General features: G+C 72.8%; 39 protein-coding genes and 6 tRNA genes. 28 read left to right on the top strand and 17 right to left on the bottom strand.

The features are described 5' to 3' along the window. The 4 genes from E6U81_RS33610 to E6U81_RS33595 all read left to right on the top strand — a co-directional run. Positions 1–1,141, top strand: a 1,141-nt coding sequence (locus E6U81_RS33610; protein WP_240804166.1) for an AIR synthase related protein, incomplete at its 5' end; no start/stop codon positions are given. A gap of 197 nt (positions 1,142–1,338) precedes the next feature. Then, positions 1,339–2,541, top strand: a complete 1,203-nt coding sequence (locus E6U81_RS33605; RefSeq protein ID WP_168714805.1) for a hypothetical protein — start codon at positions 1,339–1,341, stop codon at positions 2,539–2,541. A 9-nt stretch (positions 2,542–2,550) separates the two neighbouring features. Continuing rightward, positions 2,551–3,342 carry a maleylpyruvate isomerase family mycothiol-dependent enzyme gene (locus tag E6U81_RS33600; RefSeq protein ID WP_136233787.1) on the top strand — a complete coding sequence of 264 codons (792 nt, stop codon included), beginning with the start codon at positions 2,551–2,553 and terminating at the stop codon, positions 3,340–3,342. Positions 3,343–3,395: 53 nt separating this feature from the next. After that, positions 3,396–4,205: an META domain-containing protein gene (locus E6U81_RS33595; protein ID WP_136233786.1), complete on the top strand. Its 810-nt coding sequence runs from the start codon at positions 3,396–3,398 to the stop codon at positions 4,203–4,205. 57 nt (positions 4,206–4,262) lie between these two features. Here E6U81_RS33595 and E6U81_RS33590 read toward each other — a convergent pair whose 3' ends face one another. Together E6U81_RS33590 and E6U81_RS42015 are read right to left on the bottom strand one after the other, a co-directional pair. After that, complete coding sequence (locus E6U81_RS33590; RefSeq protein ID WP_136233785.1) at positions 4,263–5,687, bottom strand: sulfatase-like hydrolase/transferase; 1,425 nt, start codon at positions 5,685–5,687, stop codon at positions 4,263–4,265. Between the two features lie 116 nt (positions 5,688–5,803). Beyond that, complete coding sequence (locus tag E6U81_RS42015) at positions 5,804–5,899, bottom strand: putative leader peptide (RefSeq protein ID WP_328739691.1); 96 nt, start codon at positions 5,897–5,899, stop codon at positions 5,804–5,806. A 148-nt stretch (positions 5,900–6,047) separates the two neighbouring features. Here E6U81_RS42015 and purF point away from each other — a divergent pair, with 148 nt between their 5' ends. Next, a complete protein-coding gene (gene purF / locus E6U81_RS33585; protein ID WP_136233784.1) occupies positions 6,048–7,565 on the top strand; it encodes an amidophosphoribosyltransferase in 1,518 nt (505 codons plus the stop codon). A gap of 93 nt (positions 7,566–7,658) precedes the next feature. Continuing rightward, a complete protein-coding gene (gene purM, locus E6U81_RS33580) occupies positions 7,659–8,729 on the top strand; it encodes a phosphoribosylformylglycinamidine cyclo-ligase (RefSeq protein ID WP_031156365.1) in 1,071 nt (356 codons plus the stop codon). A gap of 80 nt (positions 8,730–8,809) precedes the next feature. On the opposite strand, the gene E6U81_RS33575 is transcribed toward purM, so the two are convergent. Both E6U81_RS33575 and E6U81_RS33570 read right to left on the bottom strand, forming a co-directional pair. Further along, the gene (locus E6U81_RS33575) at positions 8,810–9,073 is read right to left on the bottom strand and encodes a DUF3073 domain-containing protein (protein ID WP_030390150.1); all 264 of its coding nucleotides are present in this window, start codon (positions 9,071–9,073) and stop codon (positions 8,810–8,812) included. Between the two features lie 280 nt (positions 9,074–9,353). Then, positions 9,354–10,472 (bottom strand): amino acid dehydrogenase, encoded by a 1,119-nt coding sequence (locus E6U81_RS33570; RefSeq protein ID WP_030664648.1) that lies wholly within the window; start codon positions 10,470–10,472, stop codon positions 9,354–9,356. 191 nt (positions 10,473–10,663) lie between these two features. Here E6U81_RS33570 and E6U81_RS33565 point away from each other — a divergent pair, with 191 nt between their 5' ends. Then, positions 10,664–11,518, top strand: a complete 855-nt coding sequence (locus E6U81_RS33565) for a hypothetical protein (RefSeq protein ID WP_240804165.1) — start codon at positions 10,664–10,666, stop codon at positions 11,516–11,518. Positions 11,519–12,086: 568 nt separating this feature from the next. Next, a complete protein-coding gene (gene bldC / locus E6U81_RS33560) occupies positions 12,087–12,293 on the top strand; it encodes a developmental transcriptional regulator BldC (protein WP_003949541.1) in 207 nt (68 codons plus the stop codon). Positions 12,294–12,957: 664 nt separating this feature from the next. Here the strand turns inward: bldC and E6U81_RS33555 are convergent. Both E6U81_RS33555 and hrpA read right to left on the bottom strand, forming a co-directional pair. Beyond that, a tRNA-Asp gene (locus E6U81_RS33555) sits at positions 12,958–13,031 on the bottom strand. 69 nt (positions 13,032–13,100) lie between these two features. Then, complete coding sequence (hrpA, locus tag E6U81_RS33550) at positions 13,101–17,024, bottom strand: ATP-dependent RNA helicase HrpA (RefSeq protein WP_136233783.1); 3,924 nt, start codon at positions 17,022–17,024, stop codon at positions 13,101–13,103. Between the two features lie 111 nt (positions 17,025–17,135). Here hrpA and E6U81_RS41820 point away from each other — a divergent pair, with 111 nt between their 5' ends. From E6U81_RS41820 to E6U81_RS33535, 3 genes are read left to right on the top strand one after another with little or no spacing between them, the layout of a single operon-like run. Continuing rightward, complete coding sequence (locus E6U81_RS41820; RefSeq protein ID WP_136233782.1) at positions 17,136–17,540, top strand: hypothetical protein; 405 nt, start codon at positions 17,136–17,138, stop codon at positions 17,538–17,540. A gap of 52 nt (positions 17,541–17,592) precedes the next feature. Continuing rightward, a complete protein-coding gene (locus E6U81_RS33540; RefSeq protein ID WP_136233781.1) occupies positions 17,593–18,336 on the top strand; it encodes a thioredoxin domain-containing protein in 744 nt (247 codons plus the stop codon). After that, positions 18,333–19,169 (top strand): cytochrome c biogenesis CcdA family protein, encoded by an 837-nt coding sequence (locus E6U81_RS33535; RefSeq protein ID WP_136233780.1) that lies wholly within the window; start codon positions 18,333–18,335, stop codon positions 19,167–19,169. The genes E6U81_RS33540 and E6U81_RS33535 overlap by 4 nt, the downstream gene beginning before the upstream one ends. A 38-nt stretch (positions 19,170–19,207) precedes the next feature. On the opposite strand, the gene E6U81_RS33530 is transcribed toward E6U81_RS33535, so the two are convergent. From E6U81_RS33530 to E6U81_RS33520, 3 genes are all read right to left on the bottom strand, one after another. Continuing rightward, positions 19,208–19,284 (bottom strand) — tRNA-Phe (locus E6U81_RS33530). Positions 19,285–19,306: 22 nt separating this feature from the next. Beyond that, positions 19,307–19,380 (bottom strand) — tRNA-Asp (locus tag E6U81_RS33525). Positions 19,381–19,419: 39 nt separating this feature from the next. Next, positions 19,420–19,492 (bottom strand) — tRNA-Glu (locus E6U81_RS33520). A 104-nt stretch (positions 19,493–19,596) separates the two neighbouring features. On the opposite strand from E6U81_RS33520, the gene E6U81_RS33515 reads away from it, so the two are divergent. From E6U81_RS33515 to E6U81_RS33480, 8 genes are all read left to right on the top strand, one after another. Then, a complete protein-coding gene (locus E6U81_RS33515) occupies positions 19,597–19,947 on the top strand; it encodes a metallopeptidase family protein (RefSeq protein WP_030012899.1) in 351 nt (116 codons plus the stop codon). Beyond that, positions 19,944–20,447 carry a CrcB family protein gene (locus tag E6U81_RS33510; RefSeq protein WP_136233779.1) on the top strand — a complete coding sequence of 168 codons (504 nt, stop codon included), beginning with the start codon at positions 19,944–19,946 and terminating at the stop codon, positions 20,445–20,447. Before E6U81_RS33515 ends, E6U81_RS33510 begins: the two co-directional genes overlap by 4 nt. Then, positions 20,444–20,818: a CrcB family protein gene (locus E6U81_RS33505; RefSeq protein WP_136233778.1), complete on the top strand. Its 375-nt coding sequence runs from the start codon at positions 20,444–20,446 to the stop codon at positions 20,816–20,818. Before E6U81_RS33510 ends, E6U81_RS33505 begins: the two co-directional genes overlap by 4 nt. 86 nt (positions 20,819–20,904) lie before the next feature. Then, positions 20,905–21,444 carry a hypothetical protein gene (locus E6U81_RS33500; RefSeq protein ID WP_136233777.1) on the top strand — a complete coding sequence of 180 codons (540 nt, stop codon included), beginning with the start codon at positions 20,905–20,907 and terminating at the stop codon, positions 21,442–21,444. 278 nt (positions 21,445–21,722) lie between these two features. Further along, positions 21,723–23,933 (top strand): DEAD/DEAH box helicase, encoded by a 2,211-nt coding sequence (locus E6U81_RS33495; protein WP_136233776.1) that lies wholly within the window; start codon positions 21,723–21,725, stop codon positions 23,931–23,933. A 157-nt stretch (positions 23,934–24,090) separates the two neighbouring features. After that, positions 24,091–26,409 (top strand): hypothetical protein, encoded by a 2,319-nt coding sequence (locus E6U81_RS33490; protein ID WP_136233775.1) that lies wholly within the window; start codon positions 24,091–24,093, stop codon positions 26,407–26,409. A gap of 81 nt (positions 26,410–26,490) precedes the next feature. Then, positions 26,491–26,563, top strand: a tRNA-Lys gene (locus E6U81_RS33485). A gap of 107 nt (positions 26,564–26,670) precedes the next feature. After that, complete coding sequence (locus E6U81_RS33480; RefSeq protein WP_168714804.1) at positions 26,671–27,186, top strand: GNAT family N-acetyltransferase; 516 nt, start codon at positions 26,671–26,673, stop codon at positions 27,184–27,186. 92 nt (positions 27,187–27,278) lie between these two features. On the opposite strand, the gene E6U81_RS33475 is transcribed toward E6U81_RS33480, so the two are convergent. After that, the gene (locus tag E6U81_RS33475; protein ID WP_136233773.1) at positions 27,279–28,547 is read right to left on the bottom strand and encodes a hypothetical protein; all 1,269 of its coding nucleotides are present in this window, start codon (positions 28,545–28,547) and stop codon (positions 27,279–27,281) included. 303 nt (positions 28,548–28,850) lie between these two features. Between E6U81_RS33475 and E6U81_RS33470 the strand changes: the two genes are divergently transcribed. The 3 genes from E6U81_RS33470 (at position 28,851) to E6U81_RS33460 (ending at position 31,632) form a co-directional block, all read left to right on the top strand. Continuing rightward, positions 28,851–28,924: transfer RNA gene (locus E6U81_RS33470), tRNA-Met, on the top strand. Between the two features lie 223 nt (positions 28,925–29,147). Further along, positions 29,148–30,320, top strand: a complete 1,173-nt coding sequence (locus tag E6U81_RS33465) for a PP2C family protein-serine/threonine phosphatase (protein ID WP_240804167.1) — start codon at positions 29,148–29,150, stop codon at positions 30,318–30,320. A 292-nt stretch (positions 30,321–30,612) separates the two neighbouring features. Next, the gene (locus E6U81_RS33460) at positions 30,613–31,632 is read left to right on the top strand and encodes a M23 family metallopeptidase (protein ID WP_136233771.1); all 1,020 of its coding nucleotides are present in this window, start codon (positions 30,613–30,615) and stop codon (positions 31,630–31,632) included. On the opposite strand, the gene E6U81_RS33455 is transcribed toward E6U81_RS33460, so the two are convergent. The 4 genes from E6U81_RS33455 to E6U81_RS33440 all read right to left on the bottom strand — a co-directional run bounded on the left by E6U81_RS33455 (position 31,541) and on the right by E6U81_RS33440 (position 36,952). Beyond that, positions 31,541–32,941 carry a PrsW family intramembrane metalloprotease gene (locus E6U81_RS33455; RefSeq protein ID WP_136233770.1) on the bottom strand — a complete coding sequence of 467 codons (1,401 nt, stop codon included), beginning with the start codon at positions 32,939–32,941 and terminating at the stop codon, positions 31,541–31,543. The genes E6U81_RS33460 and E6U81_RS33455 overlap by 92 nt on opposite strands. A gap of 43 nt (positions 32,942–32,984) precedes the next feature. Next, positions 32,985–33,824, bottom strand: a complete 840-nt coding sequence (trmB, locus tag E6U81_RS33450) for a tRNA (guanosine(46)-N7)-methyltransferase TrmB (RefSeq protein WP_206310087.1) — start codon at positions 33,822–33,824, stop codon at positions 32,985–32,987. Positions 33,825–33,947: 123 nt separating this feature from the next. Then, entirely contained in the window at positions 33,948–35,180 is a 1,233-nt protein-coding gene (lhgO, locus tag E6U81_RS33445; protein ID WP_206310086.1) for an L-2-hydroxyglutarate oxidase, read from the bottom strand. Between the two features lie 29 nt (positions 35,181–35,209). Next, complete coding sequence (locus tag E6U81_RS33440) at positions 35,210–36,952, bottom strand: sporulation protein (RefSeq protein ID WP_136233768.1); 1,743 nt, start codon at positions 36,950–36,952, stop codon at positions 35,210–35,212. Between the two features lie 630 nt (positions 36,953–37,582). Here E6U81_RS33440 and E6U81_RS33435 point away from each other — a divergent pair. The 3 genes from E6U81_RS33435 to E6U81_RS33425 all read left to right on the top strand — a co-directional run bounded on the left by E6U81_RS33435 (position 37,583) and on the right by E6U81_RS33425 (position 43,872). Then, a complete protein-coding gene (locus E6U81_RS33435; protein WP_240804164.1) occupies positions 37,583–39,790 on the top strand; it encodes an asparagine synthase-related protein in 2,208 nt (735 codons plus the stop codon). A gap of 94 nt (positions 39,791–39,884) precedes the next feature. After that, positions 39,885–40,094: a hypothetical protein gene (locus tag E6U81_RS33430; RefSeq protein ID WP_136233766.1), complete on the top strand. Its 210-nt coding sequence runs from the start codon at positions 39,885–39,887 to the stop codon at positions 40,092–40,094. A 76-nt stretch (positions 40,095–40,170) separates the two neighbouring features. Further along, positions 40,171–43,872: a BTAD domain-containing putative transcriptional regulator gene (locus E6U81_RS33425; RefSeq protein ID WP_136233765.1), complete on the top strand. Its 3,702-nt coding sequence runs from the start codon at positions 40,171–40,173 to the stop codon at positions 43,870–43,872. Between the two features lie 45 nt (positions 43,873–43,917). Here E6U81_RS33425 and E6U81_RS33420 read toward each other — a convergent pair whose 3' ends face one another. Then, a complete protein-coding gene (locus tag E6U81_RS33420) occupies positions 43,918–45,972 on the bottom strand; it encodes a sigma-70 family RNA polymerase sigma factor (RefSeq protein WP_136233764.1) in 2,055 nt (684 codons plus the stop codon). 307 nt (positions 45,973–46,279) lie between these two features. Next, a complete protein-coding gene (locus tag E6U81_RS33415) occupies positions 46,280–47,056 on the bottom strand; it encodes a helix-turn-helix domain-containing protein (protein WP_136233763.1) in 777 nt (258 codons plus the stop codon). Between the two features lie 333 nt (positions 47,057–47,389). Between E6U81_RS33415 and E6U81_RS33410 the strand changes: the two genes are divergently transcribed. Both E6U81_RS33410 and E6U81_RS33405 read left to right on the top strand, forming a co-directional pair. Continuing rightward, complete coding sequence (locus E6U81_RS33410) at positions 47,390–48,820, top strand: NAD(P)/FAD-dependent oxidoreductase (protein ID WP_136233762.1); 1,431 nt, start codon at positions 47,390–47,392, stop codon at positions 48,818–48,820. A gap of 135 nt (positions 48,821–48,955) precedes the next feature. Beyond that, entirely contained in the window at positions 48,956–50,758 is a 1,803-nt protein-coding gene (locus E6U81_RS33405; protein WP_136233789.1) for an ATP-binding SpoIIE family protein phosphatase, read from the top strand. Between the two features lie 76 nt (positions 50,759–50,834). Here E6U81_RS33405 and E6U81_RS33400 read toward each other — a convergent pair whose 3' ends face one another. Further along, the gene (locus E6U81_RS33400; protein WP_168714806.1) at positions 50,835–52,127 is read right to left on the bottom strand and encodes an MFS transporter; all 1,293 of its coding nucleotides are present in this window, start codon (positions 52,125–52,127) and stop codon (positions 50,835–50,837) included. 124 nt (positions 52,128–52,251) lie between these two features. Between E6U81_RS33400 and E6U81_RS33395 the strand changes: the two genes are divergently transcribed. Then, positions 52,252–52,788 (top strand): MarR family transcriptional regulator, encoded by a 537-nt coding sequence (locus E6U81_RS33395; protein WP_030666248.1) that lies wholly within the window; start codon positions 52,252–52,254, stop codon positions 52,786–52,788. The last annotated feature ends 385 nt before the right edge of the window (positions 52,789–53,173 follow it).

The raw sequence follows: 53,173 nt of genomic DNA, 5'->3' as shown, positions 1-53,173 counted from the left end.
GATCGTGGACGTGCCCCCGGGCACCGTCGCCCACGAGGGCCCGGTCTACAACCGCCCCTACGCCCGCCCCGACTGGCAGGACGCCCTCCAGGCCGACGACGCCGGCAAGCTGCCCCGACCGCAGACCTCCGAGGAGCTGCGCGCGCAGGTCCTGGCCCTGGTCTCCTCCCCGAACCAGGCCTCGAAGTCCTGGGTCACCGACCAGTACGACCGCTTCGTGCAGGGCAACACCGTGCTGTCGCAGCCCGAGGACGCGGGCATGGTCCGCATCGACGAGGAGTCCAACCTCGGCGTGGCCATGGCCACCGACGGCAACGGCCGCTACGCCAAGCTCGACCCGTACACGGGCGCGCAGCTGGCCCTGGCCGAGTCGTACCGCAACGTCGCCGCGACCGGCGCCAAGCCCCTGGCGATCTCCGACTGCCTGAACTTCGGCTCACCCGAGGACCCGGGCGTCATGTGGCAGTTCGCCGAGGCCACCCGCGGTCTCGCGGACGGCTGCCTGGAGCTGGGCACCCCGGTGACCGGCGGCAACGTCTCGCTCTACAACCAGACCGGCGACGTCGCGATCCACCCGACCCCGGTCGTGGCCGTGCTCGGCGTGATCGACGACGTCAACCGCCGTACGCCGATGGCGTTCGCGGAGGCCGGCCAGCTGCTCTACCTGCTCGGCGACACCGCCGCCGAGTTCGGCGGCTCGGCCTGGTCCCAGGTCGTCCACGACCACCTCGGCGGCCTGCCGCCCAAGGTGGACCTGGGCCGCGAGAAGCTGCTCGCCGAGATCCTGATCTCCGCCTCGCGCGACGGCATGATCGACGCCGCGCACGACCTGTCCGACGGCGGTGTCATCCAGGCGCTGACCGAGTCCTGCCTCAAGGGCGGCAACGGCGCACGCGTCGTGGTCCCCGAGGACCTGGACGCCTTCACGTTCCTCTTCTCCGAGTCCGCGGGCCGCGCCATCGTGGCCGTCCCGCGCAGCGAGGAGCTCCGCTTCACCGACATGTGCGGTGCGCGCGGCCTGCCGGTCGCCCGCATCGGCGTGGTGGACGGCGACGAGATCGAGATCCAGGGCGAGTTCAGCCTGCCCCTGGCCGAGCTCCGCGAGGCCCACGAGGCGACGATCCCGGCCCTGCTGGCCTGATCCCGCCGCTTTCGTACGAGCCCCCGGCCGGTGACCCCACCGGCCGGGGGCTCGGCCGTTCCGGGCCGCCGCCCCTGTTGGTACGGTCGGCGCCGGAATCGCAGGTGCAAGAGTGGGGGCCGGGGATGTTCGAACCGCTGGGGCCGTCCAGGGGCGGGCCGTTGCCCGATCGGGGCCGATGGCGCAATGCGGTCAATTTGCTGCTGTGCACGGCCGGTGCCGGCGGCGTGGTGCTCGGTGGCTGGGCGCTGCACGACACGTACACGACGCACCGGAATGCCGAGGCCTCCCGCGCGCTGATCACCCGGGCATGCGCCGGGCTGGTGGACCCCGACGCGGTCATGCGCCTGGACGGCGGCACCCACCGGGTGGTGCTCGGCGGCGACGAGCCCCGCACCGTCGGCTTCGAGGGGATCCCGGACGGCTGCGTGCTGAGCCGCGTGGAGGAACGCCACGGCCGGGAGGTGCAGATCCGCCAGTTCACCCTCGACATCAAAGGGCTGCCCCAGGAGCGCGCCCTGCACACCGTCGAGGACTTCCCGGACGAGCCCTTCACCACCCTGGCCCTCGGCTCGCAGGGCGACATGACCGCCCGGACCAGGCTTCCGGACCGGATGCCGCTCGGCGACGGCCGGCTCGGCGACTACGGCCCCGACGACGTCACCGTCGTGGCCCGCTGCGAGCAGCCGGCCGAGGCCGGCACCACGACCCTGATCGTGACCGCCACCTCCCCCGACACCCGCGACGAGGCCGGCGACCGCCCGGTCCTGGCGCGCCTCGCCCGCCGGGCCGCCGTCGGCGCCGCCGCGGAGTACGGCTGCCGGGCGCAGCTGCCCGAACTCCCGGACCGGCTGCCGGAGCCCGTCGTCGACCTCGGCCCGGCAGCGGGTGACCGGTCCGACAGCTGCGGCTGGTACGCCGCCCACCTGCGGACGGCGGACGGCGGGTCGCTGCCCGACCGGGCGGCCGGAGTGCCCCTCGGCGGAGCCGCCCGCGAGGAGGGCTGCCTGCTCGCCGTGGGGCCCGCGGCGACCCGGCGCATCCATCCGACACTGGGCAAGGAGCAGCGTGCCCACTTGGACCTGGACTCCGTCCTGCGGATCTCGTCCTGGTGGGTCCGGACCAGGTCGTACTTCGGCGACGACGCGGCCGCGTTCGCGGTCGAGGCCCCCGGCAAGCGGATCCCCGACCCCGTGGCCCCCGGCACCGCGGGCCGCCTCGGCGACGTGCTCCACGGCTCCGCGACCTGCCAGGGCCGGCCGGCCACCCTGACGATGACCGTCCCGTACCGCTACCGGTCCGTCCTCGGCGCGCGCCTCGACGAGCTGTTCAGGGCGTACGCCACCGACGCGGCCGCGCGGCGCGGGTGTACCGGCCTGGTCCTCCCACCGCCCGAGTAGGGTCGGGGCATGCCGCCCGCCAGGAAGAAGCCGCGCGCCTACGACCCCGTGAAGATCCGTGCGGCCGTGACCGCGCAGTTCGGCCATGTCGCCCGAGCCGTGGGGGAGTTGGAGCCCGAGCAGCTGCAGCGCTCCAGCGGGCTCGGGGACTGGACCGTCGCCGACCTCGCCGCGCACATCGCGTGGATCGCGGACTCGCTGGCCGCCGGCCTCGCGCGGCCGCCCGCCGCCGTCCCCGAGCTGACCGCGACCGAATGGCCCTTCGCCACCGCGTCCCTCGCCGGGAAGATCTCCGAGGCGGCCCGGGAGACCCTCACCGGCGCCCCCCTGCCCGAGCTGTACGAGCGGGCGGCCGGCGCCATGGCCGAGGGGCTCGCGGCGAACCCCGGCGGGCGCGTGCTCCAGCTGTGGATCGGCGACATGACCCTGGCAGACTTCCTGGTCACCCGGACCGTGGAGCTGGTGGTCCACACCGACGACCTGAACCGGGCCGCCGGCCTGGACATCCCGATCGAGCGGCAGGCGCTGGCCGCCTGCACGCGGCTGCTCGCGGACTCCCTCGCCCTGAAGGCGCCGGGAGGTTCGGTCGAGGTACGGATCCCGCCCTTCGCGGTGGTCCAGTGCATCGAGGGCCCGCGGCACACCCGGGGCACCCCGCCGAACGTGGTGGAGACCGACCCTCTGACCTGGATCCGGCTCGCGACCGGCCGTACGGCATGGGCCGAGGCGGTCGACGCGGCCCACGTGCGGGCCGGCGGTGAACGGGCCGACCTGTCGGCGCTGCTCCCGCTGATGAGCTGAGCGGGGGCGCGGCCGTCGTGGAACCGACCGGGGACCGCCTTCGTCCCAGGGGCATGCGTACCCTCCGGCACGTCCACATCCCCGCGGGGCTGGCCCTCGTCCTCGCGCTCGCCGCGGCCGGCTGCGGCCGCGCCGAGGACCAGGGCGCGGGCGCGGTGCTCCCCGATCCCGTGGGCCGCTGGGCCGTCGAGTCCCTGACCACGGACGGCCGCACCCTGCACGCCCCCGAGGCGGCCCGGCTCGACTTCGGCGAGAACCAGGTCAAGGGCAACTACGGCTGCAACGGCTTCACGGCGACCGCCTCCTTCGCGGGCACCTCCGCGGTGACGGTGACTCCCGGCGCCTCCACCACCATGGCCTGCGCCGACATGGAGTTCGAGACGGCCTTCGCCAAGCTGTTCACCGGGCGCCTGACCATCGACCGGGGGCCCGACCGGCTCACCCTGAAGACCGCCGACGGGAGCACCATCGCCATGACCTCGGCGCCCGCGACCCCCGACGCACCGCTCACCGCGGTCGAATGGACGGTCCAGTCCCTGATCAGCGGCACGTCGGTGTCCTCGCTGCCCGCCGGGGCCTCCGGCGCGGCGCGGTTCACCATCGCCGCCGACCTGTCCGTGAGCGGGACCCTCGGCTGCAACCGGTTCAGCGCCCAGGTCACCCGCGAGGGCGACCGGCTCACCTTCGGGCCGCTCACCACCACCCGGATGGCGTGCGACGGCCCGGCGGGCGAGGTCGAGGCGAAGCTGACCGAGCTGTTCGCGAGCGGCCCCCTCGTCTCCCGGATCGAGGGCCGCCGGCTGACCCTCACCGCCACGGACGGCAAGGGCCTGATCGCCGAGGCGCCGTCCGACGTCGAATAGCGCAGTCCGGTAGGTCGGGGCGGGCGGCCGACGGCCCTCCGCCCCGACCCGCCCGGCTCACGCCGGATAGGGCAGCAGGCCCGCGTCCACGGCCTCCCAGGCCGTGCGCAGCTCCGCCAGCCGGGCGGGCTCGACGGTCGCCCTGTCGGCCTGTTCGCGGACGTCCCCGGCCAGGTTGAACAGCTGGTCGCGGCCGGTCCTGCCGCGGTAGTACTTCCAGTCCCCGCGGCGCAGGGCCCGCTCCCCGCGGACCCGCCAGAACAGGTCCCGCTCGGCGACCTTCTCGCCGCGCAGCAGGTACCCGGCCAGGCTCACGCCGTCCAGCGGGTAGGCCGGGTGCGGGCGCGCACCGGCCACCTCCAGCAGGGTCGCGGTCCAGTCCGGGCTGAACACCGGCACGCGGCTGACCTGGCCGCCGTCCAGCCTCGCGGGCCAGCGCAGGATGTTCGGCACCCGGATGCCGCCCTCCTGGAGGGAGGCCTTGTTGCCCGACAGCGGCCAGTTGTAGGAGAACCGCTCGCCGCCGTTGTCGCTGGAGAACACCACGAGGGTGTGCTCCTCCTGGCCGGAGCGCCGCAGGGCCTTCAGGACCTCGCCGACCGACCGGTCGAGGTCCTCGACCATCTCCTTGTACTTCTCGACCGAGCCGCCGTCCTGGTGCCACAGGGCGCGCCCGTCGCCGGCCCTGATGCGCCGGACGATCTCGGCGCTCTGAGCGGCGTCCCCGTCGGCGATCCACGGCCAGTGCGGGGTGGTGAAGTTCAGGTTCAGCAGCCAGGGCCTGCCGTGGTGGTCGCGGGAGACGTACTCGCTCGCCCGCTCGGTGATGATCCGCGTGTAGTAGCGCAGGTCCTCGTACTCGGCATCGCCCTCGTAGAGGTCGTACTCGCCGCCCGGGCCCAGCTTGGAGTAGTACTCCAGGGCCCCGCCGAAGTTGCCGAAGAACTCCTCCCAGCCGGACTTCGTCGGGCTGTAGTCGGGCAGGTGGCCGGCGTGCCACTTGCCGATGAGCGCGGTCGCGTATCCGGACGCCTTCAGCAGCGAGGCCAGCGTGGGGTGGGTGGGCTCCAGGCCGACCGACTTGTCGGCGATCGGCTCGGCCAGCCCGCCCCTGGTCCGGGCCGGGTAGCGGCCGGTGTACAGGCTGAACCGGGTCGGCGAGCAGGTCGCGGAGCCCGAGTAGGCGTCGGTGAACCGGACGCCCTGGCGGGCGAGCCGGTCCAGGTTCGGGGTCTTGATGTGCGGGGATCCGTACGCCGAGAGGTCGGCCCAGCCCAGGTCGTCGCCGAGGATGAACAGGATGTTCGGGCGGCGCGACGGGCGGCCCCGGGCGGCCCGGAAATCGCGCTCGGCGGGACCCGCCTGCGGGCCCTCGGCGGCCCGGGCGGGGGCGGCTCCCAGCCCCGTGGCGGCGGCGGCCGCGGTGGCTCCGACGGCGCCTGTGAAGGCACGTCGGGACAGCTTGTTCTCGTACGAAGACACAGGTACTCCAAGGCACGGTCCGCCGGCCGGCTCCGGGCGGGGCGCGGGACGGCGCGCGGCACGGCGGAGCAGGGCGGGGCGGAGCGGAAAAGGGGAAGGCGCAGGAAGAGTTGTGGCTACGCGGAGCAGCGACAGATGGCGCTCGCGACACGGACCAGGTCCACGTGCCGGCGCTCGAAGAGGGTGACGGTGCGGTCACCGAGAGGCTGCATGGACCGAGAGCCTGTACGAATGCCTTCGTAGATGTCAACAAGGTGATCCGAATACCGAGACGGGGCCGTGCGGTCACCCTCTGTGCTGTGACATTTCCCGGCCGTCCCCAATTCGGACCAGTGGTCGATCTCGCCTACACTCGGGAACGTGCCTCGTGGTGATGGACGACTCAACCACGACCTGCTCCCCGGCGAAAAGGGCCCCCAGGACGCTTGCGGCGTCTTCGGTGTCTGGGCTCCGGGTGAAGAGGTCGCCAAGCTCACCTACTTCGGACTGTATGCGCTGCAGCACCGTGGACAAGAGTCCGCGGGAATCGCTGTGAGCAACGGTTCCCAGATCCTCGTCTTCAAGGACATGGGCCTCGTTTCCCAGGTCTTCGACGAAACCTCCCTCGGCTCGCTCCAAGGTCATATCGCGGTCGGTCACGCCCGCTATTCGACCACCGGCGCGTCCGTGTGGGAGAACGCGCAGCCCACTTTCCGCGCGACCGCCCACGGCTCCCTGGCCCTGGGACACAACGGCAACCTGGTGAACACCGCCGAGCTCGCCGAGATGGTCGCCGACCTCCCCCGTCAGGACGGCCGTGCCACCCAGGTGGCCGCCACCAACGACACCGACCTGGTCACGGCCCTGCTGGCCGGCCAGGTGGACGCGGACGGCAAGCCGCTGACCATCGAGGAGTCCGCCCGCGTGGTGCTCCCGAAGGTCAAGGGCGCCTTCTCGCTGGTGTTCATGGACGAGGGGACCCTCTACACCGCCCGTGACCCGCAGGGCATCCGCCCGCTGGTCCTCGGCCGCCTGGAGCGCGGCTGGGTGGTCGCGAGCGAGACCGCCGCCCTCGACATCTGCGGCGCCAGCTTCGTCCGCGAGGTCGAACCGGGTGAACTCGTCGCCATCGACGAGAACGGTCTGCGCACGTCCCGATTCGCGGAAGCGAAGCCCAAGGGCTGTGTCTTCGAGTACGTCTACCTGGCGCGCCCGGACACCGACATCGCCGGCCGCAACGTCTACCTCTCGCGTGTCGAGATGGGCCGGCGCCTGGCGAAGGAAGCCCCGGTCGATGCCGACCTGGTGATAGCGACGCCGGAGTCCGGCACGCCCGCCGCGGTCGGATACGCCGAGGCCAGCGGGATTCCGTACGGCTCGGGCCTGGTCAAGAACGCCTACGTCGGCCGGACCTTCATCCAGCCCTCGCAGACGATCCGCCAGCTCGGCATCCGCCTGAAGCTCAACCCCCTCAAGGAAGTCATCCGGGGCAAGCGCCTGGTGGTCGTGGACGACTCGATCGTCCGCGGCAACACCCAGCGCGCCCTGGTCAAGATGCTCCGCGAGGCCGGCGCGGCCGAGGTCCACATCCGGATCTCCTCGCCGCCGGTGAAGTGGCCGTGCTTCTTCGGCATCGACTTCGCCACCCGGGCCGAGCTGATCGCCAACGGGATGACGGTCGACGAGATCGCCACCTCCATGGGCGCGGACTCCCTCTCGTACATCTCGCTCGACGCGATGATCGAGGCGACGACGATCCAGAAGCCGAACCTCTGCCGTGCCTGCTTCGACGGCGAGTACCCGATGGAGCTCCCTGACCCGCAGCTCCTCGGCAAGCAGCTCCTGGAGACCGAGCTGGCCGGCGGCACGGACGCCGCCGACGCGCTCCGCCGCCCGTAAGTCCCCGGCTCGACCTGCGCGGGGCCCTGTCTTTCAGGCTTTTCCCAGGGCCCCGCACCAACCGCAGTAACGACACGAAAGCTCTCTCCTGTCATGACAGAGAAGACCACCGGTGCCAGCTACGCAGCCGCGGGCGTCGACATCGAAGCGGGAGACCGCGCCGTCGAGCTGATGAAGGAGTGGGTGAAGAAGACGCAGCGCCCCGAGGTCCTCGGCGGCCTCGGCGGTTTCGCCGGCCTCTTCGACGCCTCCGCCCTCAAGCGGTACGAGCGCCCGCTGCTCGCCTCGGCCACCGACGGGGTCGGCACCAAGGTGGACATCGCCCGCCAGATGGGCGTGTACGACACCATCGGCCACGACCTGGTCGCGATGGTCATGGACGACATCGTCGTCTGCGGCGCCGAGCCGCTCTTCATGACCGACTACATCTGCGTCGGCAAGGTGCACCCCGAGCGTGTCGCCGCCATCGTCAAGGGCATCGCCGAGGGCTGTGTCCTCGCCGGCTGCGCCCTGGTGGGCGGCGAGACCGCCGAACACCCCGGCCTGCTGGGTCCGGACGACTTCGACGTGGCGGGCGCCGGAACGGGCGTCGTCGAGTACGACCGCCTGCTCGGCGCGGATCGTATCCGTACGGGGGACGCCGTCATCGCGATGGCTTCGTCCGGCCTTCACTCGAACGGGTACTCGCTGGTCCGCCACGTCCTCTTCGACCGCGCCGGGATGTCCCTCGACAGCCACGTGGAGGAGCTCGGCCGGACGCTCGGCGAGGAGCTCCTGGAGCCCACCAAGATCTACTCGCTGGACTGCATGGCCCTCACCCGGACGGCCGAGGTGCACGCCTACTCGCACATCACCGGCGGCGGTCTCGCGGCCAACCTGGCCCGGGTGATCCCGGACCACCTGCACGCCGCGGTCGACCGTTCGACCTGGACCCCCGGCGCGGTCTTCGACCTGGTCGGCAAGGCCGGGCAGGTGGAGCAGCTGGAGCTGGAGAAGACCCTCAACATGGGCGTCGGCATGATGGCCGTCGTGCCCGCCGAGTCCGTGGACGTGGCGCTGACCGCGCTGGCCGACCGGGGTGTCGACGCTTGGGTCGCGGGCGAGATCCTGGACCGCGGCGACCGCACCGAGGGCGCGACCCTCACCGGTTCCTACGCGAGCTGAGCAGCACTGAAACCCGGCCCGGGGCCTATGCCCTGGACCGGGTTTCAGTCTTTGATGTGCCGTGCAGACGCCTCAGGGCGTCAAGCGCCGCGACGCTGTGCCGACGGACCGGACTCTTCGTCCTCGTCGTCGTCATCGCTGTTGTAGAGGTCCGCGTACCGAGCGTACGGGTCGTCCTCGTCCAGCTCGTCGTCGTCTACCTCGACCGGCTCGCTGACAGGCAGCGGTTCCGCGGTCGATGCGCCCAGCTCGTTGGCCAGACGCGACAAGTCAGTCCCGCCGCTGCTGTACTTCAGCTGGCGGGCGACCTTCGTCTGCTTGGCCTTTGCCCGGCCGCGCCCCATGGCTCGACCCCCTCGGTGACGGGGCTCGACGGCCCCAGAGTCTGACACGCGTTCATGGTTCGGAGCGGGCTCTCCGTGGAGAGACCGTCCGTAGGGGTTTAACGGTACCTGCTTCCGCGGCCATACGGTACGCCGCCCGCATGACGCGCCCCGGTGCAGAACCAACAAGGCGCCCCGTCCTCGCTGGTCAGCTGCGATTTTAACCCTTTCCTGGCGGGCGACCCGCCGAAGTGCAGTGAGTTCCGTCTCGCCGCACCCCGGCGGGCCCCGCGACGGGCCCCTAGGAGGCCGTGACCGGGAGGGTCCGGCGCCCGTCCGCCATGCGCTGCTCGGCGATCCGGTCGGCCGCGGCGGCCGGCGGGATGCCGTCCGCCTTCGCACGAGCGAAGATCTCCAGCGTGGTGTCGAAGATCTTCGTGGCCTGCACCTTGCAGCGGTCGAAGTCGAAGCCGTGCAGCTCGTCGGCGACCTGGATGACCCCGCCCGCGTTGACCACGTAGTCCGGGGCGTAGAGGATGCCGCGGTCCGCGAGGTCCTTCTCGATGCCCGGGTGGGCGAGCTGGTTGTTGGCCGCGCCGCACACGATCGTGGCGGTGAGGGCCGGGACCGTCTCGTCGTTCAGGGCGCCGCCGAGCGCGCACGGGGCGTAGATGTCGAGACCCTCGACACGGATCAGGGCGTCCGTGTCGGCGACCGCGGTGACCTTGCCCGGGTGCTTGTCGAGGATGCGCTGCACCGACTCCTGGCGGACGTCGGTGATGACGACCTCGGCGCCGTCCTCGAGCAGGTGCTCCACCAGGTAGTGGCCGACCTTGCCGACACCCGCGACGCCGACCTTGCGGCCGCGCAGGGTCGGGTCGCCCCACAGGTGCTGCGCGCTGGCGCGCATGCCCTGGAAGACGCCGTAGGCGGTGAGCACCGAGGAGTCGCCGGCGCCGCCGTTCTCGGGGGAGCGGCCGGTGGCCCAGCGGGTCTCACGGGCGACGACGTCCATGTCGGCGACGAAGGTGCCGACGTCGCAGGCGGTCACGTAGCGGCCGCCGAGGGACTCCACGAAACGGCCGTAGGCCTCCAGGAGTTCCTCGGTCTTGATGACGTCGGGGTCACCGATGATCACGGCCTTGCCGCCGCCGAGGCCGAGACCGGCCATGGCGTTCTTGTAGGACATGCCGCGCGAGAGGTTGAGCGCGTCGCGCACGGCCTCCTCGTCGGAGGCGTAGGCGTGGAAACGCGTACCACCGAGGGCGGGGCCCAGGGCGGTGGAGTGGATCGCGATGACGGCTTTCAGGCCGGTGGCTCGGTCCTGGCACAGCACGACTTGCTCGTGGCCGCCCTGTTCCGTGCGGAACAGGGTGTGCAGGACGCCGTCGGTCATTTCGGTCACGGTGGTGACTCCCATGGAAGAGATGCGGCGGGAAGACGCCCTCCTGCGGGTGGGGGAGGACGTGCTGGGAGCAGAGTAAGACCTGTGGGCCGGATGGGGGTGTCCTGTCCGGGGATCGAAACACTCCCGGAGTACGGGAGGCGGTCCGGGCCCGGCGACGGGCCGCCCGAGGTGAAGCGGGCCCCGGAAGAGGGGAGTACGAGAGGGTGACCGAATCCCCCGATCCCCTGCTGCCCTCCGCCCGCTCGGCGCCGGCCGTCCCGTACGCCTCCTACCTGCGCGTCTACGAACCCCTGGCCGCCTATCCGGAGCCGGAGCGCACGCACTGGGCGGAGTACGCCCGGCGCGGGACGGCCCCGACCGCCCAGGACGAACTGCGCCGGTCGCTGGCGGACTTGGTGCGGGTCCCCCTGGTGGGGGTGCCGGCGCACGAGAGCGCCGACGCCTTCACCGCGGAGGTCGACGGGGTGCTGCTGGTCTGCCCGTGGCGCACCCGGCTGCGCGGCTGGATGGCGCTGGCGGAGCTGGTCGAGCAGTTCCCGCTCCCGGTGCTGGACGCCGCGCTCCCGCCGTCGGCGCGCCGGCGGGCGGCCGAGGAGTACGAGCGCTGGCGCGAGCGGAACCCGGACGCGCGCCCGTGGATCCGTACGGGGGTGTGGCAGATCCCGCTGCGCTGGTTCGTGCTGGTCGCGGACGAGGAGCGGGAGTACGTGCCGGGGGAGCGGCTGCGCTACCGGACGCCGATGGTGCAGGCGCGCCGGCGCCTCGCCCGGGCCCTGCGGACGCTGCGCGCCGCGGAGGGGTACGGGATGCTCGCCGAGGGACTGGTCGAGGTGGGGAGCTGGCTGGAGGAGTTCCATCCGCGCTCGATGGTCGAGCTGGACTACGGCGGGCTGGTGCACGCCCTGCCCGCGGACCGGCTCGCGGCCGACCGCTCGGCCGGGGACCTCGCGGCGGGCATCGCGGCCCTGCGGGCGGGGGACGCCGAGGGTGCGGAGGAGGTCTACAGGGGGCTCGCGGAGCGGTGGCGGGCGGTCCGGGAGCGACTTTTCGCGAATTAGGCCGGAAACCGCCGGTGTGGCTGGTTTCACCTTTCGGAGGTCCGTACGTACCGCCGCGTATCGGTCGTTCGGTCAAAAGTGGCTGATCAGAGCCCTGATCGTGGCATTTGGGACGTAGTGCCAGGACCTACGTCCCGATACGGGCCATTGGCCCAAGCGTGACGGACCGCACTAACCACACCCTTGCGCCCTTCCCCTACCCTCGTGCCAAAATAGGACAAGGAGTCCGGGGAGGGTTCCTTCCGCCCAACTAAGGGCGGAATGCTCGGCATTGCACTCTACGGGGGGTCTGACGACTCCTGATCGCTCTGTGACTGATCGTCACAGTGGGGTGACTGTCCGTTATGGGACGGTCCATCGGGCTTCCGCCGCTGATGAACACCTCGGAGGGCAATTCCGTCGGTTTGGCCGTCGAGGCTGGACGGATGGTGTAGTTGTAGTGCCGAGGACAAGCCGTTCGTCCTATAACCGACTCGGCCCGCGTATGTCCATTTCGGGCAACGCGGGCCAAGGTGCAGAATTTAGAGGAAAGAACCGAGATGGTTCGGTTCTCCCGAGGAGGCCGCTCATGACCGCTCGCACCCCTGATGCCGAGCCGCTGCTGACCCCGGCTGAGGTTGCCACGATGTTCCGCGTGGACCCTAAGACGGTCACCCGCTGGGCCAAGGCTGGCAAGCTCACGTCCATCCGCACCCTGGGTGGACACCGCCGGTACCGCGAGGCCGAGGTCCGCGCACTGCTGGCGGGAATTCCGCAGCAGCGCAGCGAGGCCTGAGGTCGCGTAAACACCCCGCTTTAAACGGGTCTCTATCGGGTCCCCCAATCCGATGAAAACCCACATTGCTTGATACGGCCCGACCTGCCCCAACAGGTTCTCCGGTCGTTCGATCGCGCTGGACTCCGCCGGGTCCAGCGCGATCTTTTTTATGCCCAGGTCAGGGGGGTGCCGGAAGCCCGCCGGGACGCCTGGCAGGGTAGGTGCCATTGCACATATTAAATCGAGCCGGCGTATGGATGCGATAAAAGTGTGAGTCCGAAAAACTCATGCGGTGACACCCGTCACAGATGATCACTCTTGTATATCCGGCAATGCACCCCGTAATGGGGAAGTGCGTCGCGGTGACCATCATGCGAACGGGGGATTCTCCGCCGAAGGGGCGATGTGCGGGCCCGGTCGGGCCGGGCGGTCGGCCGGCAGGAGTCGTCGCGGCCGTGGAGCGGCCCTCGTGGGAGCTGAGTGGGGCTGAGGGGAGCTGAGGGGCGCCGTGGGAGGCAGTGCGGAGCCGCGGGGGAGCCACGTGGGGAGTGCGCCGGGAGCGGCCGCGCGAGGTGCCGGCCGGCGGTCGGGGCGCCCCGCCCCCCAACCCGGCCCGGGCAGCCGTGTCCCCCAACGCGTCAGGGCCCGTATCCCCTGGGGGATACGGGCCCTGACGTTTCTGCGAACCTGACGGGACTTGAACCCGCGACCTCCACCTTGACAGGGTGGCGAGCTAACCAACTGCTCCACAGGTCCTTGATTTGCGGCCGCTCGGCGGCTGCGAATCAGACTGTACCGCAGCTCAGGGGGTGCAGTCGAACCGGATCATGGCGCTGCCGCGTCCACCGCCTTCACGATCCGCTTGTCGGAGATCGGGTACGCCGTGCCGAGCGCGTGCGCGAAGTAGCTGACGCGCAGCTCCTCGATCATCCAGCGGATGTCGGTGACGGTGGCCGGGACGGGCCGTCCCTTGGGCAACTGCTCCAGCAGCCAGGCGTACTCGTCCTGCATCTCGTGGACCTTCTCCATGCGCGTGGTGTCGCGCTGGACGCCCGTGGGCATCTGCTGGAGCCGCCGGTCCGCCGCCACCAGGTAGCGCATCAGGTCCGGCAGCCTGCGCAGCCCGGTGAGCGTCACGAAGCCGGCCGGCACCAGGGCCGCCAGCTGCGTCCTGACGTCCTGGATGTTCGCGACCAGCGCGAGGCTGGAGGTGGCCTTCAGCCGCCGCTCACAGGCCTGCCAGGCGGCCAGCACCTGCTGCACCTGGTTCACCGCCCGCACGGTCGTGTCCACCAGGTCCGCGCGGACGGCCTCGTAGAGCTTCCGGAAGCCCGCCTCGTCCCACGCCGGGCCGCCGTGGTCGGCGATGAGCCTGTCGGCCGCCGCGGTCGCGCAGTCGTCGAACAGCGCCTGGATGGAGCCGTGCGGGTTCCTGGACAGGGCCAGCTTCTGCTGGTTGGTGAGGTGGTCCGAGGCGAACTTCGCCGGGTTCACCGGGATGTTCAGCAGGATCAGCCGGCGGGTGCCCAGCCACATCGCCTGCTGCTGCTCCGCCTCGGTGTCGAAGAGCCGTACGGAGACGCTCGCGCCCTCGTCGACCAGCGCCGGGTACGCCTTCACCGGCTGGCCCGCACGCCGGGTCTCGAAGACCTTGGTCAGGGCTCCGATCGTCCAGTCGGTCAGCCCGGTGCGCTCCACCGACTCCCCGCCCGCCCGCTCGGCGGTGGCCGCGGCGGCCTTGGAGAGGGCCTGGCGGGCCTTCGGCTTCAGCCTGAGCCGCAGGGCCTCCAGGTCCTTGTCCTCGGCGATCTTGCGGCGCCGTTCGTCGACGATCCGGAAGGTGATCTTCAGGTGGTCGGGGATCCGGGTCAGGTCGAAGTCCTCGGCCGTGACCGGTACCCCGACCATCCGCTGGAGCTCGCGCGCCAGGGTGACCGGCAGCGGCTCCTGCAGCGGCACGGCCGTGTCCAGGAAGCGGCCCGCGTAGTTCGGCGCGGGTACGTAGTGCCGGCGGATCGGCTTGGGCAGCGAGCGGATCAGCTCGGTGACGACCTCCTCGCGCAGGCCCGGGATCTGCCAGTCGAAGCCCTCGTCGGTGACCTGGTTCAGCACCTGGAGCGGGATGTGGACGGTCACGCCGTCCGCGTCCGCGCCCGGCTCGAACTGGTAGGTCACCCGGAACTTCAGCTGCCCCTGCCGCCAGGAGTCCGGATAGTCGGCCTTGGTGACCCCGGCCGCCTTCTCCGTGAGCAGCATCTCCCGCTCGAAGTCGAGCAGTTCCGGCTCGTCGCGCTTCTTGTGCTTCCACCACGAGTCGAAGTGCGCCCCGGACACCACGTGCTCGGGGATCCTCTGGTCGTAGAAGTCGAAGAGGGTCTCGTCGTCCACCACGATGTCGCGGCGCCGGGCCCGGTTCTCCAGCTCCTCCACCTCGGTGAGGAGCTTGCGGTTGTCGGCGTAGAACTTGTGGTGGGTCCGCCAGTCGCCCTCGACCAGCGCGTTGCGGATGAACAGCTCGCGCGAGACCTCGGGGTCGATCCGGCCGTAGTTGATCTTCCGCTGGGCGACGATCGGCACGCCGTACAGCGTCACCTTCTCGTACGCCATCACGGCCGCCTGGTCCTTCTCCCAGTGCGGCTCGCTGTAGGTGCGCTTGACCAGGTGCTGCGCCAGCGGCTCCACCCACTCGGGCTCCACCTTGGCGTTCACCCGGGCCCACAGCCGCGAGGTCTCCACCAGCTCGGCCGACATCACGAACTTCGGCTGCTTCTTGAACAGCGACGAGCCCGGGAAGATCGCGAACTTGGCGCTGCGCGCGCCGAGGTACTCGTTCTTGTCGGTGTCCTTCAGCCCGATGTGCGACAGCAGTCCGGCCAGCAGCGAGACATGGACGACCTGCTCGGGGGCGTCGGCCTCGTTGACGTGGATGCCCATGCTCTTGGCGACCGTGCGCAGCTGCGAGTAGATGTCCTGCCACTCGCGGATCCGCAGGAAGTTCAGGTACTCCTGCTTGCACATCCGGCGGAAGGACGAGGAGCCGCGCTCCTTCTGCTGCTCCCGGACGTAGCGCCACATGTTCAGGTACGAGAGGAAGTCGCTGGTCTCGTCCTTGAACCGGGCGTGGTTCTGGTCGGCCTGGGTCTGCTTGTCCGAGGGCCGCTCGCGCGGGTCCTGGATGGACAGGGCCGCCGCGATGACCATGACCTCGCGGACGCAGTTGTTCTTGTCGGCCTCGATGACCATGCGGGCCAGCCGCGGGTCGACGGGCAGCTGGGACAGCTTGCGGCCCATCTGCGTCAGCCGGTTCTTCGGATCCTTCTCGGCCGGGTCCAGTGCCCCGAGCTCCTGCAGGAGCTGCACGCCGTCGCGGATGTTGCGGTGGTCCGGCGGGTCGATGAAGGGGAACTTCTCGATCTCGCCGAGGCCGGCGGCGGTCATCTGGAGGATGACGGAGGCCAGGTTCGTGCGCAGGATCTCGGCGTCGGTGAACTCGGGACGGGCGTTGAAGTCGTCCTCGGAGTACAGCCGGATGCAGATGCCGTCGCTGGTACGGCCGCAGCGGCCCTTGCGCTGGTTGGCGCTGGCCTGCGAGATCCGCTCGATCGGCAGGCGCTGCACCTTGGTGCGGTGGCTGTAGCGGGAGATCCGGGCCGTGCCCGGGTCGATCACGTACTTGATGCCGGGGACGGTCAGCGAGGTCTCGGCGACGTTCGTGGCCAGGACGATCCGGCGGCCCGTGTGCTGCTGGAAGACCCGGTGCTGCTCGGCGTGCGAGAGGCGGGCGTAGAGGGGGAGGACCTCGGTGAAGCGCAGCTTCTTCTTGATGAGCGCGTCCGCGGTGTCGCGGATCTCGCGCTCGCCGGACAGGAAGACCAGGATGTCGCCGGCGCCCTCCGCCTGGAGCTCGTCCACGGCGTCGCAGATCGCGGTGATCTGGTCGCGGTCGGAGTCCTCGGAGTCCTCTTCGAGGAGCGGCCGGTAGCGGACCTCCACCGGGTACGTGCGGCCGCTGACCTCGACGATCGGGGCGTCGCCGAAGTGGCGGGAGAAGCGCTCCGGGTCGATCGTCGCCGAGGTGATGACCACCTTGAGGTCGGGCCGCTTGGGCAGCAGCGTCGCCAGGTAGCCGAGCAGGAAGTCGATGTTCAGGGACCGCTCGTGGGCCTCGTCGATGATGATCGTGTCGTAGGCGCGCAGCTCGCGGTCCGTCTGGATCTCGGCGAGCAGGATGCCGTCCGTCATCAGCTTCACGAAGGTCGCGTCCTGGTCCACCTGGTCGGTGAACCGGACCTTCCAGCCGACGGTCTGCCCGATCTCGGACTTCAGCTCCTCGGCGATGCGCTCCGCGACCGTGCGGGCGGCGATCCGGCGGGGCTGGGTGTGCCCGATCATGCCGCGGACGCCACGGCCCAGCTCCATGCAGATCTTGGGGATCTGCGTGGTCTTGCCGGAGCCGGTCTCGCCCGCGACGATCACGACCTGGTGGTCGCGTATCGCCTCGGCGATCTCGTCCTTCTTCTGGCTGACGGGCAGGTTCTCGGGATACGTGACCTCCGGCATCCGCGAGGCACGGCCGGCCAGTCGCTCGGCGGCCTTCGCGGCCTCCGTGGCGATCTCGTCGAGCACGGCCTGCTTGGCCTCGGGCTTGCGGATGCGGCGGGCGCCTTCGAGGCGGCGGCCGAGGCGGTGCGCGTCACGGAGGGAGATCTCACCGAGAAGCGTCTGCAGGGCGGCGAAGGAAGTAGACATACCTGATCGAGGATCTCACCTGGGCCCTCCGGGTGGCGAACGCATTTGTCGGGTGGACCCGTACCATTTCGGGACGAGTCCCTCGGCCGTACGAATGAGAGGCAGCCCACCTTGTCCCGCCCCCGCCTCTTCGGCTGCGTTGTGCTCGCGGTCCTGGCGGTGCTGCTGGGCGGGACGGCCCCCGCCGCTGGCGGACCGTTCCTGCCGGATTCCGTGCCGGCCGGCCCGGCCGCGGCCCCGGCGGCGCCCGGCGCCTCCCGGGCGGCTCCGCTCCCCGACCGGCCGCGCGCCGACCCTGCCGTCCACGGCGGCGGCCCCGCCTGCGCCCCCGCTCCCCCCGACCGCGGGGGTACGCCCGCCGCCCCGGCCCGGGCCGGCGACCACGCGCAGGTCCCGCCGGGCCGCCCGGTTCCCGCGGCGGTCCGTCCGTACGCCGCCCCGCCCGTACGGGTCCTCGTACGGGGTCCCGACCGCCCGGCGCCCGGCCCGGTGGAGCTGTCCGTGATGCGGGTCTAGAAGTACCGGTTCCCCCCGGTCCACCTCACCACCGCATCGCTGGAGCACCCGTATGTCCTCGTCCAAGAACCGTCCCAAGCCCAAGACGTCCGCCGCGAAGCCCCTGCTGATCTCCGCCGGGGTCGCCCTCGCCGCCGTCACCCTCGGCCTCGTCTCCTGGCAGGCCACCGCCCCCGCCGGGAAGGACCCGGGCTCCGCCGGCTCCGCGCCCGCCGCCGCGCCCCGCAGCGACACCTCCGCCGCGCTGCAGGCCCTGGCCCGCCGGGAGGCCGGCGACAAGCTCGCCGTCGGCCGCGCGGACGCGCCCGTCGTGCTCATCGAGTACTCCGACTTCAAGTGCGGCTACTGCGGCAAGTTCGCCCGGGACACCGAACCCGAGCTGGTGAAGAAGTACGTCGAGGCCGGCACCCTGCGCATCGAGTGGCGCAACTTCCCGATCTTCGGCGCCGAATCGGAGGCCGCCGCCAAGGCCGCCTGGGCCGCCGGGCAGCAGGACCGGTTCGCCGCCTTCCACGCGGCCGCGTACGCCGACGGCTCCAAGGAGAAGGGCTTCGCCGAGCCGCGGCTCCTGGAGCTGGCCCGCGAGGCCGGGGTCCCCGACATCGAGCGCTTCAAGGCCGACATGGCCGGCGAGCAGGCCGCGGCGGCCCTGAAGAAGGACCAGGAGGAGGGCTACCGCATCGGCGTCACCTCCACCCCCTCCTTCCTGGTCAACGGCAAGCCGATCGCCGGGGCCCAGCCGATCGGCGCCTTCACCGCCGCCATCGCGCAGGCCGAGGCGGCGGCGAAGCAGTGACCGACATCGGATACCTGGCCGCCCTGCTGGGCGGCCTCCTCGCGCTGCTCAGCCCGTGCAGCGCGCTGCTCCTGCCGGCCTTCTTCGCGTACTCGATCGACTCCGCCTCCCGTCTGCTGGCCCGCACCGGCATCTTCTACGCGGGCCTCGCGAGCACCCTCGTACCGCTGGGGGCGGCCGGCTCGTACGCCGGGCGGTTCTTCCACAGCAACCGTGACCAGCTGGTCCTCGCCGGCGGCTGGCTGATCATCGTCCTCGGAGTGGCGCAGATCCTGGGCCTGGGCTTCGCCTCGAAGCGGATCTCGGAGCTGTCCGGGAGGATCCGGCCGACCACCGCCCTGTCCGTGTACGCGCTCGGCGCGGTGTACGGACTGGCCGGTTTCTGCGCCGGCCCGATCCTGGGCAGTGTCCTCACGGTCGCGGCGGTCAGCGGCAGTCCCGTCTACGGCGGCCTGCTGCTGGCCGTCTACGCGCTGGGGATGGCCGTGCCGCTCTTCGTGATGGCCCTGCTGTGGGAGCGGTTCGACCTGGGCCGGCGGCGCTGGCTGCGCGGCCGGGCCTTCCGCGTGGGCCGCCGGGAGCTGCACACGACCTCGCTGCTGTCCGGGCTGTTCTTCATCACCCTGGGCGTGCTGTTCCTCGTCTACGACGGGGCGAGCGCGCTGCCGGGGCTGCTGGACGTGGACGACTCGTTCGCGGTGGAGCAGCGGGTGCGGTCGCTGGCGGACGCGGTCCCGGACTGGGCGCTGCTCGGGCTGGCCGCCCTCGGGGCGGCGGTCTTCGGCCTGGTGCAGTGGCGCCGCCGGGCGCGGACGCAGGAGGCGCCGGAGTAACCACAGAAGGCCCCGTCCGATGGACGGGGCCTTCCTGGTGGTGGCTGGGGCCGGGGTCGAACCGGCGACCTATCGCTTTTCAGGCGATCGCTCGTACCAACTGAGCTACCCAGCCACGAGACCGTTTCCGGCCTCAGCGATCCTGACGGGACTTGAACCCGCGACCTCCACCTTGACAGGGTGGCGAGCTAACCAACTGCTCCACAGGACCTTGCAGTGTGCGAGACAAAGTCTTGCACACGGTAATGCGTACCCCCAACGGGATTCGAACCCGTGCTACCGCCTTGAAAGGGCGGCGTCCTGGGCCACTAGACGATGAGGGCTAAAGGCCCGCCTGGGCGCTTTCCAGCGCGTCGGGGACGTGAGAAGCATATGGGATCCGGGGAGCTATCGCCAAAACGGTTTCCCCCGGAGGGACAATGGCCCGGTGCTGGAGATGACGCGCGAGGAGTTCGAAGAGCTTGTCGCAGAGGCCCTGGACCGGATCCCGCCGGAGCTGACGCGGCTGATGGACAACGTGGCGGTGTTCGTCGAGGACGAACCGCCCGCCGACGATCCGGAGCTGCTGGGCCTCTACGAGGGGACCCCGCTGACGGACCGCGGCGAGTGGTACGCCGGGGTGCTGCCGGACCGGATCACCATCTACCGCAATCCCACGTTGCGGATGTGCGAGGACCGGGAGAGCGTGGTCGCGGAGACGGAGGTCACCGTGGTGCACGAGATCGCCCACCACTTCGGGATCGACGACGAGCGGCTGCACGCGCTGGGGTACGGGTGAGCCGTAGGGGCTCCCGGCCCGGCCCCGGTGCCGAGGCGATCGACCCGGACGTCGACCTGCACGTGCCCGCGCAGCGGGCCGAGCCGCAGGGCCGGGTGCTCGCGGCGGTGGCCGCCGGCGGTGCGGTCGGGGCCTCGGCCCGGTACGGGATCTCCCTGCTCTGGCCGGCCGCGCCCGGGGCGTTCCCGTGGGCGACCCTGTGGATCAACGTCTCCGGGTGCGCGCTGATCGGCGTACTCATGGTGCTGATCAGCGAGGGCGGCCGGGCGGCGCCGCATCCGCTGCTGCGGCCCTTCGCCGGGGTCGGCGTGCTCGGCGGCTTCACCACCTTCTCCACCTACGCGATGGACTTCTCGCGGCTCCTGGACGAGGGGGAGGCGCGGTCCGCGCTGGCGTACGCGGGGCTCACGGTGGTGGCCGCCCTGGGCGCGGTGTGGGCGGCGGCCTCGGTGACCCGGCTCGCCCTGCGGCGCCGGGGACCGGACCGGGCGCTCCGGTGAACTGGCTGTTCGTGGTGGCGGGCGCGGTCGTCGGAGCGCCGCTGCGCTATCTGACCGACCGTGCGGTGCAGCGGCGCCACGATTCCGTCTTCCCCTGGGGGACCTTCGTCGTCAATGCGGCCGCCTGCCTGGTGCTGGGGGCGCTGACGGGCGCCGCGACGGCCGGGGCCGCCTCCTCGTGGGTGGTGCTGCTGCTGGGGCCCGGGCTGTGCGGGGCGCTGAGCACGTACTCGACCTTCTCGTACGAGACGCTGCGGCTGGCCGAGCGCGGGTGGGGCTTCCTGGCGGCGGCGAACGTGGCGATGTCGGTGCTGGTCGGGCTGGGCGCGGTGCACCTCGGCTCGCAGGTGGCGCGACAACTGTTCGCCTGAGGGCGTGTCCCTTGCGGTGCAAAGGGAGTTGGGCACATCGACCCGCTCCTGCGGGCCTCTCGTCCCCAGGCTCCGGAGGTGCCCCCGTGCGCCAGTTGTCCGCTTCCCTCCGACTGGCCGTCACCGCTCTCGCGGTCGCGGCGACGGCCGGCTGCATGAGTGTCGGCGAGGACGCGGCGAAGCCAGGGCCCTCCGCCGCGGCCGACCGGCGCTCCGGCTCCGAGGCGGGTGCGGGTGCCGCCTCCGGGCGGGGCTCCGGGATCCGCGGCAACGGGCACGGCGCCAAGGACGCTGCGGAGGGCCAGGACGGCAAGCACAAGGAGGACGGCAAGGCCTCCGGCGCGACCGGGGCCTCGCCCAGCCCGGGTGCGCCGAGCGGGGCGCCGGGCGTGCCCGCGCCGTCGGCCGGACCGGGCGGCGGCGCCGGCGGGCAGGGCCCCCAGGAGCCGTCCACGGGCGGTTCCGGCGGTTCGGGTTCCGGTGGTCCCGGCGGGCCGGGGGGCGGCCAGCAGTCGGCGAGCCCGACGCCGGCGCCCCCGATTCCGACGCCCCCTGTGACGGAACCCACTCCGCTTCCGTCGAGCCCGCAGCCGGAGCCCACCACCCAGCCGGCACCCCAGGCGTAGGGGCGGCGGCGCCCGGCAGCGGCTCCAGGAGGGGCGGTCACGCCTTCCCGATGCGGGCATTTGTGCAGGTCAGCGGCGATTTTGCCGGAGCGACTTGCCAGACCCGGGGGAGGGTGCGTATGGTTATAGATCGTTTGATCCCATTGCCCGGCGCCGAATCCGAAGAGCGCCGTGTGGCGCGTACTCTCCCTAGCCGTGGCTGACCGCATTGAGGCGGTCGATTTGCGATTCACGGAGTTTGGGCGCGTGCCGAGACTCCGGAAGGTTTCGCATTTCGCATGTCCATTTCCAGTTCTGACCGTTCCGTCATGCCCGAGAACGACTCCAACGAGCTCATCGACGCCGAGGCCCTCGTCGTCACCGAGGCCATCGAGGCCGCGGAAGCCGAAGGAATCATCGAGGCCCTCGAGGCGGACGTGAACGGCGAGTCCTTCGAGGACTCCACCGACGACTTCGACGCCGATGCAGACGCTGACGCCGAGCCCACGATCACCTTCGGTGACCTGGGTCTGCCCGAGGGCATCGTGCGCAAGCTCGCCCAGAACGGCGTCACCACGCCCTTCCCGATCCAGGCCGCGACCATCCCGGACGCCCTGTCCGGCAAGGACATCCTCGGCCGCGGCCGCACCGGCTCCGGCAAGACCCTCTCCTTCGGTCTGCCGACCCTGGCCACACTGGCCGGCGGCCACACCGAGAAGAAGAAGCCCCGCGCGATCATCCTCACGCCGACCCGTGAGCTCGCGATGCAGGTCGCGGACGCCCTCCAGCCGTACGGCGACGTCCTCGGCCTGAAGATGAAGGTCGTCTGCGGCGGTACCTCCATGAGCAACCAGATCTACGCTCTGGAGCGCGGTGTCGACATCCTCGTCGCCACCCCGGGCCGACTGCGCGACATCATCAACCGCGGTGCCTGCTCCCTGGAGAACGTCCAGGTCGCGGTCCTCGACGAGGCCGACCAGATGGCCGACCTGGGCTTCCTGCCCGAGGTCACCGAGCTGCTCGACCAGATCCCCGGGGGCGGCCAGCGCATGCTCTTCTCCGCCACCATGGAGAACGAGATCGGCACCCTGGTCAAGCGCTACCTGTCCAACCCCGTCACGCACGAGGTCGACAGCGCGCAGGGCAACGTCACGACCATGACGCACCACGTCCTCGTCGTGAAGCCGAAGGACAAGGCGCCGGTCACGGCCGCCATCGCCGCCCGCAAGGGCCGCACCATCATCTTCGTCCGCACCCAGCTGGGCGCCGACCGCATCGCCGAGCAGCTCGTCGAGGCCGGCGTCAAGGCCGACGCCCTGCACGGCGGCATGACGCAGGGCGCGCGTACCCGCGTCCTCGCGGACTTCAAGGACGGCTACGTCAACGCGCTCGTCGCCACCGACGTCGCCGCCCGAGGCATCCACGTCGACGGCATCGACCTGGTCCTGAACGTGGACCCGGCCGGTGACCACAAGGACTACCTGCACCGCTCGGGCCGCACCGCCCGTGCCGGCAAGTCCGGTGTCGTCGTCTCCCTGGCGCTGCCGCACCAGCGCCGCCAGATCTTCCGCCTGATGGAGGACGCGGGCGTCGACGCCTCGCGCCACATCGTCCAGGGCGCCGGCGCCTTCGAGCCCGAGGTCGCCGAGATCACCGGTGCGCGTTCGCTGACCGAGGTCCAGGCCGACTCCGCGAACAACGCCGCCAAGCAGGCCGAGCGTGAGGTCGCCGAGCTGACCAAGCAGCTGGAGCGCCTGACTCGCCGTGCCGGCGAGCTGCGCGAGGAGGCCGACCGCCTCGTCGCCCGCTCCGCCCGTGAGCGCGGCGAGGACCCGGAGGCCGCTGTCGCCGAGGTGGCCGAGGCCGCCGAGGCCGAGGTCGCGGCTGCCGCCGCTGCCGCTGCCGCCGAGATCGCCGCACAGGAGCGCCGCGAGGAGAACCGCGCCCAGCGCGACGACCGCGGCAACTTCGAGCGCCGTGACAACCGCGGTGGTGACCGTGGCGGCTTCCGCCGTGACGACCGCGGTGACCGCGGAGGCGACCGTGGCGGCTTCCGTGGCGGCGACCGTCCCTCCGGTGGCTTCCGTGGCGGCGACCGTCCGTCGGGCGGCTTCCGTGGCGGCGACCGTCCGTCCGGTGGTTTCCGTCGTGACGACCGTCCGTCGGGTGGCTTCAACCGTGACGACCGCGGTGACCGTGGCGGCGACCGTCCGTCGGGTGGCTTCCGTGGCGGCGACCGTCCGTCCGGTGGTTTCCGTCGTGACGACCGTCCGTCGGGTGGCTTCAACCGTGACGACCGCGGTGACCGCGGTGGTGACCGTGGCGGCTTCCGTCGCGATGACCGTCCGTCCGGTGGTTTCCGTCGTGACGACCGTCCGTCGGGTGGCTTCAACCGTGACGACCGCGGTGACCGCGGTGGTGACCGTGGCGGCTTCCGTCGCGACGACCGTCCGTCCGGTGGCTTCGGCGGCCGCCGCGACGACAAGCCGCGCTGGAAGCGCAACGGCTGACCCCGGCTGAGCTGACCCCCTGACAGGGCCCCCACGACTTCGGTCGCGGGGGCCCTGTCGCGTTGCGCTACGATCCGAACTTTGCGCCGGGGGGACACGGCGAGCGCGAACACGCGACCAACCACCCCCCGACGTTTCGCTTGGGGGGATGGAACACATGGGACGGTCACGTGTGCTGGGCGCAGCCGCGCTCGCACTGGCCACGGGCATCGGCGCCCTGACCGCAGGACCGGCGGCCGCAGGACCGGCGGCCGCAGACGAACTGACGATCGCTCCGCTGCCGCACCAGGAACCGTCGCACCGGCTGGTCTTCGGCGCGGGTCCGAACGGCGTGATGCTCGACCGGCCCGCCGGGGGGCTGTACTGGAAGAGCCTCGCGGACGGCCGGGAAGCGCCGCTCACGGACTGCGACACGGGGGCCGCCGGCTCGTGGATGTACCTCGGCGACACCGTCGGCTGCCAGTACCGCAGGACGTCCTCGACGACCACCGGCCCGCTGACCCTGATCGACCAGTCCACGGGCCGCACCGAGACCCTCGCAGCGCCGGCCGGCCGGTCCTGGACCCCTCACTTCTCGGCCACACAGGTGCTGGCCACCGCAGTGGACGCCGAGGGCCGGCTCACCCTGCACCTGATCGGCCGTGAGAACGAACCGCGCAAGGACGTCGCCGTCACCGCGCCGGAACACATCCCGGCCCATTCGTTCTGGGTGCGGACCTCCGACGAGAAGGGCGCGCTCATCACCTACCGGTCCGCGGCCGGCCAGGAGACCCTCGCCCTGCTCGACTACGCCAAGGCCACGCTGACGCCTCTGGCTCTGCCGGACGGTGCGACGGACCCCGGCTACGTCGACTACTCGCTCGGCGCCCAATGGGTCTCGCTGCGCAAGAACGGCTCCGGCACGGCGACCCTGCGCTCCCGCGCCGACCTCACCGTGACGCGCAGCGTCAACACCTCCGCCCCGCACGGGCGTACGCACCCCGTGGGCGACTGGCTCGTCGTGCAGGACCACAACGCCATGAGCAACGCGGTCACCGCGCTTCCGGTCGCCGGAGGCGCCCCGCGCACCCTGCTCGCCCGCACCTCGGACCGGGGCCTGAAGACGGGTACGGACGGCTCCGCCTACCTGGCCGGTGGCACCGACTCCAGCCACTGGGCCATGTACCGGATCGCGTCCGGCCCCGACGGCGCCCCGGTGCTGTCGACGGTGGCGGCCCTGCCGCCGAACCCGGCGGACCGGGTGACGCTCAGCCTCGCCCAGGGACGGCTCATCGCGGGCCAGGAGGACCCCGGCCGCAGCCTCCAGGGCTACACGGTGCCGGTGTCCGGGACGGCCCCCGCGAAGCAGACCCCCGACTGGAGCTGCGACGAGAAGGAAACCCTGCTCTGCCGGCCCCAGGCCGAACTTCCCGGTTGGACCGTCCCGACGGGCGACGGCCGGATCGTCTCCCTCTCGACCCACGGCGCAGGGATCGCGGTGAACGTCCGGGAGACCCGCCCCGGCGGCACGGTCCGCCAGGTGCCCCTGCCCGGCACCGACGGCATGCAGCCATACCTGATCAAGAACGCCTCGGGCCGTTTCGTGCTCTTCACGGTGACGGAGAAGAACACCCCCCGGCTGCTGGTCGCCGACATCGACGCGGGGAAGGTCCTGGACTTCGCGCCCTCCTCGGCAGCCACCTTGTGGGGGTCGACGCTCTGGGACCGCGGCAGCAACTACGGTGCGGACGGCAGAGACCTGCGGACCGGCCGGGTCACGCAGCACCAGGGCTTCGGGGTGTGCCGCCCGAGCGAGATCCAGGTGAGCGGCGAGTGGCTGTATGGGCTGTGCCCCGCCGCCCTGGAATCTCCCGGTGTCTTCCACCTGCCGACCCACAGGTTCGTCTCGCTGCCCTTCGCGCCGGAGAGCGGCCGTGTCCAGCTCGGAGACGGATACCTCGTGCGACAGGCGGACGCCGGTCTGGAGGTCTACAACCTGCGCTCCGGAACGGCGGTGCGCGAAGACGGCATCGCGCCGGAGGCACTGCGGTACGGCAGCGACTGGACCGTCGACCGGTTCGGCGGCCGCCTCGCCTACACCGGCCCGGACGAGACCGTGCACCTGGCCGGAGTGACCGGCTCGGCCTCACCGCTCGCGGTCATCGACCAGGACGTCGCCGCCACCGCGGACTTCCGGCAGGTGAAGACCTGGCAGGCCCGCTGGTGGCTGCCGAAGCCGGTCTCCTCCTGGAAGCTGACGGTGCGCAGCACGTCGTCCGGCATCACCACGGTCGTCGGCACCGGCACCGACGCGCGCGGCCTGATCGCCCCCGCGTGGGACGGCAGGTCCCCGACGGGCGCCCACCTCTTCTCCGGCGAGTACGAGTGGACGCTCACCGCCCGCCCGGCCGACGGCCGGGGGGCCGAGGTCAGCACGTCGGGGACGGTCTCCATGACCCGGCCCGCGACCGGCGGCCGGCCGCCGGCACGCCCCTGAACTGACGCCGACAGGCCGGTCGGTCGATACCCGATCGGCTGACCGGCGCTGTCCGGCTATGCTCTGGGGTGAGCACCCGGAGGGCCATTAGCTCAATTGGCAGAGCAGCGGACTTTTAATCCGTTGGTTGTCGGTTCGAGTCCGACATGGCCTACCGCTCCCAGCGCCCCGTCCGCCCGCCGCGGACGGGGCGCTGTGCTGTGTCCGGGTCGGGCCGTAAACCGGGTGAAGCCCGGGGCGGCGGACGGTAGCGTCGCCGCCGTGACTCCGGTTCTGCGTACCGAACGCCTGCTCCTGGACCCGTACACCCCCGAGGACGAGGAAGCCTTCGTGGCCCTCTTCCAAGACACCCGGGTCTCCCGGTGGATGGGGGACGGCCCCGCCACCGAGGCCGAGGACCGGGCCCTGTTCGGGCGGGTCTTCACGAAGGTCTACGCCGAGGACCTGTTCGACGTCTGGGCCGTGCGCAGGGACGGGCGGCTGGTCGGGCACGCCGAGATCAAGCGGACCGACGAGGTCGACGGCCACGAGATCATCTACGCCCTGGCCCCCGAGGCCTGGGGATCCGGCCTCGGCACCGAGATCGCGGAGGCGATCGTCGCGTACGGCTTCACCGGCCTCGGCCTGACCGAGGTGCACGCCACGGTGGCCGAGCCCAACACCGCCTCCCTGGCCCTGCTGACCCGCATCGGCTTCGCGCACGTCCGCGACCTGCGGGAGGACGACGGCTCCACCACCCACGTCCTGACCCGCCACCGCGCACCGGCCGCCGCCTGAGGGTGTCCGCGCGCCATGTGAAGCGCCCCGCCCGGGGGATCGGGCGGGGCGCTTCGGGGTGTTCGGGGTGTTCGGGGTGTGGGGAGGTGCGATCAGGCGTGGGTGCGGCGGCGACGGCCGAGCCAGGTGGCGGCCGCGCCGAGCGCGACCAGGGCCGCGGCGAGGCCGGCGTACAGGCCGGTGGACGAGCCGGCGCCGGTGGTGGCCAGGGAGCCCGTGGAGGAGCCCGTGGTCGTCACGTTGGAGTTGCCCGTGGTGGTGACGACGGCCTGCTGGACGGCGGAGGAGGAGGTGGAGGACGGGGTCGGGGTCGGCGTCGGGGACGGGTTGGTGGTCGGGGTGGTCGGGTTGGTGGTCGGCTCGGTCGGCGCCGGCTCCGCGATCGGGACCAGCGGGAACTTCACCGGGACGGTCATGAGCGGCCAGGTGTTGCCCTCGGCCTGGCGGACCTCGGCCTCCATCGTGATCGTGGTCCGCTTCGTCAGCTTGCTGTTCTTGCCCAGGCTGAGCCGCAGCGGCTGCGTGTGGACGCCGGAGGCGGCGCCGAAGCCCTTGGCGATGTTCGGGAGTGCGTAGCGGCTGTCCTCGGCCTTGACGTCCTGCCAGCGACCGTCGATCAGCGCCTGGAGCCGGAAGTCCGCGTCCTGCTCGCCCGGGTGCGACAGGATCAGGCTGGTGGCGAGAGCGGTGCCGAACGCGCCGTCGCCGGTGGCCTGGTAGTTCAGGTCCAGGTACGCGCGCTGCTCCTGGCCGTCCTTGCCCGAGCTGACCTGCTTGAACCAGGTCCTCAGCTCACCCGTCTTGGTCTGCGGGTCGACCTTGAAGAGGTGGGAGTCCGCGCCGCCGGTGGCGACGGAGTTGTTGTAGCTGGTGGCGGTGAAGTTGAAGTCGCCGTTGTTCGTGGGGTAGTTCGCGCCCAGGCCGATGGTGACCTTCCAGGTCATCTTGCCGTTCGCGGGGATGTCGAAGCCCGCGTAGGCGTCCTTGGCGGAGGGGGAGAACGTGCCCTGCCAGCCGCCGTCCTGCTGGCCGACCGAGGACTTGGTCGCCGGGGCGTCCACCGCCTCGACCTTGAAGACGACGTCGTCCCTCTGGAGCAGGCTCGGGCCCTTGGGGTCGAGGAGCATCCACGGCTTGTACTCGACGGCCTTGCCGGTCGGGTTCTTCACCGTCAGGTCGAAGGTCTCGGTGGCGCCGCCGCGGGACAGCGGGCCGCCGGGGACGGGAGCACCCATCTCCGTGCGCAGCACTGCGTGGTCGTCGGCGGCGGGTGCGGCGGACGCGGCGGTGGCCGAGAGCGGCAGCAGAGTGGTGACAACGCCGGCGACGACTGCGATGGCGGCTGCGGTGCGAACGGACATGGTGGACTCCCCCCAGGAATCACGAGGGCATCGGCAGAGTGCCGAGGCCGGTTGGTGTGGTCGGTGTCGTCCGGCCGGTCCGTGTTCCCCCTGGCCCTGGCGACAGATGAATCTTCGCCCGGATCTGATCGCGGAACCATCCCTGCAATGTCACCGCCGTGCAACAGAGATGATCTTCGTCCGCGGGGCGCCGGTTTCGGGTCAGTTTTAGGGCTTTGACCTGCAGTGATGCCGGTTCCTGGGTGGGCTGGAGGGTAATTGGTGAAGGGGCGCTCCCGGATGGCGTAGAGTTGTGTTTACCGACGCGGGGTGGAGCAGCTCGGTAGCTCGCTGGGCTCATAACCCAGAGGTCGCAGGTTCAAATCCTGTCCCCGCTACTGAAGACGAAGGCCCGGTTCCCTTGGGAACCGGGCCTTCGTCGTGTTCGCGGCCCGGCTTCGCGCCCCGTCACCCGTACGGCCACCGCCGGGTCGCCGTACGCCCGCTCCTGCCGCCAGCCTTGAGGGGCGCGGCGGCGGCCCGCACCCGTGGACGCGGGACCGGGCGGCAGGAGAGCGTGTGGTGGGGCTGGGCCGGAAGGGCAGCGGTGGCGGGCGGCGCGTGGCCGGCGGCGGGAGCGGTACGGCCCGCCGGGTGCTCCGGGTGCTGCCGGGCGTGCTGATCGCCGTCGGCCTGGTCTTCGACCTGCTGACGCCGCCCAGCTTCACCGGATCACCGTCCTTCTCCGCGGCCCCGCTGATCGCCGCTCCGCTGTACACCCTGTGGGCCACGGCCATGACCGGCGTCCTGGCCGTGCTCGCGGTGTTCCTGCTGCACGTCCACCACGGCACCTCCTGGACGGCGCAGGGGCTGACCGAGCTGGCCACCATGGTGACCGTGGCCGGGCTGGCGCTGCTGATCAACCGGGTGGTGCGGCGCAGCGGTGAGCGGCTGGCCTCCGCCCGCGGGATCGCCGAGGCGGCGCAGCGGGCGGTGCTGCCGAAGCCCGCCGAGCGCATCGGCGGGTTGCAGGTGTCCGCCTGGTACGAGGCCGCGCAGGCCGATGCCTTCATCGGCGGGGACCTGTACGCCGTGCAGGAGACCCCGTACGGGGTGCGGCTGGCGGTGGGCGACGTACGGGGCAAGGGGCTGGGGGCGGTCGAGGCCGTCGCCGTGGTCCTCGGGGCGTTCCGGGAGGCGGCGGAGACCGAGCCGACGCTGGAGGCGGTGGCGCAGAGGCTGGAGCGGGCCCTGGACCGGGAGGGTGCCCGGCGCGAGGGCCTGGACGCGGTGGAGGGGTTCACGACGTGCGTGCTCGGGGAGATCCCGCCGGAGTCGGGGGTGCTGCGGCTGCTCAACCGGGGCCACCCCGAGCCGCTGCTGCTGTACGGGGACGGGGACCTTGCGGTGCTCGCCCCGGCCGAGCCGGCCCTGCCGCTCGGCATGGGCGATCTGGGCGTCCGGCCCGGCCGGGCCGAGCAGTGGGCCTTCCCGGCGGGGGCCACCCTGCTGCTCTACACGGACGGGCTGACGGAGGCCCGCGACCGGACGGGGGCCTTCTACGATCCGGCGGCCCGGCTGCGCGGCCGGGTCCTGGCCGGCCCGCACGCCCTGCTCGGCGCGCTGAGCGGCGACGTACGGCGGCACACGGGCGGCGGGACGACGGACGACATGGCGCTGCTCGCGGTGGGCCGGCCCGTGCGGCGACGGCCGGAGCGGAGCCAGGTGGAGCGGCGGCGGACGGAGCGGCGGCGGACGGTGCCGGTGGTGAGACGGGGCGACAACGTGTCGTGACAATGAGTAGCTGAACAAGTGCGCTGCGCAAGCTGATTGATGGTCAGTCATGTCAAGCCTGTGGCCGAGGAGATGGGTGACTCGCTTGATTTTTGCCCTGGTTGCATCCTTTATGTGCCGATAAGGTATGGCCAAAGCAAGCCAGGCCGTGGTCAATTGGTGGGAACGATCAAGCGCAACAGCTTGGAATCACTCCCTCACTTCTATTACCTTTCGATAACGCAGCGCGGTCGTCCCGGCCGTCGCAAGAGACGGCACCGTGCGCGTGCGTGTCAATGAGGAGTGTGCCCCCGTGGCCTCCAACTCGCCTGCTCCTGAAGGCATCGAGATCCAGGAGCCGCCCACCGCGGGTGCCTGGGGCGAGTGGAACCCCACCGAGGACTCGGTCCGTCCGGTCCGGGGCAAGCACCGGGTCGCCAAGCAGCGCGGGGGACTTGCCCGCAGTTCCACCGTGCTCGGTGTCGGTGTCATCGCGGCGGTCGGCGCCAGCGGCATCGCCACCGCGCAGGACCGGCCGCAGGTCGCGATATCCATGCCCTCCCTCCCGGACCTGATGCCCGGGGGCAACGACCGCCAGGGCGACGGGGTTTCCGGCCAGGACGCCGACCGCGACGGGACGGCCGGGATCATCGCCCAGCAGGCCGACCGCGGCGCCGACGCCGGCGAGATCCTGCGCAACCGGATCCTCCAGCAGGCCGAGTCGCAGCAGGGGGCGGCCGAGGCGGCGGCCCGTGCGGAAGCCGAGCGCGTCGCGCGGGAAGCGGCGGTCCAGGAGGCCAAGGGCAAGCTGGAAGAGGCCCGTCAGGCGGCCGAGGAGGCCAAGGCGCAGGCCGAGGCGAAGGCCGCGGAAGAGGTCGAGTCCGCCAGGAAGGCAGCCGAGGCCAAGGCGGCGCAGGAGCGGCCCGCCGCATCGGCCGGGAGCTGGTCCCTGCCCACCTCCGCCTACACCCTCACCTCGCACTACGGGGTCTCCGGCTCCATGTGGTCCTCCGGCCGCCACACCGGCCTCGACTTCGCGGCCCCGACCGGCACTCCCGCCAAGGCGGTCGGCGCCGGGAAGATCACCTCGGCCGGCTGGTCCGGGGCGTACGGCTACCGGATCGTGCTGGAGCTGGAGGACGGCACGGAGATCTGGTACTGCCACCTCTCCTCGATGTCGGTGACCTCGGGATCGGTCGGCGCCGGCGACACCATCGGCCGGGTCGGCGCCACCGGAAACGTCACCGGACCCCATCTCCACCTGGAAGTACGCAAGGGCGGATCGACGATGGACCCGCTGGCGTGGCTGGAGTCCAAGGGCCTGAACGTCTGACGAACGGCCCCTCCCGCCGCGGCCCGGGAAGACCGGCCGGGGCGGCCGCGGGCTCCGACGGCGCGAACGATTCCTGCGGCGTGAACGGCTCCGGCGGCGCGACCTGATCCCACGGGTCGAAGCAGGCCGGGAGCAGCTCCTCCATCACCGCCGCCCGGGCCAGCGCGGGTCCGGCCGTCGCGCGGCGCTGCCACAGCCGGTTCAGCAGCTCCCGTTCCCGGCCCGCGAAGTCCGCCTCGCGCAGCGGACCCCCGCGGCGCGCCCGGTTCCGCAGCAGCGCCAGGGCGACGGCGTCCGCCTCGTACCGGGCGACCGCACGGCCGGCGGCCCGGCCCCCGCTGCGCCGTGCCAGGGAGCGGGCCAGCGACCGGGCCGGCATCGAGGCCAGGGCGGGTACTTCGGCGGGAGACAGCCAGCCCGCGGCCGCGTACAGCGCGAGCTCCCCGGATACGGCCCGCAGCCGGCCGCGCCGTATCCGCACGGCCAGCCACACCAGCAGCCCGAAGAGCGGGACCATCACGCAGCTGTAGACGACGTAGAAGCCGTGGTCCCCGAACCGCGAGGAGCCGTTCCACAGGGCGTGCATGCCCATGGCGAGGGCCAGGCCGAGCAGCGGCAGGCAGATCCGGCGCGAACGGCGTGCGCTGACCGCGGCCGCGCCGAAACCGAGCCCGGTGAGCACGGTGAACAGCGGGTGCGCGAACGGCGACAGCACGATCCGTACGAAGAAGGTCGCCGCGGTCACCGAGTCCAGGACTCCGGTGCCGTCGGCGAGGTCCTGCACGAAGGCATTGCCGAGGTAGAGGATGTTCTCGGTGAAGGCGAAGCCGATGGCGGTGAAGCCGGCCACCACGAAACCGTCGGCGGGACCGGTGAAATGCCGTCTCCGGAACGCGAACACCAGCAGCAGTGCGGCCGCCTTGGCGCTCTCCTCCACCACCGGGGCGATGGCGACCGAGCCGAGCTGGTCCGCTTCCGAGGGGTCGGCGGTCGCTGCGGCTATCCACTGGGTGGCGAAGTTGTTGGCCAGTATGGCGATCAGCGCCGCGGTGCAGGCACCCCAGCCGAAGCAGAACAGCAGCTGGGACCAGGGCGCCGGCGCGGCCCGGCCCAGCCAGCGGAAGGCCGCCATGAGCGGCGCCACCGGCAGCAGGGCCAGGCCGAGGCCGACGAAGAAGCCGGGCGTGCCCGTCTGCTCCCGCACGAGCTCGAGGATGGCGATGCCGGTGCCGGCGAGCAGCACGAGGAGCACGCACGTGCGGACCGTGCCGGACGGACGCGCGAGAACGGGGCGGAGCGCTCGGAACACATCATGACCCTAGCGATCCGCTCGGACACGCGCGGTGACGTTGTCAGTTCTCCGTGCGACGGAAGAGCAAGTCGTGTACGACGTGGCCCTTGTCGAGGCCCTGTCCCTCGAAGCGGGTGAGCGGCCGGAAGTCGGGACGCGGGGCGTAGCCGCCGTCGGGCTGCGTGTTCTCGAAGTCGGGGTGCGCCGTGAGGACTTCGAGCATCTGCTCGGCGTACGGCTCCCAGTCCGTCGCGCAGTGCAGTACGGCTCCGGGTGCCAGACGGGTCGCGGCCAGCGTGAGGAACTCGGGCTGGATCAGCCGGCGCTTGTGGTGGCGGGCCTTGGGCCAGGGGTCCGGGAAGTACACGCGGATCCCGGCCAGCGCGTCGGGCGGCAGCATTTCGCGGAGCAGGATGATCGCGTCGCCGTTGGCCACGCGGACGTTGGTCATGCCGCCACGCTCGGCGAGGGCGAGCAGGTTGCCCTGGCCGGGGGTGTGCACGTCGGCGGCGAGGATCCCGGTGCCGGGGTCGGCGGCGGCCATCTGCGCGGTGGCCTCGCCCATGCCGAAGCCGATCTCCAGGACGACCGGGAGGCCGTCGAAGAGCGTCTTCAGGTCGATGACCGAGTGGCCGTCGATGTCCAGGCCCCAGGTGCCCCAGAGTCGCTTGAGGGCTTCGCCCTGGCCGGTGGTGACCCGGCTGCGCCGGGGCTGGAAGCTCCGGATCCGCCGCTCGTGGTGCGAGCCGGCCGGGTCCGGCGAGGGGCCGTCGGGGAAGCGGGGCTCCGTGCGCCACTTCGGGGGCACGTACGAGTTCGCCTCCGGCGCGGGGCCGTCGGAGTAGTCGGCGACGGGGGCGTCCGGGACGGCGGGCGGCGTGGGGTTCAGGGACTCAGACACAATGCGCTGATTCTACGACGGGGGGTCGTGGCGGCGCTGCGCGAGCGGGGCGTGCCACGGGGCGGGCCGGGTCCGCGAGCGCGGCGCGCCACCCCCACCCGGCCCCCTGCGCCTCCGGACCGCTCAGGCCGAGCCGAGGGTCCGAAGGGCGCGGGTGGCGATTTCCCGGCCGATGGGGAGGGAGGCCGTCGCGGCCGGGGAGGGGGCGTTGAGGACGTGGATCGTGCGCGGGGCGTCGCGGATCAGGAAGTCGTCGACCAGGGTGCCGTCCCGCAGGACGGCCTGGGCGCGGACCCCGGCCGCCGCGGGCTGCAGGTCCGCCGCGGTGACGGCCGGCAGGAGGCGGCGTACCGCCCGGGTGAAGGCCTGCTTGGACAGTGAGCGGTGGATCTCGCCCGTCCCGTACCGCCAGTGCCGGGAGGCCATCCGCCAAGCGCCCGGCCACGCGAGCTCGTCCGCGATGTCCCGCGGGCGCACGGTCGACCAGTCGTACCCCTCGCGGGCCAGCGCCGGCACGGCGTTGGGGCCGACGTGGACGCCGCCGCCGATGCCGCGGGTGAGGTGCACCCCGAGGAAGGGGAACGCCGGGTCCGGCACCGGGTAGACCAGGCCCCGGACCAGGTCCGGGCGGGTCAGGTCGTAGTACTCGCCCCGGAAGGGAATGATCCGCATGCCCGGGTCGTCTCCGGCCAGGCGGGCGATGCGGTCGCAGTGCAGGCCCGCGCAGTTCACCAGCATCCGGGACCGGAACACCAGGCCGGACGTGGTGCGCACGGCCACCGCCGACGCGCGGCGCGAGATCAGGTCCACCTCGGCGCCGTAGACGATCTCGGCACCCGAGGACTCCGCGAGCTGGGCGCTCACCCGGCCGTAGTCCACGATGCCGGTGCTGCCGACGTGGATCGCGGCCAGCCCCTGCACCTGCGGCTCGTACTCGGTGATCTGGGCCGGCCCCAGCTCGCGCACCGGGATGCCGTTCTCCCGGCCGCGCTGGACCAGGGCGTGCAGCCGGGGCAGCTCCTCGCGCTCGGTGGCGACGATCAGCTTGCCCGTCACCTCGTGCGGGATCCCGTGCTCCGCACAGAACTTCACCATCTCGGCGGCGCCGCTCACCGCGAAGCGCGCCTTGAGCGAGCCCGGGCGGTAGTAGATGCCGCTGTGGATCACACCGCTGTTGCGGCCCGTCTGGTGCCGGGCCGGGCCCGACTCCTTCTCCAGGACGATCACCTTCGTACCCGGAGCCAGGCGCGACAAGGCATGCGCCGTCGACAGGCCGACGATTCCGCCGCCGATCACCAGCACATCGCAGTCCACGCCACCGCCCACGCCGACACCTCCCACCCCTGCATACTGCACCCCCGCACCGACAACGAGGCCACGCGGGTCTACGCCGGAGCCACGAGGAGGGGCCGGGCCCGCTCGCGCAGCTCCGCGACGCGCGGCTCGTCCCCGTAGGGTTCCAGGCGGTGCAGCAGGTCCCGTACGTATTCGGTCGTGCGCGCCGAGGAGATCCGGCCCGCCACCTCCACCGCCCGGGTGCCCGCCGCGCACGCCGCGTCCAGATTGCCCGACTCCAGCTCCGCGACGGCGCTGACGACCAGCCGCAGCCCGTGGGAACGTACGTACTCCTCCGTGGGCCGGGAGAGCGCCTGCTCGGTGAAGCGCCGCACCTGCCGGGGGAGTTTGAGGTCCCGGTAGCATTCCGCCGCATCCGCCGCGAAACGGTCGTACGAGTAGAAACCGAGCCAGGTCGGGTCGGGGTCGCCCTCGCGGGACCGCTCCAGCCAGCCCTCCGCGGCCCGCAGGGCCGCCCCGGCGGCCGCCGAATCGCCCGCCTTCGCGTGCGCCCGGGCCTCGACCAGCCGGAAGAAGCTCATCGTGCGCGCCGTGGCCAGGCCGCGGTTGCGCTCGACGGCAGCCTGCGCGAGGTCCACGCCCTCGTCCGGGAAGTCCCGGTAGGTCGCCTGGAGGGACATCGAGGCCAGTACGTAGCCGCCGAGCGGTACGTCCGCGGCCGCGCGGGCGAGGCGCAGCGCCTGGATGTAGTAGCGCTGGGCCGCCTCCTGCTGGCCGGTGTCGAAGGCCATCCACCCGGCGAGCCTGGTCAGTTCGGCCGTCGCGCCGAACAGTGCGCGGCCCACCTCGTCGGTGTACGAGCCCAGCAGCAGGGGTGCCGCGTCCACCCGCAGGCACTCGGGGACCATCGACGAACGCCAGTCGCCGCCGCCGTACTTGGAGTCCCAGCGGCGGGCGTCCTCGGCGGCCTCGCGCAGCTTGGTCACATCGCTGTGGCCCACGCGCTGCACGTGGTCGCGCAGCGTTTCGGGTCCGTGCTGGGCGGGCACAACGGTGGACGGCGGGCCTGTCGTCCGGCCTGCCGGTGCCGTCATCGGGCCTGTCGCCGGCCCGGTCGTACGGCCTTCCGGGGAGCGCCGGGGACCCGTCTCCGGCGTCCCGGGCATCGGTGGCTTCGGCGGCTGTGGTGACGGGAGGTCGCGCGCCGTTGCGTCCTGGGCCGGTGCGCCGGGAACCGGGGCATCGTGAATCGAGGAGGTCTCAGCCGCGGGGTGGTGGTGCGCCGAGCCCGCCGGACCCGCGGAGCCCGCCGGACCCGCGGAACCCGCCGGGCCGCCGGAACCCGCAGAACCCGCCGGCTCCCGGGCCACCGAGCTGTCGGCAGGAGATATCAGCCACCGCGACGCGGGCGTCGCGTACGCCGCCACGGAGAACGAGCCCGCGAGCGACTGCCAGATCCCGCCACCGCCGCGCCGCCCGGCGAGGTCGAGCCGGTAGAGGTCGGTGGCCGAACGGACGGCCGCGCCGACGTCGCGCGGGAAGGCCAGCCCCACCTCGGGCGCGGGGTCCGCGTCCGCCAGGCCGATCTCGTGCAGCGGCACCGGCCGGCCCAGTTTCGCGCCGATGGCGGCGGCGATCAGGTGCGGGGCGGCGCCCTGCGGCACCATCCCCTTCGACACCCACCGGGCCACCGACGTCTTGTCGTACCGAAGCGTCAGGCCGCGCTGCGCGCCGAGGTCGTTGACGCGCCGGGCCAGCCCGGCGTTGCTGATGCCCGCGAGGGCGAGGACGGCGCCGAGCTTCTCATTGGGCTCGCGGAGCTCCCTGGACATGCGCCACCCCTCGTCACACGCGGAACGCATACGCCGCCGGGGCATAGGCGCCCGGCATTTCGTAAACCCAGCGTAGTTCCCCGCCTCCCAAGCGTTAAGGCCCTTACTTCCGTATGGCGGGATTGTTGTCCGTTTGCACGGTCCGGCCCGGGGCAGGCCACGGGGGCGCACGTCTCGTCGCGTGCTCCGCCCGTGTGGCCGTGCGCCCGCCCGTGCGCTCTGGCCGGTCCGCGGACCCGGCGATTCGATGTGCGGTGCGTGGGTCGGCCCGCTGCGCGAACCGGGCGGGCCGGGGGATGCCGCTGCCTCAATCCCCGCGGGTGGCGGAACGGCTCGGGGGGCGGATTCCGCCTCCCGGGCCGCGCCCGCGCGCCGGGCGCCGACACCGCGCGACGGCTCTCCAGGCGGCCGAAGAATGGCCGAAAGCGACCTATGGGGCGGTGGGAACGGAACGCCAAATACTGCGTGGCCGGGGCGTGTTCGTTTGTGTGTGCGCCCCCTATAACCCCTCTCGCACGCCTGTCCCGTGGCAGCATGGACCCGAGCCACCGGGGTCCCACCGATCGCGCCCTCAGCGCTGTCCGTGCTGCCCGTGCCCCGGTCATGTGCCCACAGGCTGGGGAGGCGGCGGTGCGCTGGTTGGTGGGGTGGAGCAGTATCGCCGCGAGCTTCGGCACGGCCGGCCGCGTCTCCGGTCAGGGACCCGGCCAGGGACCCGGCCACGGCCCGGGCGCGTACGGCCCGGGCGGCACGCCCCAGCACGGCGGCATCGCGGACGCCGCCCACGCGGGCGACCCCGGCGCGGACGCGGAACGCACCGTCCACCCCGTCGGCGCCCAGCTGCTCTGGGGCGACCCCGACCCCCTCTGGGCCGTCGGCGACTGGCGCCCCGACGAGATCCGCACCGTCACCGCGGACCCCGCCGACCCCTTCACCCGGCTCGCGGTCCTCGGCTGCTGCGGCGCGACCGACGCCGAACTGCGCAGGGCCCTGTACGCGGCGCGCGGCGGTGCGCTGCGCCACCTCACCCAGTGGTCCGGCAGCTACACCGCCGTGGTCCAGGCCGGCCGCCGCATCACCGTCGTCGGCGACCTCGCGGGCGCCCGGCCCGTCTTCTACACCCCCTGGGCGAGCGGGACGGCGTATGCCACCGCCGCGCTCCCGCTCGCCGACCTCATCGAGGCGCAGCTCGACATCGGCCATCTCGCCGCCCTGCTGGCCTGTCCGGACAGCCCCGAGGCGCTGGGCGACGGCACACCGTACGCCGGGGTCCGGCGCATCCCGCCCGGGCACGCCCTCATCCTGCGCGAGGGCTCCCGCGAGATCACCGGCTACGAGCAGGTGGCCTCGCTCGCCGTGGCCGCCCCCGAGGCCGACGCCGACCGCGCGGTGGAGGGCGTACGGGAAGCTTTGGTGGACGCGGTGCGCGCCCGGCTCACGGCTCCGCGGCATGCTCCCGACATCCCGCCACCGTACGATCCCGGCCCCGTGCCCGGCATGGGACCGGCCGATCGGCGCGCGGCCCGCGGCGCCCCGGCCCCCGGGGTGGGCGCCGACCTGTCCGGCGGCAGCGCCTCCGCGACGCTCGCCCTGCTGGCGGCCGGTCTGCCGGGGGCGCCGGGGAGCCTCACCAGTCCCGCCGGAGCCCGCCTGCTGGCGGTCACCTTCAACGACCTGGCCACCCCGCAGGGGCGCGAGGACGAACTGGAACGCGCCAGGGCCATCGCGGCCGACCCGCGCCTGCACCACGTCGTGGTCGCCGCCGCGGCCGAGGCCCTCCCGTACACCGACCTGGACGGACCGCTCACCGACGAACCCGGCCCCTCCCTGGTCCTCGCCGCCCGGGAGCGGCGCAGACTCGCCGCCGGAGCGGCCGACCACTTCACCGGCCACGGCGCCCGGCAGGTCCTCGACGCCCACCCGGCCCGCATGGCCGACCTCCTGATGGACCGTCGCCGCCGCCACCTGCTGCGTCCGGTGGCGGCGCTGGCCCGCTCGGCCTCCGCCGCCGGAGCGGCCGGGGAGTCCCTGCTGGTGCCGCTCACCGTGTACTCGGCGGCCCGCAGACTCGCCCGTACGACGTACCGCGCGGGCATGGAGGCCGCCGCGGCCCGGCTCCGCGAGGGCGGGGTCACCGAGCGCGCCTCCGGTCCGGTGGACGCTTCCCTCGCCGCCCTGACCTGGTCCCGGCCGGGTCCGGCGGCGGGCTGGCTCACGGGGGAGGCGCTGGCGGAAGTATCGATCCGGCTCTCGGCCGCGGCCGGGCGGCCGCCGCTGTCGCTGCGCCCGGGGGAGGCCCGGGCCCGTTCCGTGCTGGCCCGCCAGGCCGCCGACCACCGGGTCTTCGAACAGGCCGTGGAGGTCCGCAGCCAGCGCCTGCACGCCCCCTTCCTCGACAACCAGGTCGTACGGGCCGCCCGCGCCCTGCCCGAATCCCTGCGGGTGCAGCCCGGAGCCCGGGCGGAGATCCTGCGCAGCGTCCTGTACTCGGCCGGAGTGCGCGAGCTCCCGCCGGGCTGGGGCGCCACCGCGCACACGCCGAACGAGACGGCGACCAGGCTGGGGCTGCGCGCCGCCCTGAGCGACCTGCTGGACCTCTTCGCCGCCCCGCTGCTCGCGGACGCCGGGCTGATCGAGGCCCGGGTCGTGCGGCAGGCACTGCTCGACGCGGCCGAAGGCCGGCCGGTCCCGCTGGACGGGCTCGCGGAACTCGTCTCGATGGAGCTGTGGCTGCACCGGCTGCTGGCCCGGCGCGGCACGTGCTGGACGGGAACGTCCGCGGCCCGCCGCCGGGCCGTGCCCGAGGGAGTCCCCGTACACCGCCCGGCGCTGTCCTGACGGCGGCGGCGGACGGGCACGAGCGATGCGGTGGACGCGATCACCGGCCGGTGGCCGCAGGAGGCCGGTCGAGTGCCTCGCCCGGATCCAGCGGATGAAGCGGATCGCGGCCGAACGCGACCCGGAGCTGGGCGAGGTCGACGTCCTCTTCACCCGCACGGAGACCAGGGGCTGGCCGAACGGGTGCGGGACGGCCAGGACCGCCGCACCGTCCGGGATCCGGCTGACCGAGCAGAGCATCGCCACGCTCGCCCAGGCCCTGCGCACCCCCCTGGAAGCCGGTGCGGGCACCTCGATCACCTGACGGCCCGGCGGTCGCCGGGCGGGGGCGCACTCCGGATCCCGCCGCCACCCACCGCGCGGCCGGGCAGAATTGGCGCGTGCGGTACCTCATCCTCGGCGTCACCGAGGCACACGACGAGACCGGCGCCGCCCTCCCGATCGGCGGCGCCCGGCTGCGCGCGCTCCTCGCCGCCCTCGCCCTGCGGGCCGGCCGCCCGGCTTCCGTCGCCGAACTCGTCGACGACGTCTGGGGAGATGCCCCGCCCCTCGACGCCCCGGCCGCCCTCCAGGCCCTCGTCGCCCGCCTCCGCCGCGCCCTCGGCGGCCGGGACACCGTCCCCGCCGCCCCCACCGGCGGCTACCTCCTCGCCGCTTCCCGCGACGACGTCGACCTCCACCGCTTCACCCGCCTCGCCGCCGAGGGCGACCGGGAACTGGCCGCCGACCCGGAGCGCGCCGCCCGCACCCTGCGCACCGCCCTCTCCTTCTGGCGCGGCCCCGCCCTCGCCGACCTGGCGGAGCCCGCCCGTACCGCGCACGCCGCCGCCCCCGAGGCGCGCCGCTCCGCCGCCCTGCGCCGACGCATCGAGGCGGACCTGCTCACCGGCACCACCGCCCCGGCGCTGCTCCTGCCCGAGATCGAGGCGCTGGTCCGCAAGAGCCCGTACGACGAGCCGCTGCGGGCCCAGCACCTCCGGGCCCTGCGCGCCGCCGGCCGTCCCGCCGACGCCCTCGCCGCGTACGAGCGCACGCGCCGCGCCCTCGCCGACGGCCTCGGCACCGACCCCGGCCCGGAACTCACCGCCCTGCACGCAGAACTCCTCCGGCCCCGCCCCCTGCCACCCCAGCAGTCCCCGCAGGCGCCCGTGCCGGCCTCGCCGACCCTGCTGAACCAGCAGGTCCCGCACGCCCCACAGGCGGCCGTGCCGGCCTGGCCGAACCACCCGACCCTGCAGGCCTCGCAGGCGGCCCCGCAGTCCCCGCCGCACCCGCAGGCCACCTTGCCTGCCCTGCCGAACCCCCAGACCCCGCAGGCGGCCGTGCCGGCCTGGCCGAACCACCCGAACCAGCAGGCCCGGCAGGCGGCCCCGCCGTACCCGCAGGCGGCCGTGCCGGCCCCGCCGTACCCGCAGGTGCCCCCGCAGGTCCCGCAGACCCCAGGGGCGGCCGTGCCAGCCTCGTCGAACCACCCGACCCAGCAGGCCCCGCAGATCCCGCAGGCGGCCTCGCCGGCTCCGCCGAGTCGGCCCGCCGAGCGGGACGCGCAGCCCGCCGGCCCGCTCGCGCAGCCGGCCGAGCCCGGTGCCCTGCACGCGCTCCGGCCTGAGCCGGTCCAGCCCTCCCGGCCGGAGGCCCTCCGCGGCAACCTCCGCCCCCGCCTGAACTCCTTCGTCGGCCGTGAGCCCGACCTGGCCTCCCTCCACGGCGACCTGGCCCGGCTGCGCCTCGTCACCCTCACCGGACCCGGCGGTTCGGGAAAGACCCGCCTCGCAGAACACGCCGCCGCGGCCCACCCCGAGCCCGGCTGGCTCGTCGAACTCGCCCGCCTCGACCACCCCGCCGCCGTCCCCGGCGCCGTCCTCAGCGCCCTCGGCCTGCGCGAGAACTCCCTGGTCGCCCGCGAGACCCCGGCCCCGACGGCCGCCGCCGACCCGACGACCCGCCTCGTCGAGCACTGCGCCCACCGCAGCCTGCTGCTCGTGCTCGACAACTGCGAGCACGTCGTCGAAGCCGCCGCCGAGCTCGCCGAACGCCTCCTCACCCACTGCCCCGGTGTGCGGGTCCTGGCCACCAGCCGCGAACCCCTCGGCATCCCGGGGGAGACCGTCCGCCCCGTCGAGCCCCTGCCGCCCGACCCCGCCCATCAGCTCTTCGCCGACCGCGGGGCGGCGGCCCGCGCCGGGTTCACCGTGGACGAGGACCCCGCCGCGGTGGCCGAGATCTGCGCCCGCCTCGACGGGCTGCCGCTCGCGATCGAGCTGGCCGCGGCGCGCCTGAGGCTGCTGACGCCGCGGCAGATCGCGGACCGGTTGGACGACCGTTTCCGGCTGCTGACCAGCGGCGCCCGTACGGTCCTGCCGCGCCAGCAGACGCTGCGGGCCGTCGTCGACTGGTCCTGGGACCTCCTCGACGAGGCCGAGCGCACCGTCCTGCGCCGGCTGTCCGTCTTCGCGGGCGGCTGCGACCTCGCCGCCGCCGAAGCCGTCTGCGGCGACGGCACCGGCACCGGCCCGGACGTCGCCGACACCCTCGGCTCCCTCGTCGACAAGTCCCTCGTCCTGGCCGAACCGCATGAGGACCACGGCATGCGCTACCGCATGCTCGAAACCATCCACGAGTACGCCGCCGAACGCGCCGCCGCCCACCCGGCCGACGCCCGGGCCACCGCCCGCCGCCACGTCGCCCACTTCCTCGCCTTCGCCGAACAGGCAGAACCCCTGATCCGGTCCGCCGCCCAGCTCCCCTGGATCCGGCTCGTCGAGACCGAGCTCGACAACCTCCGCGCCGCCCTCCACACCACGACCGTCGAAGAGGTCGACGTCGAATCCGCACAGCGGCTGGCCTTCGCCCTCGGCTGGTTCTGGTGGCTGCGCAACTACCGTGGCGAGGGCGCCGAGTGGACCACCCGGATCCTCACCCTCACCCCGGCGCAACCGCCCGAGGGCACGCCCGCCTACTGGCGCCGCATGCGGCTGCAGGTCTTCGACATGTTCCTGCTCGCCGAGAGCAACTCCGCCGAGAGGTTCCGCACCCCCGAGTACCGGGACCTAGCCGTCCACATCAAGACCGCCTTCCGCCACGGCTCCCCCGAGACCGCGGTGTTCCCCGGCATCCTCTGGCCCGCCACCTCCTTCCTCACCGGCGACGTCCTCGAATTCCACACCGACCTGGACCAGGCCGTCGAGAACTGCCGCCGCCACGCGGGCGAATGGGAACTGGGCGTCGTCCTCATGCTGCGCACCCACGTCGCCATCGACGTCACCGGAGGCCTGCCCACCGTCGACGCCGACCTCGCCGAACTCCACGCGATCGCCCAGCGCGTCGGCGACCGCTGGACCCGCGCCCAGGTCGCGAGCGCCGCCGGGGAGATCGCCCTCTCGCGCAGCCGGTACGCCGAGGCCCGCGCCGAGTTCGAGGAGTGCCTGCGCCTCGCCCGCGAGGTCGGGGCCCACGTCGAGGCACCCTTCGCCATCGCCCGGATCGCCGAGGCCGCCTACAGCGCGGGCGACCTCGACGACGCCGAGCGGCTCCTGGCCGAAGCCGACGAGGAGGCCGACCAGCACGGCGGCGTGTACGACGTCAGCGCCTACGCCCGGCTCCTCGCGGCCATGCTCGCCCTCCAGCGGGGCGACGCCGTCCGGGCCCGGACCGAGTGCGAGCTCGCCCGCGTCCAGACCGAACGGATCACCGTGCCGGCCCAGCTCACCGCCGGGCTGGACACCGTCGCAGCCGTCCTCACCGCACGCGAACAGGGCCCGGCGGCCGCACTGGCCCTGATCGGGCCCGCTCTGGGCGCCGCCGTCGAGGGGCGGTGCGCCGAGCGCGTCCTGGCCGGCATCGCCGAGGCGGCGGCCCGGTTCCTCGCCGACGCCGACCGCCCCGCCGAAGCCGTACGGGCCTTCGCGGCGGCCACCGCCTGGCGCGCGGGCCTGCCCCGCTCGGTCCCCGAGGCGGAGGTCGTGGACGGCCTCCCGGAGCGCACCCGCGCGCTGCTCGGCCCCGAGCGCTGGGCCCGGGAGGAGGCTGCGGGCGCGGCGCTCACCCCCGCCGACCTCGTCACGGCACTCACCGGCAGCTGATCAGGCCCTGGCGGCGCTCACCGACAGGTGCTCACCGGCAGGCGCTCAGCGACAGGCGATGACGGCGTCGGCCCAGCTCGCCAGCGTCGGCAGGCTGCCCGGAGCAGCTGGCTCCACCACCAGCCGCAGCGACTTGCGCCCGGCGAGGGACACCTGGACGGCCGCCGGCGGATCCTCGTACCCGAGGGCCCCGGACTGCCACAGCCGCTGCCCGTCGGCGTAGACGGAGAACCGCACCGACCCGTCGGTGAGCAGCGACAGGCCGTCCACCCCCACCCACGCGGAGAAGCTGGTGCACTGCCGATTGAGGGAGATCTCCACCGAGGAACGCGAGTTCACCGTGATCCCCTGCGCGAACCGTCGGTCGCCCACCCGCAGGCCCCGGCGCTGCCACACCCAGCTGCTGCGCCAGCTCTGCAGCTCCGGGCCGCTGTGGTCGCCCTGCACCGTGTACGGCAGGGCGGCCAGCCGGAACGACTCCGGCGGCTTCGGGACGGGCGACGGGGGCGTCGGCTTCGGCGAGGGCGTGCTCGGGGACGGCGCGGGCGCGGGCTTCTGCCGGTCGGGAGAGGGCGACGGGGACGGGGACGCGGAGGGCGCCGCCGGAGACGGGGAGCCCGAGGCCGAAGGCGTCGGCTTCGGCGACGGCGGTACGGAGGCGCGCGCGGGCGGCGGCTCCTCCCCGGGCGGGCTCGGCTCCGCCGAGGGCGACGGCGAGGCGGCTGCCTTCGGCACGGCGGGCGCCGCCACGCTCGGCGCGGGCGTCACCCGGGCCTGCGGCTCGGCCTCGTCCCCGGACAGCGCGAACACCACCCCGGCGGCAGTGGCCACCGCGATACCGGCGGCGATGGCGGCCTTGACCGGCAGCCCGAGGCCCTCGGCCGCCAGAGCACTCCCGGCCGCGGACCCGGAACCACCGGCCCCGGCTCCGCCGGCAGCGCCACCCGCAGCCCCTGCCCCGGCTCCGGACCCGGCGGTACCTCCAGCGGCCCCGGCCCCGGTTCCGGCCCCAGCCGCACCGGCGGCGGCGCCCCCGGCGGCCGACCCGCCCGCGGCGGCCGCCGCGGCCCCGGCCCCGCCCGCGGCGACGGCCCCACCGGCCACCACCCCGGCCGCCTTGGCCGCGTACCCGGCGGCGAACCATCCGATGACCGCGACCGGAAGCAGTGCGGGAATGCCCGCGTTGACGTCCTTGAGCTCCCCGGCGGCCAGCCGGCACTTCGCGCACTCCTCCAGGTGCCCCCGCAGACCCCGTTCCGCCCGCATCCGCAGCCCGCCGCGCGCATAGGCGCCCAACCGGTCCGCATACCGGGCGCAGTCGCCGCCCTCGCTCAGCGCCGAGCTCACATGGGCCTGCAGATAGGCCTGCTTGAGCCCTTCCCGGGCGCGACTGGCCAGTACCGCGGTCGCGTTGGCGCTCAGCCCGAACAGCGGCGCGATCGCACTCGGCGACGCCTCCTCGACGGTGGTGTGCCACAGCACGGCCTGCCACCGCTCGGGCAGGCTCCGGAAGGCCTGCATGGCCAGCGACTGCTCGGCCTCCCGCATCGCCCGTACGTCCGCGCCCAGTTCGAGGGTGTCGTCCCCCGACAGCCCCGACATCGCGGCGCCGCTCTCGGTACGCGTGGCCGCCTGCTCCGCGAAGACGGCGAAGTCCTCGACGAGATGCTCCCGCCTGGCCGTCTTGCCCCAGGCCGCCGCGACCCTGCGTACGGTGGTCAGTAGGTAGGCCCGCACCGACTGGTCCGGTCCGGCCCCGCCCCGTACCGCCTGCAGGGTCCGCGCGAACACCTCGGCGGTCAGGTCGTCGGCGGTGTGCCCGTCCCGGCAGCAGGACCGCGCGTAGCGCCGTACGGCGTCGGCATGGCGACGGAACAGCTCCGCGTAGGCGCCGTCGTCGCCGGCCCGCATCCGGGCGATCAAGTCCGCGTCGGACGGCGGCAGCTCACCCCCGGCGCCGGCCGGACCCGTGGAGCCGGACGAACGTGCGTGCCGCCCGCCCGGTTCGCGCTGAGCCGGCACCTGCCGCGCGGGCAGGCTGCCCACCTCGGTCTCGCCCCCGGCGCCACCGGGTGACTCTTCCCGCCCGTCAATGCTCATCGCGGAAGCTCCCGCACGACACGCTCAACCGGTACACCGATCAAGCGTGTCACATGGCGGACACCCGTCGGACCCCTCTGCGCACCATCCACCCGTCCGGGCAGGTTTCGACGCAGCGCCGAACAGGCCGCCGCCCGTGCCAACGGACCACCACCACCCGGGTGCTGACCCCGTACCGACCCCGTATCGACCCGTACCGAACCCGATCCACCCGGCACCGGCCGGAACCGACCCGTACCGACCCGTACCGACCCGTACCGACCCGGTACCCGCCCGCCAGGGACGGGCAGGCACCGGACCGCCGAGATCACACCGTCCGGGAACGCAGGCCCTCGAGCAGGATGTCGAGCAGCCGGGTCGAAGCCGCCGCCTGCTGCGCCGGGTCGGGCAGCGCGGGCGCCGCCGTCGCTATCACCAGCAGCACATCGGCCACCGTGACATCGGCACGCAGTTCGCCGGCCTCCCGCGCCCGGTGCACCAGCCGGCCGACGACCTCCAGCAGCGCACCCGCACCCGCGTCGTCCGAAGGCTCGTCCTCGGCCGCACTCCGCGTCGCACCCACGACCCGCAGCCCGGGAGCCCCAGCCGCCTCGGCCGCCTGGCGCTGGTGCGGAACCCGCGCCTCTTCCGCCGCCTCTTCCGCCTCCTCGGCGGTCGAGCCGACGCGCAGCACCTGCGGCGGCAGCAGCCGCCCGGCGCCCGAGGCCACGGAGGTGCGCAGGAAGCGCGACAGCGCCTGCCACGGCTCCTCCTCCTGACCCAGCGCCGTCCTGGCCTGCTCGGTCAGCCGGGCGGTCTCCTCCTCGGCTATCCGACGTACCAGGACGTCCTTGCTCGGGAACCGCCGGTACACGGTGCCGACACCCACCCGCGCGCGGCGCGCCACGTCCTCCATCGGAGCCCCGTAGCCCAGCTCGCCGAAGACCTCGCGGGCCGCGCGCAGCACGTGCTCCAGGTTGCGCTGGGCGTCGACGCGCAGCGGCGTGGACCGGCCCACACCGTGCGTGGTTGCGCTCGTCAGGGCGCGACCGTTGCTCTCGACCGAGAGAGCGGTCGCAGAACCATGGAAATCGGAAATGTTCATATGTATCCCCCGGTAATCATTTGTCTCCCCCCGGAGACACTCCCCGCCTTCACGCCGAGGGGGGCCACGGTCTCAGGCCCGGTCCTCGACGAGATACGAACATAGTTGAGCCAGAGTCAATTCAGAAGAGGCAGCCCCGGACGGACCACCGCCCGATCGGAGCATTCACCCCCACTTTTCCCTTCCATACCCCCGGAACTGCCCTCTCCGCCCGCCCTGACCTGCGAACTTCGACCACAGCCCGAGGCCCTCCACCGGCCCGCCCCAGGGCCACCACCGGTCACACAATCCGCCGGGCCTGTGGACAAACTCCCGGCCACGATGCGTCATGGGATGGTGAAGGCTGCTAACTCCCGGGGCACGGCCCCCGGTACCCCGCCCCGCACGCGCATCCTGATCGTCGGCGGCGGCTACGTCGGCATGTATACGGCGCTCCGGCTCCAGCGAAAGCTCAGAGCGGGAGAAGCCGAGGTCACGGTGGTCACACCCGAGCCGTACATGACGTACCAGCCCTTCCTCCCGGAAGCGGCCGCGGGCGCGATCTCCCCGCGCCACGTCGTGGTCCCCCTGCGCCGCGTCCTCGGCAAGTGCCGCATCCTCATCGGCCAGGCCACGAGCATCGACCACGCCAAACGGACCGCGACCGTGAACACGCTCGCCACCGCCGACGAGAACACCGGCCCCATCGAGATCGAGTACGACGAGCTCGTCCTCGCCCCCGGCTCCGTCTCCCGCACCCTCCCCGTGCCGGGCCTCGCCGACTACGGCATCGGCTTCAAGACCGTGGAAGAGGCCATCGGCCTGCGCAACCACGTCATCGAGCAGATGGACATCGCCTCCTCCACCCGCGATCCCGCGATCCGTGACGCCGCCCTCACCTTCGTCTTCGTCGGTGGCGGCTTCGCGGGCGTCGAAGCCCTCGGCGAGCTGGAGGACATGGCCCGCTACGCCGCGCGGTACTACCACAACATCAAGCCCGAGGACATGAAGTGGGTCCTCGTCGAGGCCAGCGACCGCATCCTCCCCGAGGTCGGCCTCGAGATGGGCGTCTACACGGTCCGCGAACTGCGCAGCCGCAACATCGACGTCCGTCTGGAGACCCGGCTCGAATCCTGCGAGGACCGCGTCGCCGTCCTCAGCGACGGTGCCCGCTTCCCCACCCGCACCATCGTCTGGACCGCCGGCGTCAAACCCCACCCCGTCCTCGCCGCGACCGACCTGCCCAGGAACGCCCACGGCCGCCTCGTCTGCACCTCCTTCCTCACCGTCGAGGGCGTCGAGCACGCCTGGGCCGCGGGCGACGCGGCCGCAGTCCCCGACATCACCGCCCCGCCGGACGCGGAGGGGCCCCGCCGCGAGTGCGCCCCCAACGCGCAGCACGCCGTCCGCCAGGCCAAGGTCCTCGCCGACAACCTCCTGGCCGCCCTGCGCGGCGAGGTCCTGACCGAGTACGCCCACAAGTACGCCGGCTCGGTCGCCTCCCTCGGCCTGCACAAGGGCGTCGCCCACATCTACGGACGCAAGCTCAAGCGCTACCCGGCCTGGTTCATGCACCGCGCATACCACCTCAGCCGCGTCCCGAGCTTCAATCGGAAAATGCGCGTACTTGCCGAATGGACCCTCTCCGGGCTCTTCAAGCGTGAGATCGTCTCCCTTGGCTCACTCGAACACCCCAGAGCAGAATTCGAACTGGCCGCAGGCGGCGGCCCCAAGTCACCTCCCCCGCCCCTCGCCCCCAACCCCCCGCAGAACGGCCAGGGCTGACGTTGTCAGTGCGGTCGGCCACACTGGACGTGTGACCATAGGTGTGCTCACACCTGCACAGAGTGACATCGTCCCGTCAGCGACCGCCCACGAGCGACACAGCGACCACTCGCGACACCACGAGGCTTGAACGCAGTGAACTTCACGCGCTGGAGCGCCCGGTTTCCCGGAACGCAGCGCCGCGCCGCCGCCCGGACCGAACACGCCGCAGCCCAGGCCAAGCGGGGCGAAGGCGCGGTCCCGGCAGCCCGCGGCGGCCGCCCCGACCCCGGAGCGCAGCGGTCCACGCCCGCCGACGGCCACCCCGCAGACTCCACGGTCTCCGGCACCGGGACCGGCGCAGGGACCGGCCCAGACACCGGACCGGGCACCGGCACGGCCCCGGCCCGGCGGACCGGCGTCCTCACCGCCGTGCCCTCCCTCGACGAGCTCTCCGTACGCGAGGTCCTCGGCCGGCTCCCCGCCCTGGTCGCCCTCGTCCACGGCCCCGAGCACCGCGTCGCGTACGTCAACGACGCCTACACCGCCGGCTTCGGCGCCCGCACCCCCGGCGCCCCCGCCCACGAGGCCCTCCCCGAACTGGGCGAGCTCGGCCTCCTCCCCCTCCTCGACCAGGTCCAGCGCAGCGGCAAGCCCCGTACCGCCAAGAACCGCACCGCACCGGGCGGCGGCAGCTCGTACACCGTCACCTGCACCCCCGTGGAGTTCCCCAAGAACGGGACCGCACCGGAAGCGGAAGCCCACCACGCCGGCGTCCTGATCCACCTCGCCGACGTCACCGACCACGCCGAGGCCGTCGAGCGCCTCCGCGCCAGCGAACGCCGCCAGCGCGAGGCCGCCGTCACCCTCCAGCGCTCCCTGCTCCCGCAGGAACTGGAACAGCCCGACGACCTGCGCATCGCCGCGACCTACCAGCCCGGCGGAACCGAGGCCGCCGTCGGCGGGGACTGGTACGACGTCATCACCCTCGGCGCCGGCCGCACCGCCCTCGTCATCGGCGACGTCATGGGCCGCGGCGTCCGCGCCGCCGCCGTCATGGGCCAGCTGCGCACCGCCGTCCGCGCCTACGCCCGCCTCGACCTGCCCCCGCACGAGGTGCTCCAGCTCCTCGACGGACTCGCCGCCGAGATCGACGCCAGCCAGATCGCCACCTGTGTGTACGCCGTCCACGACCCCAACGAGGGCCTGCTCGCGTACGCCTCCGCCGGCCACCTCCCGATCCTGGTCCGCGACGAGCACGGCACCGTACGCAGAGCCGCCGACCCCACCGGCCCGCCGCTCGGCACCGGCGGCTGGCTGCACACCTCCGGCACGATCGCGCTCGGCCCCGGCTCCACCGCCGTCCTCTACACCGACGGCCTGGTCGAACGCCGCGGTGAGGACATCGACGAGGGCGTCGCCGCGCTCGAACGCGCCCTCGCCGGCGCCCAGGGCACCCCCACCGTCATCTGCGACCGCCTCATGCGCGCCCTCGGCGTGGACGCCGACCACGACGACGACGTCGCTGTGATGGTGCTCCAGCAGCCCGCCCGCAGCGGCGCGGACGCCGAGCTCTTCCACAACGCCGCCCTGGAACTCCTGGGCGGCATCGAAGCGGCCCCGCGCGCCCGGGCCTTCGCCCAGGGGGTCCTCGCCTCCTGGCGCTTCCCCGTCGAGCTCTGCGACCTCGGGGTCCTCGCGGCGAGCGAGCTCGTCGCGAACTCCCTCCAGCACGGCACCCCGCCCATGCGCCTGCGGCTGCGCCGCACCGACCGCCGGCTGATCATCGAGGTCACCGACGGCGACGACCACCTGCCGCGCCGCCGCCGCGCCGAACCGGCCGACGAGACCGGCCGCGGCATCTCGATCGTGGCCACCATCGCCTCCTCCTGGGGCTCGCGCCGCACCCCGGGCGGCGGCAAGGCCGTCTGGTGCGAGTTCGCCCTGCCGGACAAGTAGCCACAGCAATCCGGACACACGGAAGGCCCCGGTCCACATGGACCGGGGCCTTCCCCGTACGCACGTACCCGCGCGGCTACGCGTGCACGGGCTGCACGGGCTCCTTCACGGCGACGGCCGGACCGCCCTGCGCGACGACCCTGCTCGCCAGCACCGGGTTGTCCTGCATCGGCGTGAGGCCCTTGCCGAGCCGCAGTGCCAGGCCGGCGATCCCGAGCGACACGAGCACGAACACCGCGATGTACAGCATGGGAGCACCCGCACCGAGCGGCACCCCGAGCGGCCCCAGCGCCAGCGCCATCTGCTTGACCAGCGCGAACGCCGAGTTGTACTGGCCCACCGAGCCCTCGGGCGCCAGGTCGGCGACCAGCGGGGCCAGGGTCGGCGACAGCATGGCCTCGCCGATGCCGAAGAGCGCGTACGTGGTGATGAACGCGGCGGCGGCCATCATGGCGCTGCCGTGGCCCAGCCCCGAGAACCCGGCGATCAGCCACGCCCCGGTCCAGATCAGCCCGACGAGCGCGATCACGCGCGACCGGCGGCGCTTCTCGACCAGCTTGAGCACGACGAACTGCGCGAGGACGATCGCACCGGTGTTGGCGGCGAGGGCGAAACCGAGCGTGGAGGGGGAGATCCCGGCGGCCTCCGTGCCGAAGGCGGCCAGACCCGACTCGAACTGTCCGTAGCAGGCGAAGAACACCACGAAGCCCAGCACGCACAGCTGCACCATGGCCTTGTGCTGCAGCAGCCGCTTCCAGCCACTGCCCCCGGCCTGCGCCGGGTCCTTCGGCACGGCGTCCTTGATGGCCGGCACGTGCGGCAGCCGCACGGTGGCGACGACACCGGCCAGCACCAGGAACATCACGGCCTCGATGCCGAACAGCAGGGTGAAGCTCCCGGGCCGGCTCTCGTCGACGATCTGACCGCCGAGGAGACCGCCGATGCCCAGACCCAGGTTCTGCATGAAGAACTGGAGGGCGAAGGCACGGGTCCGGGTGGACGGCGTGGAGCACCACACGATCATCGTGGCCAGGGCCGGCTGCATCACGGCCTGACCGGCGCCGAGCGCCAGCGCGGACAGCAGGATCGGCACGACCCCCGTGGAGAGCCCGAGCGCGAGCGCACCCGCCGAGGCGGCGACGGCCGCACCCATGACCACGGGCACCGGACCACGTCGGTCGATGACCCGACCGGTGAAGGGCAGCGCGACGAGAGCACCGAGGGCGAAGGCCACGAACGCGCTCGTGGCGGCCATGGAGCCCAGATCTCGCACCTGCGCCACATAGATGTAGAGGAACGGAACCGTGAAACCGATGCCGAACGCGGTCAGCGCGTTCCCGGCCTGGATCCGCCGCATCGCAGCGCCCATCACCTTGGTCACTTCTCACCTGCCTTGATAACTGAAGACTGAAGACTTCATGCCTAAAGTTCGATCCTTAACAGTACACACCGAAGGAGTTAGACGCCAACGCGCTCGTGCCATACTTCGACGCATGGGTGACACCCCCGACGGCACGACGTCCGTCCCCGAGCCGAGCCTCGATGAGCAGATCGCCGTCTACCAGCGCGAATTCCAGGACCTCGACCCCCAGGTCGAGAAGGTCGTGTCGGCGCTGAGCCGCCTGAACCGCCGCATGAACGTTGCGTACGGACGCCAGACCGCGGCCCTGGGCATCAGCAACGCGGAGTGGGAGGTCCTCAAGGCCCTGGTCATCTCCGGCGCTCCCTACCGGATGGGCCCGAGCGAGCTCGCGAAGCAGCTGGGCCTCACGCCGGCGGCCATGACCCACCGGATCGACCGCATGACGGCCGAGGGCCTGGTCACCCGTGAACGGGACGAGTCCAACCGGGTCCGCGTGATCGTGGAGCTCACCGACGAGGGCCGCAGCAAGTGGCTGGACGCGATGCGGGCGGCCACGATCTTCGAGGAGGACCTTCTCCAGGACCTCTCGACGGCGGAGCGCGGGGTGCTGGGCGACATGCTCACGCGCCTGCTCGACCGGGTGGAAGACCTCCAGTCACCCAGCTGACCACCGGGGTTGACACAGACCCCGCGGGTCCGTAAGGTTCTTCGAGTTGCTCCGCAGCCGGAAGGTTTCGGCGTCAACGAATCGGCCGCCTCGTTGCGGCACCCAACTCAGCACGATCTCCCACTGGGAACGATTTCGGCGTGCCCGAATTCATTTCCGAAGGCCGATTATGAATCGCCGGGGAAATCCACTAGAGTTTGGGGAGTCGGAAGGGCCCAACAGCCCGAAAGACAAACCCCGCTGACTGGGGGTCAGGCCCGAAAGAGTCTGATAGAGTCGGAAACGCAAGACAGCAGAACGAAAGCCCGGAGGAAAGCCCGAGAGGGTGAGTACAAAGGAAGCGTCCGTTCCTTGAGAACTCAACAGCGTGCCAAAAATCAACGCC

Source organism: Streptomyces sp. A0592 (genome assembly GCF_004795115.1).
GTDB lineage: Bacteria > Actinomycetota > Actinomycetes > Streptomycetales > Streptomycetaceae > Streptomyces > Streptomyces erythrochromogenes.
This window is presented reverse-complemented; position numbering and strand designations above follow the sequence as displayed.

What these genes read in the sequence shown, in the direction of transcription:
- E6U81_RS33495 (WP_136233776.1), top strand. Translation starts at nt 21,723, where the DNA reads ATGTCCATTTCCAGTTCTGACCGTTCCGTCATGCCCGAGAACGACTCC.
- E6U81_RS33400 (WP_168714806.1), bottom strand. Translation starts at nt 52,127, where the DNA reads ATGGGCGCTGCGATGCGGCGGATCCAGGCCGGGAACGCGCTGACCGCG.
- E6U81_RS33420 (WP_136233764.1), bottom strand. Translation starts at nt 45,972, where the DNA reads ATGAGCATTGACGGGCGGGAAGAGTCACCCGGTGGCGCCGGGGGCGAG.
- E6U81_RS42015 (WP_328739691.1), bottom strand. Translation starts at nt 5,899, where the DNA reads ATGCAGCCTCTCGGTGACCGCACCGTCACCCTCTTCGAGCGCCGGCAC.
- E6U81_RS33415 (WP_136233763.1), bottom strand. Translation starts at nt 47,056, where the DNA reads ATGAACATTTCCGATTTCCATGGTTCTGCGACCGCTCTCTCGGTCGAG.
- E6U81_RS33540 (WP_136233781.1), top strand. Translation starts at nt 17,593, where the DNA reads ATGTCCTCGTCCAAGAACCGTCCCAAGCCCAAGACGTCCGCCGCGAAG.
- E6U81_RS33600 (WP_136233787.1), top strand. Translation starts at nt 2,551, where the DNA reads ATGCCGCCCGCCAGGAAGAAGCCGCGCGCCTACGACCCCGTGAAGATC.
- E6U81_RS33395 (WP_030666248.1), top strand. Translation starts at nt 52,252, where the DNA reads ATGGGTGACACCCCCGACGGCACGACGTCCGTCCCCGAGCCGAGCCTC.
- E6U81_RS33410 (WP_136233762.1), top strand. Translation starts at nt 47,390, where the DNA reads ATGGTGAAGGCTGCTAACTCCCGGGGCACGGCCCCCGGTACCCCGCCC.
- E6U81_RS33570 (WP_030664648.1), bottom strand. Translation starts at nt 10,472, where the DNA reads ATGGGAGTCACCACCGTGACCGAAATGACCGACGGCGTCCTGCACACC.
- bldC (WP_003949541.1), top strand. Translation starts at nt 12,087, where the DNA reads ATGACCGCTCGCACCCCTGATGCCGAGCCGCTGCTGACCCCGGCTGAG.
- E6U81_RS33430 (WP_136233766.1), top strand. Translation starts at nt 39,885, where the DNA reads ATGAAGCGGATCGCGGCCGAACGCGACCCGGAGCTGGGCGAGGTCGAC.
- E6U81_RS33575 (WP_030390150.1), bottom strand. Translation starts at nt 9,073, where the DNA reads ATGGGGCGCGGCCGGGCAAAGGCCAAGCAGACGAAGGTCGCCCGCCAG.
- E6U81_RS33490 (WP_136233775.1), top strand. Translation starts at nt 24,091, where the DNA reads ATGGGACGGTCACGTGTGCTGGGCGCAGCCGCGCTCGCACTGGCCACG.
- E6U81_RS33440 (WP_136233768.1), bottom strand. Translation starts at nt 36,952, where the DNA reads ATGTCCAGGGAGCTCCGCGAGCCCAATGAGAAGCTCGGCGCCGTCCTC.
- hrpA (WP_136233783.1), bottom strand. Translation starts at nt 17,024, where the DNA reads ATGTCTACTTCCTTCGCCGCCCTGCAGACGCTTCTCGGTGAGATCTCC.
- E6U81_RS33595 (WP_136233786.1), top strand. Translation starts at nt 3,396, where the DNA reads ATGCGTACCCTCCGGCACGTCCACATCCCCGCGGGGCTGGCCCTCGTC.
- E6U81_RS33475 (WP_136233773.1), bottom strand. Translation starts at nt 28,547, where the DNA reads ATGTCCGTTCGCACCGCAGCCGCCATCGCAGTCGTCGCCGGCGTTGTC.
- purM (WP_031156365.1), top strand. Translation starts at nt 7,659, where the DNA reads ATGACAGAGAAGACCACCGGTGCCAGCTACGCAGCCGCGGGCGTCGAC.